Source organism: Halorubrum sp., assembly GCF_046498025.1.
Lineage (GTDB): Archaea > Halobacteriota > Halobacteria > Halobacteriales > Haloferacaceae > Halorubrum.
This window is the reverse complement of the sequence record NZ_JAWOBM010000044.1, coordinates 1-50,806: the sequence shown is the minus strand read 5'-3', so window position 1 is coordinate 50,806 and position 50,806 is coordinate 1. Positions and strand designations below refer to the sequence as shown.

At 70.7% G+C, this 50,806-nt stretch carries 53 protein-coding genes, 1 tRNA gene and 1 pseudogene; 33 read left to right on the top strand and 22 right to left on the bottom strand.

Annotation, left to right across the window (positions count from 1 at the left end; genetic code table 11):
- Positions 1-102 precede the first annotated feature (102 nt).
- A pseudogene (locus R6U01_RS09775) lies at positions 103-979 on the bottom strand (IS5 family transposase).
- Positions 980-1,355: 376 nt separating this feature from the next.
- Positions 1,356-1,742, bottom strand: coding sequence for a DUF5830 family protein (locus tag R6U01_RS09770; protein ID WP_410286267.1), 387 nt, complete (start codon positions 1,740-1,742; stop codon positions 1,356-1,358).
- A 116-nt stretch (positions 1,743-1,858) separates the two neighbouring features.
- On the opposite strand from R6U01_RS09770, the gene R6U01_RS09765 reads away from it, so the two are divergent.
- From R6U01_RS09765 to trpG, 6 genes are all read left to right on the top strand, one after another.
- On the top strand, positions 1,859-3,142 hold the full coding sequence (locus tag R6U01_RS09765; RefSeq protein ID WP_410286266.1) for a tRNA pseudouridine(54/55) synthase Pus10: 1,284 nt from the start codon (positions 1,859-1,861) through the stop codon (positions 3,140-3,142).
- Positions 3,143-3,289: 147 nt separating this feature from the next.
- Positions 3,290-3,910 (top strand): universal stress protein, encoded by a 621-nt coding sequence (locus R6U01_RS09760; protein WP_410286265.1) that lies wholly within the window; start codon positions 3,290-3,292, stop codon positions 3,908-3,910.
- Between the two features lie 214 nt (positions 3,911-4,124).
- Positions 4,125-5,174 carry an anthranilate phosphoribosyltransferase gene (trpD, locus tag R6U01_RS09755; RefSeq protein ID WP_410286264.1) on the top strand — a complete coding sequence of 350 codons (1,050 nt, stop codon included), beginning with the start codon at positions 4,125-4,127 and terminating at the stop codon, positions 5,172-5,174.
- Complete coding sequence (locus R6U01_RS09750; RefSeq protein ID WP_410286263.1) at positions 5,174-5,818, top strand: phosphoribosylanthranilate isomerase; 645 nt, start codon at positions 5,174-5,176, stop codon at positions 5,816-5,818. Before trpD ends, R6U01_RS09750 begins: the two co-directional genes overlap by 1 nt.
- Positions 5,815-7,569: an anthranilate synthase component I gene (gene trpE, locus R6U01_RS09745; RefSeq protein ID WP_410286262.1), complete on the top strand. Its 1,755-nt coding sequence runs from the start codon at positions 5,815-5,817 to the stop codon at positions 7,567-7,569. The genes R6U01_RS09750 and trpE overlap by 4 nt, the downstream gene beginning before the upstream one ends.
- Positions 7,566-8,204 carry an anthranilate synthase component II gene (gene trpG, locus R6U01_RS09740; protein WP_410286261.1) on the top strand — a complete coding sequence of 213 codons (639 nt, stop codon included), beginning with the start codon at positions 7,566-7,568 and terminating at the stop codon, positions 8,202-8,204. The genes trpE and trpG overlap by 4 nt, the downstream gene beginning before the upstream one ends.
- A 33-nt stretch (positions 8,205-8,237) precedes the next feature.
- Here trpG and R6U01_RS09735 read toward each other — a convergent pair whose 3' ends face one another.
- The 6 genes from R6U01_RS09735 to R6U01_RS09710 all read right to left on the bottom strand — a co-directional run bounded on the left by R6U01_RS09735 (position 8,238) and on the right by R6U01_RS09710 (position 13,976).
- Entirely contained in the window at positions 8,238-8,903 is a 666-nt protein-coding gene (locus R6U01_RS09735) for a molybdenum cofactor biosynthesis protein B (RefSeq protein WP_410286260.1), read from the bottom strand.
- A gap of 90 nt (positions 8,904-8,993) precedes the next feature.
- A complete protein-coding gene (locus R6U01_RS09730; RefSeq protein WP_410286259.1) occupies positions 8,994-9,413 on the bottom strand; it encodes a hypothetical protein in 420 nt (139 codons plus the stop codon).
- 97 nt (positions 9,414-9,510) lie between these two features.
- On the bottom strand, positions 9,511-9,726 hold the full coding sequence (locus tag R6U01_RS09725) for a hypothetical protein (RefSeq protein ID WP_410286258.1): 216 nt from the start codon (positions 9,724-9,726) through the stop codon (positions 9,511-9,513).
- An 82-nt stretch (positions 9,727-9,808) separates the two neighbouring features.
- Positions 9,809-11,992 carry a PAS domain-containing protein gene (locus R6U01_RS09720; protein ID WP_410286257.1) on the bottom strand — a complete coding sequence of 728 codons (2,184 nt, stop codon included), beginning with the start codon at positions 11,990-11,992 and terminating at the stop codon, positions 9,809-9,811.
- Between the two features lie 83 nt (positions 11,993-12,075).
- A complete protein-coding gene (locus R6U01_RS09715; RefSeq protein WP_410286256.1) occupies positions 12,076-13,314 on the bottom strand; it encodes an NAD(P)/FAD-dependent oxidoreductase in 1,239 nt (412 codons plus the stop codon).
- 74 nt (positions 13,315-13,388) lie between these two features.
- Positions 13,389-13,976 (bottom strand): DUF1684 domain-containing protein, encoded by a 588-nt coding sequence (locus R6U01_RS09710; protein ID WP_410286255.1) that lies wholly within the window; start codon positions 13,974-13,976, stop codon positions 13,389-13,391.
- A gap of 133 nt (positions 13,977-14,109) precedes the next feature.
- On the opposite strand from R6U01_RS09710, the gene R6U01_RS09705 reads away from it, so the two are divergent.
- From R6U01_RS09705 to R6U01_RS09695, 3 genes are all read left to right on the top strand, one after another.
- Positions 14,110-14,706 (top strand): DUF6149 family protein, encoded by a 597-nt coding sequence (locus R6U01_RS09705; protein ID WP_410286254.1) that lies wholly within the window; start codon positions 14,110-14,112, stop codon positions 14,704-14,706.
- A gap of 108 nt (positions 14,707-14,814) precedes the next feature.
- Positions 14,815-15,855, top strand: a complete 1,041-nt coding sequence (locus R6U01_RS09700; RefSeq protein ID WP_410286253.1) for an AI-2E family transporter — start codon at positions 14,815-14,817, stop codon at positions 15,853-15,855.
- A gap of 50 nt (positions 15,856-15,905) precedes the next feature.
- Positions 15,906-16,436, top strand: a complete 531-nt coding sequence (locus R6U01_RS09695) for a TspO/MBR family protein (RefSeq protein WP_410286252.1) — start codon at positions 15,906-15,908, stop codon at positions 16,434-16,436.
- Between the two features lie 9 nt (positions 16,437-16,445).
- Here R6U01_RS09695 and R6U01_RS09690 read toward each other — a convergent pair whose 3' ends face one another.
- Positions 16,446-17,132: a GNAT family N-acetyltransferase gene (locus tag R6U01_RS09690; protein WP_410286251.1), complete on the bottom strand. Its 687-nt coding sequence runs from the start codon at positions 17,130-17,132 to the stop codon at positions 16,446-16,448.
- An 82-nt stretch (positions 17,133-17,214) separates the two neighbouring features.
- On the opposite strand from R6U01_RS09690, the gene R6U01_RS09685 reads away from it, so the two are divergent.
- On the top strand, positions 17,215-17,796 hold the full coding sequence (locus tag R6U01_RS09685) for a class I SAM-dependent methyltransferase (RefSeq protein ID WP_410286250.1): 582 nt from the start codon (positions 17,215-17,217) through the stop codon (positions 17,794-17,796).
- Between the two features lie 42 nt (positions 17,797-17,838).
- On the opposite strand, the gene R6U01_RS09680 is transcribed toward R6U01_RS09685, so the two are convergent.
- Positions 17,839-19,251 carry an ATP-binding protein gene (locus R6U01_RS09680; RefSeq protein ID WP_410286249.1) on the bottom strand — a complete coding sequence of 471 codons (1,413 nt, stop codon included), beginning with the start codon at positions 19,249-19,251 and terminating at the stop codon, positions 17,839-17,841.
- A 138-nt stretch (positions 19,252-19,389) separates the two neighbouring features.
- Between R6U01_RS09680 and R6U01_RS09675 the strand changes: the two genes are divergently transcribed.
- From R6U01_RS09675 to R6U01_RS09645, 7 genes are all read left to right on the top strand, one after another.
- Positions 19,390-19,986 (top strand): NUDIX hydrolase, encoded by a 597-nt coding sequence (locus R6U01_RS09675; protein WP_410286248.1) that lies wholly within the window; start codon positions 19,390-19,392, stop codon positions 19,984-19,986.
- Positions 19,987-20,047: 61 nt separating this feature from the next.
- Complete coding sequence (locus R6U01_RS09670; protein WP_410286247.1) at positions 20,048-20,803, top strand: DUF2064 domain-containing protein; 756 nt, start codon at positions 20,048-20,050, stop codon at positions 20,801-20,803.
- A gap of 55 nt (positions 20,804-20,858) precedes the next feature.
- Complete coding sequence (locus R6U01_RS09665; RefSeq protein ID WP_410286246.1) at positions 20,859-21,476, top strand: hypothetical protein; 618 nt, start codon at positions 20,859-20,861, stop codon at positions 21,474-21,476.
- Positions 21,477-21,563: 87 nt separating this feature from the next.
- Positions 21,564-21,647, top strand: a tRNA-Ser gene (locus R6U01_RS09660).
- A 372-nt stretch (positions 21,648-22,019) separates the two neighbouring features.
- Positions 22,020-22,619: a superoxide dismutase gene (gene sod / locus R6U01_RS09655; RefSeq protein ID WP_410286268.1), complete on the top strand. Its 600-nt coding sequence runs from the start codon at positions 22,020-22,022 to the stop codon at positions 22,617-22,619.
- Positions 22,620-22,769: 150 nt separating this feature from the next.
- The gene (locus R6U01_RS09650; protein ID WP_410286245.1) at positions 22,770-23,096 is read left to right on the top strand and encodes a DUF5827 family protein; all 327 of its coding nucleotides are present in this window, start codon (positions 22,770-22,772) and stop codon (positions 23,094-23,096) included.
- Positions 23,093-24,004, top strand: coding sequence for an ATPase (locus R6U01_RS09645; RefSeq protein WP_410286244.1), 912 nt, complete (start codon positions 23,093-23,095; stop codon positions 24,002-24,004). The genes R6U01_RS09650 and R6U01_RS09645 overlap by 4 nt, the downstream gene beginning before the upstream one ends.
- Positions 24,005-24,054: 50 nt before the next feature.
- On the opposite strand, the gene R6U01_RS09640 is transcribed toward R6U01_RS09645, so the two are convergent.
- The 3 genes from R6U01_RS09640 to R6U01_RS09630 all read right to left on the bottom strand — a co-directional run bounded on the left by R6U01_RS09640 (position 24,055) and on the right by R6U01_RS09630 (position 26,045).
- The gene (locus R6U01_RS09640; RefSeq protein WP_410286243.1) at positions 24,055-24,537 is read right to left on the bottom strand and encodes a hypothetical protein; all 483 of its coding nucleotides are present in this window, start codon (positions 24,535-24,537) and stop codon (positions 24,055-24,057) included.
- A gap of 92 nt (positions 24,538-24,629) precedes the next feature.
- Positions 24,630-24,980, bottom strand: a complete 351-nt coding sequence (locus tag R6U01_RS09635) for a 4a-hydroxytetrahydrobiopterin dehydratase (protein WP_410286242.1) — start codon at positions 24,978-24,980, stop codon at positions 24,630-24,632.
- 618 nt (positions 24,981-25,598) lie between these two features.
- A complete protein-coding gene (locus R6U01_RS09630; protein WP_410286241.1) occupies positions 25,599-26,045 on the bottom strand; it encodes a hypothetical protein in 447 nt (148 codons plus the stop codon).
- Positions 26,046-26,128: 83 nt separating this feature from the next.
- Here R6U01_RS09630 and R6U01_RS09625 point away from each other — a divergent pair, with 83 nt between their 5' ends.
- Complete coding sequence (locus R6U01_RS09625) at positions 26,129-26,956, top strand: BtpA/SgcQ family protein (RefSeq protein WP_410286240.1); 828 nt, start codon at positions 26,129-26,131, stop codon at positions 26,954-26,956.
- Positions 26,957-26,974: 18 nt separating this feature from the next.
- Here R6U01_RS09625 and R6U01_RS09620 read toward each other — a convergent pair whose 3' ends face one another.
- The 4 genes from R6U01_RS09620 to R6U01_RS09605 form a co-directional block, all read right to left on the bottom strand.
- Positions 26,975-28,021: a PfkB family carbohydrate kinase gene (locus tag R6U01_RS09620; RefSeq protein WP_410286239.1), complete on the bottom strand. Its 1,047-nt coding sequence runs from the start codon at positions 28,019-28,021 to the stop codon at positions 26,975-26,977.
- Between the two features lie 57 nt (positions 28,022-28,078).
- A complete protein-coding gene (locus R6U01_RS09615) occupies positions 28,079-28,591 on the bottom strand; it encodes a nucleoside deaminase (protein ID WP_410286238.1) in 513 nt (170 codons plus the stop codon).
- Between the two features lie 128 nt (positions 28,592-28,719).
- Positions 28,720-29,493: a hypothetical protein gene (locus tag R6U01_RS09610; RefSeq protein ID WP_410286237.1), complete on the bottom strand. Its 774-nt coding sequence runs from the start codon at positions 29,491-29,493 to the stop codon at positions 28,720-28,722.
- A 2-nt stretch (positions 29,494-29,495) separates the two neighbouring features.
- Complete coding sequence (locus R6U01_RS09605) at positions 29,496-29,675, bottom strand: zf-TFIIB domain-containing protein (protein WP_410286236.1); 180 nt, start codon at positions 29,673-29,675, stop codon at positions 29,496-29,498.
- A 111-nt stretch (positions 29,676-29,786) separates the two neighbouring features.
- Between R6U01_RS09605 and R6U01_RS09600 the strand changes: the two genes are divergently transcribed.
- On the top strand, positions 29,787-30,752 hold the full coding sequence (locus tag R6U01_RS09600) for a permease (protein ID WP_410286235.1): 966 nt from the start codon (positions 29,787-29,789) through the stop codon (positions 30,750-30,752).
- Positions 30,753-30,807: 55 nt separating this feature from the next.
- On the opposite strand, the gene R6U01_RS09595 is transcribed toward R6U01_RS09600, so the two are convergent.
- Positions 30,808-31,341 carry a hypothetical protein gene (locus R6U01_RS09595; protein ID WP_410286234.1) on the bottom strand — a complete coding sequence of 178 codons (534 nt, stop codon included), beginning with the start codon at positions 31,339-31,341 and terminating at the stop codon, positions 30,808-30,810.
- Between the two features lie 138 nt (positions 31,342-31,479).
- Here R6U01_RS09595 and R6U01_RS09590 point away from each other — a divergent pair, with 138 nt between their 5' ends.
- The 3 genes from R6U01_RS09590 to R6U01_RS09580 all read left to right on the top strand — a co-directional run bounded on the left by R6U01_RS09590 (position 31,480) and on the right by R6U01_RS09580 (position 35,773).
- Positions 31,480-32,421, top strand: a complete 942-nt coding sequence (locus R6U01_RS09590; RefSeq protein WP_410286233.1) for a CehA/McbA family metallohydrolase — start codon at positions 31,480-31,482, stop codon at positions 32,419-32,421.
- 98 nt (positions 32,422-32,519) lie between these two features.
- On the top strand, positions 32,520-33,758 hold the full coding sequence (gene glp / locus R6U01_RS09585) for a gephyrin-like molybdotransferase Glp (protein WP_410286232.1): 1,239 nt from the start codon (positions 32,520-32,522) through the stop codon (positions 33,756-33,758).
- Complete coding sequence (locus R6U01_RS09580; RefSeq protein WP_410286231.1) at positions 33,755-35,773, top strand: molybdopterin biosynthesis protein; 2,019 nt, start codon at positions 33,755-33,757, stop codon at positions 35,771-35,773. The genes glp and R6U01_RS09580 overlap by 4 nt, the downstream gene beginning before the upstream one ends.
- Here the strand turns inward: R6U01_RS09580 and R6U01_RS09575 are convergent.
- From R6U01_RS09575 to R6U01_RS09565, 3 genes are all read right to left on the bottom strand, one after another.
- Positions 35,743-36,204, bottom strand: coding sequence for a PaaI family thioesterase (locus R6U01_RS09575; protein WP_410286230.1), 462 nt, complete (start codon positions 36,202-36,204; stop codon positions 35,743-35,745). The two genes, R6U01_RS09580 and R6U01_RS09575, sit on opposite strands and share 31 nt — an antisense overlap.
- A gap of 255 nt (positions 36,205-36,459) precedes the next feature.
- Complete coding sequence (locus tag R6U01_RS09570; RefSeq protein ID WP_410286229.1) at positions 36,460-37,362, bottom strand: hypothetical protein; 903 nt, start codon at positions 37,360-37,362, stop codon at positions 36,460-36,462.
- A 112-nt stretch (positions 37,363-37,474) separates the two neighbouring features.
- Positions 37,475-39,154: a histidine kinase N-terminal 7TM domain-containing protein gene (locus R6U01_RS09565; protein ID WP_410286228.1), complete on the bottom strand. Its 1,680-nt coding sequence runs from the start codon at positions 39,152-39,154 to the stop codon at positions 37,475-37,477.
- Between the two features lie 137 nt (positions 39,155-39,291).
- Here R6U01_RS09565 and R6U01_RS09560 point away from each other — a divergent pair, with 137 nt between their 5' ends.
- From R6U01_RS09560 to R6U01_RS09520, 9 genes are all read left to right on the top strand, one after another.
- Positions 39,292-40,011: a biotin/lipoate A/B protein ligase family protein gene (locus R6U01_RS09560; RefSeq protein ID WP_410286227.1), complete on the top strand. Its 720-nt coding sequence runs from the start codon at positions 39,292-39,294 to the stop codon at positions 40,009-40,011.
- Positions 40,012-40,115: 104 nt separating this feature from the next.
- A complete protein-coding gene (locus R6U01_RS09555) occupies positions 40,116-40,511 on the top strand; it encodes a 30S ribosomal protein S6e (RefSeq protein WP_410286226.1) in 396 nt (131 codons plus the stop codon).
- Positions 40,512-40,524: 13 nt separating this feature from the next.
- Positions 40,525-40,992, top strand: coding sequence for a hypothetical protein (locus R6U01_RS09550; RefSeq protein WP_410286225.1), 468 nt, complete (start codon positions 40,525-40,527; stop codon positions 40,990-40,992).
- 96 nt (positions 40,993-41,088) lie between these two features.
- Positions 41,089-42,174 carry an Lrp/AsnC family transcriptional regulator gene (locus R6U01_RS09545; protein WP_410286224.1) on the top strand — a complete coding sequence of 362 codons (1,086 nt, stop codon included), beginning with the start codon at positions 41,089-41,091 and terminating at the stop codon, positions 42,172-42,174.
- Between the two features lie 31 nt (positions 42,175-42,205).
- Entirely contained in the window at positions 42,206-42,886 is a 681-nt protein-coding gene (locus R6U01_RS09540; RefSeq protein WP_410286223.1) for a bifunctional precorrin-2 dehydrogenase/sirohydrochlorin ferrochelatase, read from the top strand.
- Positions 42,883-44,223, top strand: a complete 1,341-nt coding sequence (hemA, locus tag R6U01_RS09535; protein ID WP_410286222.1) for a glutamyl-tRNA reductase — start codon at positions 42,883-42,885, stop codon at positions 44,221-44,223. The genes R6U01_RS09540 and hemA overlap by 4 nt, the downstream gene beginning before the upstream one ends.
- Before the next feature lie 398 nt (positions 44,224-44,621).
- Complete coding sequence (locus R6U01_RS09530; protein ID WP_410286221.1) at positions 44,622-45,398, top strand: Nif3-like dinuclear metal center hexameric protein; 777 nt, start codon at positions 44,622-44,624, stop codon at positions 45,396-45,398.
- An 81-nt stretch (positions 45,399-45,479) separates the two neighbouring features.
- The gene (gene tgtA / locus R6U01_RS09525) at positions 45,480-46,982 is read left to right on the top strand and encodes a tRNA guanosine(15) transglycosylase TgtA (RefSeq protein WP_410286220.1); all 1,503 of its coding nucleotides are present in this window, start codon (positions 45,480-45,482) and stop codon (positions 46,980-46,982) included.
- Positions 46,983-47,126: 144 nt separating this feature from the next.
- On the top strand, positions 47,127-47,555 hold the full coding sequence (locus R6U01_RS09520; RefSeq protein WP_410286219.1) for a universal stress protein: 429 nt from the start codon (positions 47,127-47,129) through the stop codon (positions 47,553-47,555).
- A gap of 154 nt (positions 47,556-47,709) precedes the next feature.
- Here the strand turns inward: R6U01_RS09520 and R6U01_RS09515 are convergent, their stop codons facing one another.
- Entirely contained in the window at positions 47,710-48,156 is a 447-nt protein-coding gene (locus R6U01_RS09515; protein ID WP_410286218.1) for a pyridoxamine 5'-phosphate oxidase family protein, read from the bottom strand.
- Positions 48,157-48,236: 80 nt separating this feature from the next.
- On the opposite strand from R6U01_RS09515, the gene arcS reads away from it, so the two are divergent.
- Entirely contained in the window at positions 48,237-50,039 is a 1,803-nt protein-coding gene (gene arcS / locus R6U01_RS09510) for an archaeosine synthase subunit alpha (RefSeq protein ID WP_410286217.1), read from the top strand.
- Between the two features lie 367 nt (positions 50,040-50,406).
- Positions 50,407-50,571: a hypothetical protein gene (locus tag R6U01_RS09505; protein ID WP_008006832.1), complete on the top strand. Its 165-nt coding sequence runs from the start codon at positions 50,407-50,409 to the stop codon at positions 50,569-50,571.
- Positions 50,572-50,806: the final 235 nt, after the last annotated feature.

Here is a 50,806-nt window from a genome sequence, read left to right as displayed (position 1 = left end):
ATAAGCAAGCGCATTCTATCGGCTGATTCGGGATTTAGATGGAGAACATAACGCAGTTCCCGCGATGACTACAATCTCTGGGCCTTGTTTAGACGCCAGCGTTCAGCGGTGTGCCCCCTCGATCGCGCGTTCAATGTTTCGCACCGCTGATTTCATGACAAGTTCGCGGAATTGACCGAACCACGTTCTCGCCCACAGCGTCTCACCGTATCGCTGTCGTAAGCCGAAAAACACCGATTCAGCGTCCGAACGCTGGTTATACGCCCGGTCGTGGATGAGTAAGTTTCTCGCCCATCCTCGGAAACCGGGGCCGTGTTGCGGAATCTGCGGTGTGATACTTTCAGCACGCAACTTCGTCCGAAGTGCATCCCAGTCGTATCCTTTATCAGCCGCTACAGCCGTCAGCTCGTCGAGATTCCGCACCAACACCTGCCAGCCGACCTGTATCGTGCGGTTGTTTCATCGAACAGTGTATGTCCAGAATCGAACTCGTTTCACAATCGATGAACAGCGTGGTCTTCACCGACTCAAACGTGTAATCCGTCCGTTTCGCGTAATCCGTCCGTTTCGCGTAATGCTGGCTCGCTTGGACGCGATGCACGCCGGTTGCGTCGATTGCCTGAACATCTCCGAGTTCGTATAGTTCGATCGAACCGTCGAGGGTCGCTCGCCACCGCTTCATCGGAATCGCTTGCTTCCGCGCACAAACGGTTGAGAAGTGAGGGAGTGTCTCGACCCTCAACCCAATCAATTCCACGACTCTCGGCATTTCTCGCAGAATATCCCTCAGCTTCCGGTAATCGTGGTCGAGATACTCTTTGAAGCCTTGTACAGCAAGAATCATCCAGTCGGCATACCCCCCTTTCCGGGGTCGGTATGCTGGAGCTGGCTCGCCAGCGACGGCTTTTTTTGAGAGCGATACAACCATCTTTGCGAAGCGGGAGATCTTGGTTTGCACACCCAATCCATCCCGCTTCACTTCTTAGTAGATTTGGTACTTTTCCGGAGCTACTAGCAAGACGACACTAGTTACACATCATTCAGACTGAGCGACTCTCCTCGTCTAAACAAGGCCCAATCGCTGTATCCAGCGTCCCTGTTCTGTCGGGTACCAAGGGGTTCAACGGAGCCAAATCCTCGTCCTCGGTTCTCCAGCGAACCCCCGCAAAGCCCCAGCCGGCGCGTCGCGCCTCTGGCAGTCGGGCGAAGCCCGACGACCTCGCACGCGCTCTCGCCGGCGGGTCCGCCGCCGGCTGTCAGAGGGACCGAAGGTCCCTCGCCACTCGCGCTCACGGGGCGCTCGCAGGCGCGCGCCACCGCGCGACAAGTTACACGGGCTATCGAGATCGCGGCGTTCACTCGGAGTCGTCGTCCCGTCCGGTCACCTTCCGAATGCAGGAGGAACCGAACGGCCCGAGCTCGCCGGCGTCGAGCTTCACGAAGTGGCCGGTCGTGATACCGGTGCCGCACCGGCGACACTCGAACTCGCCCTCGCGCCGGGTCACCTGACTCTCGTAGTTGACGTAGGTGCCGTTGCGTCGAACCCGGAGACGGGCGTCCTCGCGCTCGATGACGCCGCGCTTCTCGGCGGCGTCGAGGATATCGCGGGTGAGCGACGGGCTCGTCGTCACCGTCTCGATCCGGTCCATCGCGGCCGGCAGCGACAGCTCCTCGCGTTCGAGGTGCGCGAGCAGCTCGACGCCGAGCTCCAGCTTCTCCTCCCGGGACGCCGGCTCGTTCACGCCCGGCGAAACGATTCGGACCCTCTTAAGTCGGCCGGGAGGACCCGGCGGTGAGAGCCCGATCGAAGCGCCCTCGATGTAGTAAGACAGTTACCACGCGGGGCGCTGGAGTCCGTATGGACGTACTGGAGGTCGCGGCGCGGGCGACCGAGACGGGACCGGTTTGTGACCCCTGTCTCGGTCGGCTCGTCGCCGACCGGAGCTTCGGGCTGACGAACGACGAGCGCGGGTCGGCGCTGCGGGTCACGCTCGCGCTACGCGACGACGAGGACCACGAGCCGGTCGACACCGCGGACTGCTGGGTCTGTGAGGGCCGCTGCGCCGAGTTCGACGAGTGGGCCGAGCGCGCCGCCGAGGCGGTCGAGGGGATCGAGTTCGCCACGTACAACGTCGGCACCCGTCCCCCGCCGCTTATCGAGGAGAACGAGGCGCTGCTCCGCGCGGACGCCGGCCTCGACGAGGAGGCGGGCGAGCCGTTCAAATCGGAGTTCAACCGCGAGGTCGGCAAGCGGTTCGGCCGGCTCACGGGCGCGGAGGTCTCCTTCGACCGGCCCGACGTGCAGTTCACGATCGACCTCGCCGAGGACGAGGTCGACGCGAAGGTGAACTCCACGTTCGTGTACGGTCGGTATCGAAAGCTGGAGCGCGACATCCCCCAGACCGAGTGGCCCTGCCGCGAGTGCAAGGGGTCCGGTCGGCAGGGCGCCGACCCCTGCGACCACTGCGGCGGTTCCGGCTACCTCTACGACGACAGCGTCGAGGAGTACACCGCGCCGATCGTCGAGGACGTGATGGACGGGACGGAGGCGACGTTCCACGGCGCGGGCCGCGAGGACGTCGACGCGCTGATGCTCGGCACCGGCCGCCCGTTCGTGATCGAGATCGAGGAGCCGCGCCGCCGCCGCGTCGACGTCGAGCGGCTGGAGGCCGACATCAACGCCTTCGCCGGCGGCGCCGTCGAGGTTGAAGGGCTCCGGCTCGCGAGCTACGACATGGTCGAGCGCGTGAAAGAGCTGGAGGCCGCGAAGCGCTACCGGGCGCGGGTGGAGTTCGACGCCGACGTCGACGCCGACGCCCTCGCGGCCGCGGTCGACGAACTGGAGGGGGCGACCGTCGAGCAGTACACCCCGAATCGGGTGGACCACCGGCGCGCGAGCCTCACCCGCGAGCGCGACGTGTACGAGGCGACCGCCGAGCCGGAGGACCCGCGCCACGCCACCGTCGAGATCCACGGGGCCGGCGGGCTCTACATCAAGGAGCTGATCTCCGGCGACGAGGGGCGGACCGAGCCGAGCCTCGCCGGGCTGCTCGGCGTGGGCGCGACCGTCACCGCGCTCGACGTCGTCGCCGTCGAGGGCGAGGACAAGCCGTTCGAGCGCGAGGAGTTCTTCCGGGACTGACGCGGTGCGTTGCGGGCGCAGGAGTGGCAGACGCGGGAGCGGCGGGTCACCGCAGTCGCGTGGCGTCTGAACCGCCGCGGTAGCGACTCTTCTCACGGAGTGGCCCGGACCAAGGGGATTTATCTGACGTGCGTCTGACGTGGGGGTATGTACGGGAGCGACGCGAACGAGGCGAGCGCCGAGGCGCCGACGGTCGGCGACCGAATCGGCGAACCCGTCATCGCGCCGGCCGTCAGGGAGGCGGCCGCGTCGACGGCGACGGCGGCGCACGCCCGGCTGAAGGGACGCGACCGCGCGGCGCGGCCGGACCGCGTGTCCTCGATCCTCGTGGCCGTGGGCGCCGGTCCCCACACCGGGGCGACCGTCGACGTGGCCCGGGAGATCGCCGATGCGACCGACGCGTGGCTCGAGCTGTTCCACGTCGTCCCCTCCGACGAGGCGCTCGTGGACGGGGACGCGACGGCGGCCGCCGCCGACGATGCCGACGCCAACGAGTACGAAGCGGCCGGCGACCGCCTCCTCTCGGCCGCTCGCGAGCGCCTCGGCGACTTCGATCGGGTCGACCGCTGGCTCGTCGAGGACCGCACCGCCGCGGGCGCGATCGTCGAGCAGTCGCCGTACTACGACCTCGTGGTCGTCGGCGCCCCGACCACCGGTACCGTCGGCCGGTTCGTGTTCGGCTCCACGACCGATACCGTGATCGACGACGCCGAGGTCCCCGTGGTCGTCGTGGAGGCGCAGGGAGAGACGTCGCTCGGCGTCATCTAACCCGCTTCGCGTCGAACGGCTCGCCGCGAGGTCGACCGACTCGCGTAGCGCCGGGTAACCCACACCTGACGCCCCGCGTTATCGGAGCGTCCAGACGGTCAGCGCTGAAGCGACCCGAGAGCCTCCCGTGCGATCGGGTGACACCGCGGCGACAGGGTTAAATCGGTGTACAGACTTGTACATCACAACGCGAAGTAATACATTGGTGAACACTATGGATATCAACGACACGGTCGAGCGCGTGACGGACGGGACGGATCTGACTGTCGAGGAGTCGCGCGAGGCCGCGCGGCTGGTGTTCGAGGAGGCCACCGAGGCGCAGATCGGCGCCCTCCTCGCCGCCCTCCGGGCGAAGGGCGAGACGGAGGCCGAGATCGCCGGCTTCGCGCAGGGGATGCGCGACGCCGCCCGGACGATCGAGCCGGCCCGCGAGCCCCTCGTCGACACCTGCGGAACGGGCGGCGACGACTACGACACGATCAACGTCTCGACGACGGCCGCGATCGTCGCCGCGGGCGCGGGCGTCCCGATCGCCAAGCACGGCAACTACTCCGTCTCCTCCTCGTCGGGCAGCGCCGACGTGCTGGAGGCCGCGGGGGCCGACGTCGAGGCCGAGCCGCCGGCGGTCGAGACCGCGATCGAGGACGACGGGATCGGTTTCATGCTCGCGCCGGTGTTCCACCCGGCGATGAAGGCCGTCATCGGCCCGCGCAAGGAGCTCGGGATGCGGACGATCTTCAACGTGCTCGGCCCGCTCACCAACCCCGCGGGCGCCGACGCCCAAGTGCTCGGCGTGTACGACCCCGAGCTGGTGGGGACGATCGCCCGGTCGCTGGCGCACATGCCCGTCGAACACGCGCTGGTGGTCCACGGCGCGGGCATGGACGAGATCGGAATCCACGACGAGACGGTGGTCGCGGAGGTCGACGGCGACGAGGTGACAGAGTTCACGCTCGCGCCCGAGGACATCGGACTCGACCGCGCCCCGATCGAGGCCGTCGCGGGCGGGACCCCCGAGGAGAACGCGGCCGACCTGCGGGGGATCGTCGACGGCTCCGTCACCGGTCCGAAGCGCGACCTGATCCTCGCAAACGCCGGGGCGGCGATCTACGTCGCCGGCGAGGCCGACACGCTCGCGGCGGGCGTCGAGCGCGCTGCCCAGGCGATCGACTCCGGCGCGGCCGCCGAGAAGTTCGCGGCGCTGTGCGGGGCCGGGGAGGCCCCGAAAACGGAGACCACCGCGGGCCCGGAGGACGACGACTGATGGCCCGGGTGAAGATCTGCGGGCTCACGCGGGGCGCGGACCTCCGAGCCGCGATCGACGCCGGCGCCGACGCGGTCGGCGTGATCTCCGAGGTGCCGGTCGACTCCGACCGCGAGGTCGACCCCGCGACGGCGGCCGAGTTGCTCGCGGACGTTCCGCCGTTCGTCACCGCGACGCTCGTCACCATGCCCGACTCCGCCGAGCGCGCGGTCGAGCTGATCCGGACGATCGGCCCCGACGCGCTCCAGCTCCACGGGGAGTGGACCGCCGACGAGATCCGGTATATCCGGGCCGAGACCGAACGGAAGGTCCTGCTCGCGATCGACGCCGACGACCCGGTCCGCGCCGAGGAGTTCGACGCGGTCGCCGACGCGCTCGTGATCGACTCGACCGACGACTCGGGCGCCGGCGGCACCGGCGAGACCCACGACTGGGCGACGACGGGCGACCTCGCGTCCCGGCTCACGTCGCCGGTCGTGCTCGCGGGCGGCCTCACGGCCGACAACGTCGCCGAGGCGGTCCGCGTCGCCGACCCGTACGCCGTCGACGTCGCCTCCGGCGTCGAGCTGGCCGAGGGGCGGAAGGACCACAACGCGGTGGCCCGCTTCGTCGCCAACGCGGGGCGGGAGGTGGAACTCGTATGAGCCGCGAGGGCCACCCGCTCGACCGCTCGAAGGGCGAGTTCGTTGGGCTCGCCGCCGACGCCGAGCGGCCGGTCGTCGTTCGGGCGGCCGCGACGCTCGACGCCGACGTGACCCCGCTCGCGGCGTACGCGACCCTCGTCGGCGAGGGCCCCTACGGCTTCCTCCTGGAGTCCGGCGAGAAGGTCGCCTCCAGCGACCCGGACGGCGCGTTCACGTCGGGCGGGAAGGCCGACCGGCACGCCCGCTACTCGTTCGTCGGCTACGACCCCGAGGCGATCGTCTCCGTCCACCCCGACCGCACCGACGTGACCCGGCTCGGACCGGCGGCGGAGTTCGTCGGTGACGGGTCGGGCGGTGCGTCGGGGGCCGCGCGCGACCTCGGCCCCGAGGCGGGCGACGCGGTCGACCGGATCCGCGCGGCGTTCCCCGACGTGAGCCTGCGCGGCTTCCCCGACACCGACCGGCAGATCCTCTCGGGCGGGTTCGTCGGCTTCCTCGCGTACGAGGCCGTCTACGACCTCTGGTTAGAGGAGGTGGGCGTCGAGCGCCCCGAGACGGAGTTCCCCGACGCCGAGTTCGCGCTCACGACCCGCACGGTCGTCTTCGACGAGAAGGAGGGGAGCGCCGAGCTCGTCTTCACGCCCGTGATCGGCGTCGACGACGACCCCGCGGCCGTCTACGACGACCTCGTCGCCGAGGCGGAGCGGGTCGGCGCCGAGCTGCGCGAGGCCGCGCCGCCGGAGCCCGACGGGATCCGCGTGGCGTCGGAGTCGGCCGGTCCCCGTGAGGAATACGAGGAGGCGGTCCGGACCGCGAAGCGCTACGTCCTCGACGGCGACATCTACCAGGGCGTGATCTCGCGAAGCCGCGAGCTCCGCGGCGAAGTGGACTCGCTGGGGCTGTACGCGGCGCTGCGCGAGGTGAACCCCTCGCCGTACATGTACGTGCTGCGCCACGACGACCGCAGCATCGTCGGGGCGAGCCCCGAGACCCTCGTCTCGGTGCAGGGCGACCGGATCGTCTCGAACCCGATCGCGGGCACCTGTCCCCGCGGGACCAGCCCGGTCGAGGACCGCCGGCTCGCCGGCGAGATGCTCGCCGACGCCAAGGAGCGCGCCGAGCACACGATGCTCGTCGACCTCGCGCGCAACGACGTCCGGCGCGTCTCGGAGGCGGGGTCGGTCCGCGTCGAGGAGTTCATGAACGTGCTGAAGTACAGCCACGTCCAGCACATCGAGTCGACCGTCACGGGGACGATGGCGGCCGACGCCGACGCCTTCGACGCGACGCGCGCGACGTTCCCCGCCGGCACGCTCACGGGCGCGCCGAAGGTGCGCGCGATGGAGATAATCGAGGAGCTGGAGACCACTCCCCGGGAGGCGTACGGCGGCGGCGTCGGCTACTACGCGTGGACCGGCGACGCCGACTTCGCCATCGTGATCCGGACCGCGACGCTCGACGAGTCGCCGGCCGACGCGCGCGACGCCGACGAGACCGCGGTGACCGTCCGGGCCGGCGCGGGGCTCGTCGCCGACTCCGACCCGGCGGCCGAGTACGAGGAGACCGAACAGAAGATGGACGGCGTGTTGACCGCGATCGACCGGATTCGGGAGGGCGACGACGCGGGCGCCGACGGCACCGGTAGCGACGGCGGCGACGACGCGGGCGCCGACGGCGGCGACGACGCGGGCGCCGACGGCGACGACGCGGGCGACGACCCCCTCCCCGCGGGCACGGAGGCCGACCGATGAAGGTCGTCGTCGTCGACAACTTCGACTCGTTCACGTACAACCTCGTCGAGTACGTCTCCGACCAGACGCTCGACGGCGAGACCGCAGCGGGCGACGAGGGCGACGCCGAGCGCGGCGACCCGGAGCCGATCGACGTGGAAGTGTTTAAGAACACCGCGTCGCTCGCGGAGATCCGGAACGCCGACCCGGACGCGATCCTCATCAGCCCCGGGCCCGGTCACCCGAAGACCGAGCGCGACGTGGGCGTGACGATGGACGTGCTGCGCGACCTCTCGCGGACGGTCCCGACGCTCGGCGTCTGTCTCGGCCTCGAGGCGGCCGTGTACGAGTACGGCGGCGCGGTCGGCCACGCGCCGGAGCCGATCCACGGCAAGGCGTTCCCCGTCGACCACGACGGCGAGGGGGTGTTCGCCGGACTCGCCCAGGGGTTCCGCGCGGGCCGGTACCACTCGCTGGCCGCCACCGAGGTCCCGGACGTCTTCGACGTGACGGCCACGACCGACCACGACGGCGACGAGATCGTGATGGGGATCCGCCACCGCGAACACCCGATCGAGGCCGTGCAGTTCCACCCCGAGAGCGTGTTGACCGCGTCCGGCCACGACCTGATCCGGAACTTCCTCGTCTCCGTTTAACAGGGACTCCGCAGCGATCGCGGCGGCCGGACGCTACTCCGATTCCTCCTCCGTCGCCGACCCCTCCTCCGCCGACCCCTCCTCAGTCGACTCCTGACCGCCGTCGTCGCTGTCTTCCGTTTTCACCTCCTCGCCGGTCTCGTCCACGCCGCGTCCGGCGAGCCCGACGAGGTGGCCGACCTCGGGGAGGACGATCTCGTCGACGCCGAGTCGAACCGCGTTCTCGGAGCCGGGAAGGCAGAAGACGGGCGTCGCGGAGGCGATGCCGGCGGTCGCCCGCGACCCGACGGTCCGCGTGCCGACCTCTTCCTGCGAGAGCCGGCGGAACAGCTCGCCGAAGCCGGGGAGCTTCTTCGAGAAGAGGCGGTCGACCGCTTCCGGCGTCACGTCGTCCGGCGTCACGCCCGTTCCGCCCGTGGTCACGACGACGTCGGTGTCCCTGCGGCGGGCCAGCCGGTCGACGGTCCCCTGCACGCTGTCGTACTCGTCGGGGACCAGCTCGCGCACGGCCACCTCGTGGCCGGCGTCCTCGAACGCGGCGGCGACGTGATCGCCGGAGGGGTCCTCGTCAAGCGACCGCGACGACGACACCGTCACGATCGCGACCGCGACCGACTCGGCGTCGTGGTGGTGATGTTCGTGCCCGTCGTCGTGGTGGTGATGTTCGTGCCCGTCGTCGTGGTCGCCGTCGTCACTCATGGGCCCACGTTTCTCGTCGACGATGAAAACACCTCCCCGACGCGGCGGTCGGTCGGTCCACGCCACCGGCTCCGAACGGTGGGCGCCGGGTTAAGGCCAGTCGTCGCGCGACGGCTCCTCCGACGCGTCCGCCTCGTCCGGCTCGTCGCTCGCGAGGGTCCAGCCGGCGGCCTCCGCCGCGTCCTCGACGTGGAGGAACTCCCAGCCGGTGGCCTCGGCGACCGCCTCGTCGTCGCCGTCGACGCCGACGTACACGTGTCGGTCCGTATCGAACTGGCTAGCGATGTTCTCTAAGCTCTCCTCGACGCCGCGCGGCCCCGAGAAGAAATCCTGACGCACGCGGTGTTTGCGGGTGAAGTTGGTGACCACGTAGGTCGGTTTCTCGCTGACGACGCCGACGTACTCCGTCCACTGCCGGGCGTTGTTGAACACGTCGTTGGGGTCCGCGAGGGCCTTCAGCGCCTCGAGCTCGAACGCGAGCGTCATGTCGGTAGATCCGCCACTGTCCATGGATCTGTGTTCGCGCGGCGAGCGAAAACAACTTCGCTTCCGGGGTGGCGGTCGACTCGGTGGTACCGAACGTCGGCGGGACCGCTCGTCCGGCCGCTCAGCGCGTGCGAACCTGGTAGTAGTCGGTGAACTTCACGAAGTCCCCGTCCTCGAGGCCGTCGATCTCCGGTGCGGTTCGCGGTCGGCCGGCGAGTTCCCTGACGGCGACCTGCGCGTCCTCGTCGAGCTCGTCGTAGTGACGGACACGCGCGCCCGGCGGGATCCAGCCGGTGCGGCGGACGCGAAGTCGTCGTCCCGTTTCTCTGAGTGCCATGTGGTAACACACACCATAATTCATGATAAATGTTACGTCGATTCCGAGCGCGTGAAGAACTTCAGAACGGCCTACAGGTCGGTCACTCCGTCGAACGCGCCAGCGTCACCGTCACGGCGGTGCCGCGAGGGTCCGCCGCCTCGACCGTCGCCGACCCGCCGGACTGCTCGACGACCCAGTAGACGAGCCACAGACCGAGTCCGCTCCCGTGGTACAGCGCGTCCACGGCGCGGCCCGTCTCGAGCACGTCGCGGTTCATGTCGCTCAGCCCGGGGCCGTCGTCGGCGATCCGCACCCTCACCGCGTCCGCGGTCGCCTCGACGTCGACGTCGACGGCCGGTCGGTCCCGGTCGTGGTGGACGACGGCGTTCCGGATCAGCTCCGCCAGCGCGCGGTCCAGCCACGCGGTCGCCGAGGCGACGGCTTCTCCCTCTCCGGGCGTCGACGCCGCGATCCGCGCGTTCGGGAACTCGGCGGCGAGCAACGAGGCGGTCTCGTCGATCGATCGGCCGACGTCGATCCGTTCCACCTCGGGCGCGTCGCTCAAGATCTCGGTGACGTGGTGGGCCTTCTCGCTCGTCGTCAGGAGGTCGTCCGCCCGCGAGACGACGTACGCCGCCAACCTCGCGGCGTCGTCGCGGTCGAAATCGGAGTCGTCGTCTGACGACCCCTCGGCGATCTGCTTCGCGCGGCCCCGGATCACCGTCAGCGCGTTCCGGAGGTTGTGTTGTAACACCCGGTCCACGACGCTGAGCTGGCGCGCCCGGTTCTCGCTGTCGGTCACGTCCCGCAGGACGCCGACCACGCCGTCGACGCCGTCGCCGTCGGGCTCCTCCAGGGGGTAGTACCGGACGTCGAAGGTCCGCGTTCCCCGGACGGGGTGCGTCCGTTTCGTCCGGTACTCCACGGGCCGGCCCCGGAGCGCGCGAGCGACGTGACGGTCCACCTCGGGGTACCGCTCGTCGTCGACGACGTCGGCGAGCGAGAGGTCGCGCACGTCCTCCGCCTCGATCCCGTGATACGCCCGGTACTGAGGGTTCGCGAACAGGAACCGGCCGTCGCGGTCGACCGCGGCGATGAGGTCGGTCGCGCCGTTGACGGCGCGCTCGTAGCGCTCGAGCTCCGCCTCGCGGCGCTTCATCTCGGTCACGTTCCGGCAGATCGCGAGCGTCCCGGCCAGCTCGCCGTCGGCGTCGTAGTAGGGGTACCGCCGCGTGTCGAACGACGCCGCGCGGTCGCTGCGCTCGAACGTCGGCGTGACCTCGTATTCGGCCGGCTCCTCCGTTCGCATCACCTCCCGCCGGTGAGCGGCGATTTCGGCCGCCGTCTCGGGGTCCATGAACGCGAACTCGTCGGTGCCGTACAGCTCCTCCGCGGGCACGCCGGCGAACTCGGTCACCGCCTCGTTACAGAGCTCGAACTCCCCGTCGCGGTTCTGGACGAGGATCGGGTCGGCGAGCGCCTCGACGGCGTCGCGGTACTGTTTCAGCCGCCTCGTTGCCTCCCGCTTCTCCGTCACGTCGGTCTGGATCGCGACGAACCGGGAGACGTCGCCCTCCTCGTCGAACACCGGCGCGATCGTCTGGTGGGCGTGGTACAGCTCGCCGTCGCGGCGTCGGTCGACGAGCTCCTCTTTCCAGACGTCGCCGGACTCGATCGTCTCCCACAGCGCCGCGAAGTACTCGTCGGGCATCTCACCGGCGTTGAGTATCGCCGGCGTCTCGCCTATCGCGTCGGCGGGTTCGTACCCCGTGCTGTCGGTGAACGCCGGATTGACGTACTCGATCGTCCCGTCCGCGTCGGTGATGTAGATGGCGTGGCCGGCGTGCTCGACGGCGTTCCGAAAGGTCCGCAGGTCGCGCGCGGCCGCCTCCTCGACCCCGCCCCGGAACACGCCCGTGTAGACCGACTCGTCCGACGACCGGTGTTCGTGGAACCGAACCGAGAAGGAAACCGTTCGGCCGTCGGCGTGCCGCAGGGGGCAGGCGAAGCCGTCGGGGTCGCACAGCTCCGCGGCGCCGGACAGTCGACGCGAGAGCGCGTGGGCGCGCTCGGCGGAGCGCTCCGCCGGGATCAGCTCCGCGAGCCGTCTGTCGCGAAGCGCCGCGGGGTCGTAGCCGAGGGCCGGCTCGACCGCCGGGTTCGCGTAGACGACGACGCCGTCGGCGTCGAGGGAGACGACCGGGTCCGAGCACCCCGCCACGAACGAGGCGAAGAAGTCGTCTCCGGGCGGCGACGAGCGGTCGACAGACGGTTCGTGAGACATCGATGGCGCGAGGATACGACTGACGGACGTGAAAAGCTACTGGCTTGCGCGCGGCGGATTCGGGGAACGGGACGGCGACGACGCTACTGTTCGGTCGTCGCGGCCAGGTCGTCGACGGAGAACCCGGGCTCCATGAGGAGGTCCGTCTGTTCGCTCACGTCGCGGCCCTCGCGCATGAGCTGTTTAAATGCAGACTGCGGCGAGAGGTCGCCGATGAGGACGCCGCCGACGACCTTGCCGTCCTTGAGGGCCACGCGGCGCCACTCGCCCTCTGCGGTGGTCGCCTCGACCGAGTCGTCGCCCAGCGTCGGGTGGCCGAACGAGAGGAACGGGAAGTCGAAGTGCGTGATCGAGTACGAGGAGACCCACTCGAACGGCTCGCTCCCGTACTCGATCATGTTGCGGGCGGCGATCGTTCCCTGCTCTTTCGCCGAGCCCCACGACCCGTTCTTCGCCCGCTCGCCGAGAACGAGGTCGTTGAAGGTGGTGATGTCGCCGGCCGCGAACACGTTGTCGACGTTGGTGCGCATGAACTCGTCGACGACGATGCCGTTCTCCGTCTCCAGCGGCGTGTCCTCGACGAGCTCGGTGTTGAAGTTCAGGCCGATGGCGACGCCGGCGAAGTCGCACTCGTAGCGCTCGCCGTTCGGGTCGACCGCGGCCTCGACGCGGCCCTCGTCGTCGACCTCGAAGTGATCGACGCCGGAGCCGAAGACGGGCTCGACGCCGCGCTCGCGCATCGCGTCGTGCATGATCTCCGCGCCCTCTTCCGAGAGCGCGTAGCGCCACCAGGTGTCGCCGCGCATCAGGTACTTCGCCTCGACGTCCTGCGCGCCGCAGATGGCCGCGAAGTCGATCCCGAGGAGGCCGGCCCCGACGATGACCGCCTTCTCGGCGCCCTCGACGCTCGCTTTGATCCGGCGGGCGTCCTGGAACGTCCAGAAGTGGTGGATCCCGTCCGCGTCGGCGTTCGCGACCGGCAGCTGCTGGGGGGTGCCGCCGATCGCGAGCAGCAGGGTGTCGTACTCGAACGTCTCGCCCTCGTGGGTGTGGACGGCGTCGTGTTCGATGTCGATGTCGACGACGACCGTGTTGAGCCGGAGGTCGACGTCGTGGTCGTCGTACCACCCCTCTTGGTGGATCGAGATCGGCGCCTCGGGGAGCTTCCCCTTGGCGTACTCTTTGATCAGGATCCGGTTGTAGAGGGACTCTCCCTCGTCGGTGAGAACCGTGATCTCGGCGTCAGGCGATTCCTCGCGGAGCGTCTCGGCCGCGGACGCACCCGCGATACCGTCCCCGATGATCACGTACGAATCGCTCATGTGCGGCCGTTCGGATTCGGGGTTAATGTGGGTTGCCATCCGCGTTGACAACCCTGATACTCGTGCGCTCGGGGTTATTCCCCTCCGTGATCGCCAGCACCGGCGGGGTCTGCGGGGAAGTCTCGCTCGCCGGCCTCGATCCGAGCGTCGAGCCAGTTCTCCGTGGGCGTCAGCGGACACTCGTAGGCGTGGTTGTACGCGCAGGTGGGGTTGTACGCGACGTTGAAATCGAGCGTCCACTCGCCGTCGACGCGGTCGCGATCGGGCGTGAGATCGAGGTACCGCCCCGCCCCGTACGTCTCCTCGCCGTTGGTCTCGTCGCGGAACGGTATCCAGAACCGGTCCGAGCCGTCAGTCGGACGGTACGCCTGCAGCGAGTGCGTGTCGCCGTCGAGCTCGAACCTGAACTCGCCCCACCTCCGGTACGTCTGCTCGCCGTCTGCGGTGGTTTCGACGGATATCGTCTCCTTCTCGTCGTGCTCGTGAAGCGGGAGCACGAACCGGTACGTCGGGTCGGGGTCGTAGTAGGAGAGCCCGTGGAACGCGTCGCCGCGCATCTCGATCGGCAACGGCGACCGCGCCGACTCCCGGAACTGTTCCTCCTTCGCGCGGCGCTCTCGTTCGATCCGTCGCGCCCAGTCGTCGGCATCGTTCGCGTTCATCCCACCGTAGTATTGTGTATACTACCCAATAACGGTTCCGTCGCGCGAAGCGACGGAGGATCGCCCTCTCGGCCGCGTCGGATCGGGGGACGAGACGCCACAGATTCAAGGCCGTCCCGGCCCTACGAGGCGTATGAAGATCCGGCAGAACATCCGCCACTGGGCCGCGAAAAAGGCGTTGACGACGCCGGTCGTCGGCGACGTCGCGAACGACAAACTGGTCGACCTCCACACGAGCATCTTCCTCAACAAGGCCGACGAGGAGCGGCGGGAGGAGCGGCGCGATCACCTCGACGACTTCTTCGACGCGACGATGGACGCGTACGTCGCGGCCTTGGAGGCCGGCTTCCCGGAGGCCGAGGCCCGCGAGATCACGCACGTCCAGGCCAACTTCGACTTCTTCAACCACGGCTGGACGGAGATGATGGAGATCCCGGCCGACGAGCTGGAGGAACACTACCGCCGCTACGAGGCGTTCTTCGCCGACCACGGGATCACGATCGACGACCCGCTGGGCGACTTCCGGCCGATCGAGGGCGTCGCCGACGCGCCGGAGACCCCGGAGCGACTGGAGACGCCCGAGTACGAGAACGCGCTCGCCGGCTTCGCCGACGACGTGTACGTCGAGACGGACGACGGCGAGACGGTCGTCGGCGGCGGGACCGAGGAGCCCGAGGACGTCGATCCGGCGGTCGCCCCAGGACTCGACGAGGACGAGGCGAGCGCGTAGCGAGGCGCAGCGAGCCCCGGCGAGGCGCAGCGAGTCCCGTAACGTCACTTCGGCTCCCCCGGACCGAGAGCCGACTACGTTTATACCTCGGCGGTGAGAGTGCCCGGCATGAACCGCGGTCAGTCGTTTCTCCTCCTCCTGATCGGCACGGTCGCGCTGTTGACGCTCTTTATCATCCTCCCGTTCGTCGAGTACGTCGTCGCGTCGGCGATCCTCGCGTACGTCCTCTATCCCTTCCACGTGCGACTCTCGAACGGGATCCAGGCGACGTTGGCGGGTCGCGTCCGGGGGTCGGTGTCGCGTCGCCTGAGCCGGATGCTGTCGGGCCTCTCGCTCGTCGTCGGGTCAATCGTCGCCGTCGTCATCCCGCTCGCGTACATCTCGTGGGTGTTCGTCCGTGACCTGACGGCGATCGCGCGGGGGAACACCGACATCGAGGTCGCGGCGATCGAGGCGCAGATCGCGTCGGTGACCGGCCTGTCGATCGAGGTCGGCGACTTCCTGACCACGGCCGGACAGGTCCTCGTCGACGTGCTGTTCGGCGGGGTGAGCGGGGTCGTCACCACGACGCTCCGCGTGTCCGTCGGGATCTCGCTGGCGCTGTTCCTCGTCTACTACACGCTGCTCGACGGGCCGGCGTTCGTGCGGTGGATCCGGTCGACGAGCCCGCTTCCCGCGGACGTGACGGCCGACCTCGTCGACCGCGTCGACGCGATGACCCGCGGCGTGGTGATCGGCCACATCGTCGTGGCGCTGCTCCAGGCGGTGGTCGCGGGCGTCGGCCTCTGGGCGGTCGGCATCCCCAACGTCGTCTTCTGGACGTTCGTCATGGCCGTGCTGGCGCTGCTGCCGCTGATCGGGGCGTTCTTCGTCTGGGGCCCGGCGGCGGCGTACCTCGTCGCCGTCGACCAGGTCACGGCCGGCGTGTTGCTCGCGCTGTACGGCGTGTTCGTCATCGCGCTGGTGGACAACTACGCCCGCCCCATCGTCATCGACCAGCAGGCGCACCTGAACCCGGCGGTGATCCTCCTCGGCGTGTTCGGCGGGATCTACTCGGTCGGGTTCACCGGCCTGTTCGTCGGCCCGATCGTCATCGGCGTGCTCGCGGCGACGCTGGAGACGTTCCGGGAGGACTACGACGAGATCTGAGCCGCGGAACGGCGGCGTACTTTAACCGCTCGAGCCGCGTACGGTACCCCATGGCAACCTCCGTTCGCGCTCGACTGCCGGACCGTCGAGACGCCCTCCTGTTCGTCGGCGCCGCGGTCGCCGTCAATCTGATCGGCGCGATCGGCGTCCCCTTCACCGCGACCGAGAGCGCGTGGTTCGCCGGGCTGGAACTCCCGTGGTACTACCCCCCGAGCTGGGCGTTCGGCGTCGTCTGGCCGGTCCTGTACGCGCTGCTCGGGATCGCCGCGGCCCTCGTCTACCGTCGCGGCCGGGACGCGGTCGGCGTCGCCGACGCGCCGGAAGTCGCGCGCGACGCCCGGACCGCGCTCGGGCTGTTCGTCGTCCAGCTCGGCCTCAACGTCGCGTGGTCGCCCGCCTTCTGGGGGCTCGAACGCGCCGACATCGGGCTCGCCGTGCTGATCGCGCTCGTGCCGCTCGTCGTCGCGACGATCGCCGCCTTCGACCGGGTCGACCGCCGGGCCGCGCTCCTGTTGGTCCCCTACCTCGCGTGGGTCTGTTTCGCGACCGCGCTCAACTACGGCATCTGGGCGCTGAACTGAGCCGGTCGTCTACCCGATCTCCCCACCCTCCCCGAGCCGGTCCGTGATGAACTCTCGCTCGCGGGAGTCGAGGTCGCGGTCGCCCTCGCGGAAGGCGCGGAGCCCGGCGCGGTACCGCTCTCCGGCCGGGTCGTCCTCCCCGTCCGAGGCGCCCCTCCCGTCCGGGTCGTCCTCCCCGTCTGGGGCGCCCTCCCCGTCTGGGCCGGTCCCCAGGGCTGGCTCGGCCGCCGGTCGCTCCAGCTCCAGTTCGGCGAGGCCGGTCCGCTCGCCGGTGTACCCGAAGCCGCATTTATAAAGCGCCGCGTAGGCGAACGGGTTGTTCACGGCGATCCGCACCCGGTCGTAGCCGTCGGCGGCCAAGTGCGAGACGGTCCGGTCGACGAGCCGCGGGCCGATCCCCTCGCCCCGGCGAGCGACGTGGACGGTGACGTAGCGGAGGCGGCAGCGGTTGGGATCGGTGCGGTCCGGCGAGAAGGAGACCGCGGCGACCACGTCGTCCTCGAACTCCTCGGCCGCGACCGTCTCCGGGAGCGGTTCGTCGGGCTCCCAGTCCGGGACCGCCGGCGAGCCGTCTCGCGTCCGGAGGACGGCCTTCCCCGGCGCCCCGACGACGAACTTGCCGGCGTAAGCGAACGCCCGGTAGTCGAGCCGCAGCGTCGCCCCGTCGCCCGGTTCGCCCACGACCGCGTACTCCATGGTTCCGGTACGTCCCGTCCACGTAAATGCGGAGCGGGGCGCCTGCGGGGTCATTTAAGTAGGCTCGCGGCCAGGAGCGACCATGTACGGCCTCGGCGACGTCGGCTTCTTCGACCGGATCGCACCCCTGTACGACCGCGTCATGCCGCCGGCGAACGGGGAGGTGTTGGCCGCGGGACTGGCCCACGCGACGCGACCGATCGACCGGTTGCTCGACGTCGGCGGCGGCTCCGGGCGGGCGGCCGCCGCGCTGACCGGTCCCGAGAAAACCGTCGTCGACGCCTCGGTCGGAATGCTCGGGCGCGCCCGCGAGGGTCGGGGACTCTCCGCCGTCGCCGGCGACGCGGGGCGGCTCCCGTTCCGGGACGGCGTGATCGACGCGGTGACGATCGTCGACGCGTTCCACCACCTGCCCGATCAGCAGGCCGCGGTCCGGGAGGCCGCGCGGGTGCTCGCGCCGGGCGGCGCGCTCGTGATCCGGGAGTTCGATCCCGACCACCCGCTGGGACGCGCGCTCGTCGCCGCCGAGCACGTGATCGGGATGGGGTCGCGATTCCAGCCGCCGCGGGGCCTCGCGGCCGGGCTCGACGACGCCGGGTTCGATCCCCGGATCGTCGACCGCGGCTTCGACTACACGGTGGTCGGTGTGAGGCGGGAGGAGTAGAGAGGGGACGAATCGGCTCGGACCGCGGGAGGGGAAGAGACGTCAGTCGTGCGAGTGGCTGTGCGCGCCGTGGTCGTGGGCCGCGTCCCCGTGCGACGGCTCGCCCTCGTGCGTGTGGTCCTGGTCGCCCGAGTTCGTCTCGCCGAGCACCTCGGCGCCCTCGCCGTCGATCATGTCCATGTTCTTGAGGTTGTCGCGCTCCTCGAAGTCCGCGACGGCCTCCATCACGTCCTCCTGCGTGATCGTCATCCGGTCCTCCGTGAGCGCGCCGAGGACGGCCTCGCGCAGCACCATCCGGAGGTCCGACCCCGTGAGCCCGCTCGTCCGGTCTGCGACCTCCTCGGGGTCGAAGTCGGCGATCTTCATCTCGCGGGTGACGACCCGGAGGATGTCCGCGCGCATGTCGCGGTCCGGCTTGGGGAAGTTGACGATCTCGTCGAAGCGGCGCCACGCGGCCGCGTCGAGCTGATCGGGGTGGTTCGTCGCGCCGATGAGGAGCACCTCGTCGCGCACGAGCGACACCTCGTCGATCGACTTGAGGAGGGTGTTGACCGCGCGCTTGAGCGCGGCGTGCTCGTCGGAGCGGCGGGTCTTCGCGACCGAGTCGAACTCGTCGATGAAGAGGATACACGGGGAGAGCCGCTTGGCGACTTCGAACGTCTTCTCGACGTTCTTGGCCGTCTCGCCGAGGTACTGGCTGGTGATCATCGACATCTTCACCTCGACGAGCGGAATGCCCAGCTCGTGGGCGAGCGCCCGCGAGACGGTGGTTTTGCCGGTTCCCGGCGGACCGACGAACAGCAGCTTCCCGATCTCGCGGAGCCCGATGCTCGCGAGGTACTCGCGGTGTTCGATCGCCTTCACGATCTTCTGGATCTCGCCCTCCTGGTCGCCGGTGAGCACGAGGTCGGCGAGCGTCGTCTCGATCTCTTCCGGGGCCCGCACGTTGACCAGATCGAGCATCTCGCCGTCCTCGTCCTCGTCGAAGTACTCCTCTAACAGGGCGTCGATCCAGACGCGGTCGGCCTGAATCGGTCGTACGTTGTCGCGCGCCTCCTCGTGGGTCACGGGGGCGTCGAGGTCTTCGGCGAGCTCGAGCGCGGCGACGATCGTCGGATTCCGGGCGATCCGGTCGGCGTCGGCGCGGTCGCGGTACCACTCTAGCGCCATCGCGGGCTGCGTCAGGGAGATCTCGCCCGAGAACTCGGTGCGCTGGGTAAAGAGGAGGTCCGAGACGACCTCCCAGGGTCGCTCGACGCCGGTGGCGGTCCGAGTCGTCTCGCTCGTCGCCTTCAGCGGTCGCTCGACGCCGCCGGGCGCGTCCTCGGCGGCGGCGTCCGACCAAAATACCTGACGGAAACGAGGGAGGAGATCGTTCTCGTCGAGGTCGCGGTTCTCCGTGTAGAGGTGCGTCGTCAACACGAACTCGACGACGTCGAGCGCCGGGTCACTCATCCGCGCGAAGTAGCCGCGGCACGCGGTTAAGCGCGTCGAACTGCGTCTGTCGAACTGCGCCCGCCGGCGGGCGCGGTCGGGTCCGACCCGCTCCGGCGTATCGAACGCTTATTAGCCCTGGTGATCGACGTATCTGCCATGAGCTCAGAGGACGCGACCGCCGCCGGAGAGCCCGCTAGCGGGGGAGACGCCGACGCGGACCACGAGAACGCGCTTCAGGACGTGATCGCCGTCGATCCCGACGACAATGCACAGGAGACGGTGAACCGGCTCGACGCCCACACCGGCGACGGGATCCGCCACCGGGCGTTCACCTGCCTCGTCTACGACGCCCAGGGCCGGATCCTCCTGGCCCAGCGCGCGCCGACGAAGCGGCTGTGGGACGGCCACTGGGACGGCACGGTCGCCTCTCACCCGGTCGAGGGGCAGACGCAAGAGGACGCGACCGCACAGCGCCTCGAGGAGGAGCTGGGGATCACGCCGGACCAGTACGGCGACCTCCGGGTGACGGACAAGTTCGAGTACAAGCGGTACTACCCCAACGAGGGCGTCGAGTGGGAGGTCTGCTCGGTGCTGAAGGTCACCCTCGACGACACCTCGCTCGACCCCGACGAGGCGGAGATCGGCGGCATGCTGTGGGTCGACTACGAGCACCTCCACGAGAACCCGGCGCTGTACCGCCAGCTTCGCCTGTGCCCGTGGTTCGAGATCGCGATGCGGCGCGACTTCTCCTGAGCGGCCGATCGGTTTCGTCCCGAAACGGCGAGTTGAAGGCGCGCGGGCGACTCGTTCGAGTATGACCGTCGTCGTCGTCATGGCGCAGCCGCCCCGCGAGGGGCTCGTCGCGACCGGAATCGCGGAGTCGACGCCCCTCTCGACCGCCGAGGCCGCCGACCTGTACGAGGCGCTGTTCCGCGACGCCGTCCTCGCGGTCGACCGCTCCGGCGGCGATCTCCTCGTCAACTACCCGGTCGACGACGACCTCCCTCCGGAACACCGCACCGACGCGAGCCCCGAGGCCGAACTCCGCACGCTCGTCGCCGACACTCTCGGGGGCACCGAGGACGCCCGCTTCGAGCGACAGGTCGGGTCCTCCTTCGGCGCGCGCGCGGGCAACACCGTCACGCACCTGCTCCGCGAGGAGGGCGCCGACTCGGTCGCGGTCGTCACCCCGCAGGCGCCGCTGCTCTCGCGTACCGTGATCGACTCGGCGGCGATGAAGCTCCGGACGAACGAGGTCGTGCTCGGCCCCTCCACCCGCGGGCGCACGTACTACGCCGGCTTCACCGCGCCGATCGACTTCGACGGGGCGTTCGAGGACCCGAGCCTGCCGACGCTGGCGGCGCGCGGCCGCGACGCCGACCTCGACGTGGAGTTCGTGGAGTCCTCGCCGTCGATGGTCGACGGCGACGACTTGCTCGACGCAGTTCCGCTGTTGCGCGCCCGGTTCTCGGCCCAGCGCGTCGTCCCCGATTACACCGCCGCCTTCGTCCACGAACACGGGCTGGACGTGGTCGTCGAGGACGGAGACGCGCGGGTCGTGCGAGACTGAAACGACCGTTTGTCCCACTGGAAGGTATATCGCGGTTCCGAGCCTCACGCCGGGTATGAGACGACGATCCGCGCTTCGCGCCGTCGCCGCGTCCCTGGGCGGTCTCGCCGGCTGCGTCGATCGATTCCCCACCGGTCCCGCCGACGGCGACACTGCGAGCGTCGCCGGCTCGTTCGACGGCGATACCGACCGTCCCGAGTGCGAGGTTGAGAGCGAGACGGTCGAGGTCACGGTCGGCGACGAGACGCGTGAGGAGGAGACTGCGGCGACGGTCCCGTACCCGGACCCACCGACCGCGTTCACCGAGCGCGACGTCGTCGAGTGGGTCCCGTCGTTCGAGGGGGCGTATCTCAGCCACGACGTGCTCTGTGAGCGGAGCGGTTCAGGTCGTATTCTGCGGGTCGACTACCGCACCGATCGGACCGACGTCCTCGACGGCTCCGGCGACGTGACCGTCGTCTACCTGCGGTACGCCGGCGGTGCCACCGCGGGCGTGGACGACGGGGGGATGTGGGAGGCCGATATCGGCTTCACCGCGGTCTCGTACGCGGTCGACGAGACGGGTGCGGCGCGGGTCGAGTTCGATCGTCCGCTCGAACCCGGTCACGAGGAGTTCGAATCGGAACGCCGCGACCCGATCGAGGAGGGAACGCTCGTCGCCGCGTTCGACTGATCGGAGGCCGGCGCGGGCCGCGTTCCTCAGACCGAGTGCGGTCGACACCGACACCACTTAGTCCAACCATACCGAGCGTCAAGACGTGGTGGGATGGCAGAGCGGCCTATTGCGCCGGTCTTGAAAACCGGTAGCCTCACGGCTTCCTGGGTTCGAATCCCAGTCCCACCGTAAGCGCGCGGCGCACACCGCGCCGCGCGCGTTTCGTGCGGTGATTCGAATCAGAGAGCGACCGATAGGGAGCGACCGTGGTTCGAATCCCAGTCCCATCGTAAGGGCGCGGCGCACACCGCGCCGGAGGCGGTTCCTTGCCGGGATTCGCGTCGTATCCCCGTCCTCTGAGAAACCATTTTCAGTTACATCCAATCGCGCGACGGCGGCGACCCCGTGAGTCGTTCGGCGTCGCCGTTTCGGCCCGAACCGCAGCGCTCTCGTTCTCGATCGGGACCGCCCGGTAACACTCGTGTCAGGTGTCGTGTGGTATCACACACCGCATTATCTTTAACAGGTTTCCGGTACATGTTCATGACAGGTGATACAACGATGAGCTACGAACTCGATCCGCTTCCGTACGACTACGACGCGCTGGAACCGCACATCTCCGAGCAGGTGCTCGAATGGCACCACGACACCCACCATCAGGGGTACGTGAACGGCTGGAACTCGGCCGAAGAGACGCTCGAAGCCAACCGCGAGGAGCACGACTTCTCCTCGTCCGCGGGCGCGATTCGGAACGTGACCCACAACTCGTCCGGTCACATCCTCCACGACCTGTTCTGGCAGAACATGTCCCCCGAGGGCGGCGACGAGCCCGAGGGCGCGCTCGCCGACCGGATCGAGGAGGACTTCGGGTCCTACGAGGCCTGGAAGGGCGAGTTCGAGGCGGCCGGCGGCAACGCCTCCGGCTGGGCGCTGCTCGTCTACGACACGTTCTCGAACCAGCTCCGCAACGTCGTGGTCGACAAGCACGACCAGGGCGCGATCTGGGGCGGTCACCCGATCCTCGCGATGGACGTCTGGGAGCACTCCTACTACCACGACTACGGTCCGGCTCGCGGCGAGTTCATGGACAACTTCTTCGAGGTCGTCGACTGGGAGGAGCCGTCCGCCCGCTACGAGCAGGCTGTCGAGCTCTTCGAGTAACGTTCCACGCCGGACGCGCTCCGAGACGCGCGTCGAATCCCGACGTTTTTTCGACCCGCCGCGCGCCGAGAGCCGCGAGGCCGCGCTTCCTGACCCGCGACCGCCGGCCGTATCGGCAGCGTTTACGGAGCCGACGCCGTACCGCCGGCCATGCCCGAACCGAAGTCGACGTTCGACGCGACCTACCCGTGCGAGTTCTACGAGCCGGCGGAGCTGTTCGAGCCGGACCTGCTGTACACGATCCCCGAGATTGCCCGCCTCCTGCAGGGATTGGAGCCGGACGCGCGGGTCGACCCCGACACCGAAGCGGTCCTGATCGACTGGGCGATCCCCTGGGTGATGACCCACGCCGAGGACATCGTCATCGCGGAGCCGCTGGAGGAGGACGGTCCCGGCTACTACGGGGTCGCCGAGCACGCGGTCGACGAGGACGTCGAGGAATGCGACGGCGACGACGCGAGCGACGGGGACGCGTGATCGGGGACGAAGCCGAGGGCGACCCGCCGGTCCTGCTCGTCGCGGGCGGCGACCGCGTCGACGCCGGCAAGACGACGTTCTCGACAGGTCTGACCGCGAGCCTCGCCGAGCGGGCCGACGACGCGGTCGGCGTCAAGCCCCGCGCCGGAAACGACCACTGGTTCGACCACGACGACTACCGGATCGCGAGCGACGCGGGGCGGCTCTACGGGAAGGACGCGCGGCGGCTCGCGGCCGCGAGCACGCGACCGCTCGCCGCGATCGGCGAGGGGCGCCGCCCAGAGGCGGTCGCGCCCGAGTCGGTCAACCCCCTCCACCGGCTCTGGCGGCCGACACCCGGGCGGACCGGAATGCTCGGCGACACGGATCGGACGTTCCTCTGCGACCGCGTCACCGGCGCGGACGGCACTCGGTTCGTCGTCAACGGCGCGGCCGAGGACGCGGGGCTCCTGCCCGACGACCTCGCCGAGCGGCTCCCGCTCGCGGACGCGACCCGCGTGGACGACGTGGCGACGTTCAACGACGTGATGGCCGCCGACTACCTCCCGGCGTTCGATCGCCTCGCGGAGCGGATCGCGGCGACGGCGGTCCCCGTGGTCGTCGAGTCGTACGCGGACGTGGCCGGACCGCTCTCGCCGGACGGTCCGGTGACGCCCGACGCGGTCGCCGTCGTCGACCCCGGCCGAGCGCGGATCTACGCCGGGGACAGGTACGCGAGGGCTCGCGCGGTCGCCTCGGGGAGCCCCCGCGAAGGCGCGATGGAGGAGCACACGGAGACGGTGACCGACATGATCGAGCCGGTCGCGACGGTCGGCCTGCCGGCGCTCGGCGGCGACGTGCGCGGCGATCCGGAGCGGGTCGCAGCGCGCTACGAGCCGGCGTACGAGGCGCTGTTCGAGGCGGTCTGAGGACGGACGACGGGAGGGAATGCTTCGCGGCTGTTTAAAAGGCGGCGCGCTCAGGCGTTCCGCTTCGTGTAGTGCTCGATCGCGGACTCGATGGAGGAGAGGTCGGCGTTCACCCGCGAGTCGGCGACGCGCATGAAGCCGGGGGTGTAGGAGGCGGAGTAGTCGAAGATGGCGTTGACCGCGCGCTTCGGGGCGGAGGCGTCCGCGAAGTCGGTGACCGTGTACACGCGGGTCGTCGGGAACGCGGTCCAGAACGTGCTGGAGACCCAGCGGTCCTCGTCCTCGAAGGTCGTCCCGACGCGGCCGGTCGCGAGGTACTCGCCGTCGTGGTAGAACAGCAGGAGGTCGCCCTCCTCCATCTTCTCGAACGTGGAGCCGTTGCCGCTGTCGTCGTCGACTGCCCACAGGCGGGCCTCGTCGAGGTCCGCGAGCTGGTCCGGCCGGTCGTCGTACTCGGTGAGGTCGACAGCGGACCGGACCGTTCGATCGAAGTTCTCCGGGTCGATCGGGACCAGGAAGACGTTCGCGCTCATTGGCCGTACTTCCGTCGGGAGGGTTTTAAACCCGTTCGTTGGCGCGCCGGCTCGGCGAGACGGTGAACGGCCGCGCTCCGGCGAACGGAGACTCAGTCGTCGCCGTATCCCTCGTAGATGCGGTCCATGCGCGCGGCCATCACGAAGTCGGACTCGTGGAGCCCGCCGATGTCGTGGCTCCACATCTCGACGCCGACCTCGCCCCACGAGAGCCGGAGGTCCGGGTGGTGCCACTCCTCTTCGGCGAGCTCGCCGACGTCGTTGGTGAACGCCAGGGCGGCCGCGAAGTCGTCGAACTCGTAGGTCGCCTCCAGGTGGTGGTCGTCGACGACCGTCCACTCGTCACCGAGCTCTGCGAGGTACTCGGCGTACTCGTCGTCGGTCAGCGGCTCGGTTCCCTCCTCCGCGTGTTCGACCGGCTCGTCCGCGAGCGATGATGGCATGGCTCACCGTTGGGCGACGAGCGGCTTGTACTTTCGGTGAACTATCGAGATGCGTGGAGGTCGAGGGCGTCGATTCGGCGAATTCCGTCGAGACCGCGATCGCATATTTATAAATCGCGACCGCTGCAGTCGCAGCGAACGTCTCCGACGCCCCAGCCGCTCGGCGATACGTGAACGGTGATCCAGCAGAGGACACCTCCACAGTCCCTGCCGCCCAGCGTTACTTGGATACCTACGGAGCGACGGTGAACACCTCTAAAGCCCCAGCCGCTCGGCTGTACCTCATTGTTTATAAACGACCGATCGACACGAACACCCACAAAGCCCCAGCCGCGAGGGCGGCGCAGGCTCGCTGCGCGCCTCAGTCGCTCGCTTCGCTCACTCCTTGCGGTGCTTCCGTCGCCTGCGCCGCCCTCGCAGCTGCCGCTTTGAGTCCCGCCCAGTACGGCACCGCGACCGCACCTCACGCCTCCCCAGCCTCGTCGGTCGCCCTCGCTTCGCTCGGCGACCGACTCCCTCACGCGTGCTGTCTCGCGCCCTGACGGGCGCTCGCAGGCACGCGCCGCGGCGCGTCGTGTTTATAAATCGTCGGCGCGGCAGCCCGAGTTCGGACGCGACTCACCCCAGCCGGTCGCTCACCGCGCGCCGGAGGCGCCCGAGGAGGCCGGGGTCGTCGGCGGACCCGGGCTCGGCGAGCGCCCAGTCGGCCCGCTCGGCCGCCTCGCGGATCGACCGGTACTCGAAGCCGACGTGGGTCGCGACGCGCCGGTCGGACGCGGAGGTCCCCACGAACACGTGTCGAGGGGTGTCGGCCTCGGCGTAGATGTCGCCGAGCGTCCCCCACTTGTCCCAGTTGCGGAGCGCGTAGTCGTTCTCGACGCCGTGCTCGCGCACGAACCGCTCGACCGCGTCGGCGTCGTTGGCGACGACCCCGACGTACCGACTCCACCGGCGGGCCTCGGCGAACGCCGCTTCGGGGTCGGCGAGCCGCCGGGCCGTGCCGAGCGAGAGGACGAGCGTCAGCTCGCCGCTCCGACTCGCGGGGTCGTCGACGTCGAGGCTCATGGTCCTTCGGTCGCCCCTTCGACCGCTGCCGACTAAACCGTGTGGGGACGCTTATGAGGGGCGCGGGCGTCGCGGGCGATGACATGGAGTTCGAGGCCACCTTCGGCACGGACGCGCCGGTGATCGGCATGGTACACCTCCCGCCCCTCCCCGGCGCGCCGAAGGCGTCGGCGGACGGCGCCCGCGCGATGCGGGACGCGCTCGACGCTGCCGCGGCCGACGCCCGCGCCCTCGACAGCGGCGGCGTCGACGGGATCATGATCGAGAACTTCGGCGACGCCCCCTTCTACCCCGACGACGCGCCGAAACACGTCGTCGCGGCGGTCACGCGCGCCGCGACCGCGGTCGCGGCCGAGACGGACCTGCCGCTCGGGGTCAACGTCCTCCGGAACGACGCCGAGGCCGCGCTGAGCGTCGCGGCCGCGGTCGGCGCCGACTACGTCCGGGTGAACGTCCACACCGGCGCCCGCGTCACGGACCAGGGGATCGTACAGGGGCGGGCGCACGAGACGCTCCGACTGCGAGACGCGCTCGGCGTCGACGTCGGCGTCTTCGCCGACACCGACGTGAAACACTCCGCGCCGCTCTCCGCGGAGGGGTACACCGCGGAGTCGTTCGCCGACACCGCCGAGCGCGGGCTCGCCGACGCCGTGATCGCCTCCGGTCGGGGGACCGGCGAGGCGACCGACCCGGAGGCGCTGGAGGCGGTCGTCGCCGAGCGCGAAGCGCACGGGCTCGACACGCCGGTGCTCGTCGGGAGCGGAGTCGACGCCGAGACGGTCGACGGCGCGTTGTCGGTCGCCGACGGCGTCATCGTCGGCACGGCGCTCAAGGAGGGCGGCGAGACCACCGCCCCGGTCGACCCCGAGCGGGTCGCCGAGCTCGTCGCGCGGGCGGAGGAGGCCCGGTAAGCTCGCCTCACGCGCGAATCACTCCCGCTCGCTGAGGAACCGCTCGACGGCCTCCCGAGTCGGAAGCCCGCCCTGGGCCGACCGCTCCGTGCAGTTTATCGCGGCGACAGCGGCCGCGAAGCGTGCGCCTTCGGCGATGTCCTCGGATCCTGTGGCGTCGACCCCGGCGCCGGTTCCGACTCCGCCGCCCTCTCCCGCGAGCCACTGATCGATCAGTCCGGCGACGAAGGCGTCGCCGGCGCCCGTCGCGTCGACCACGTCGACGTCGAACGCCTCGAAGCGCCGGGAGTCGCCGTCGGCGAGGACCGTCACCCCGTCGGCGCCGTGCGTGAGGACCGCGCGCGGCCAGCCGTCGGTCGCGTCGCGGGAGCCGCCGCTCCCGTCACCCCGGGCCGCGTCGGCTCGCGCCCGCTGCGCGGCCGCGATCCGCTCGATCGCGGCCGTCGATCCGCCGAAGTAGGCCGCGGCGGCGACGTCGCCGGCGACCAACAGGTCGGCGGCGTGAAGGAAGCGGTGGACCGTCGCCGGTTCGGTCCCGCGGCCGACCATCTCCTCGACCGGCCCGGAGAGGTCGAAGACGAGGGCGGGCGGGTCGGCCGTCGCCGCGACGAGGGCGAGAAGGCGGCGCGAGACGGCGTCGGGCGTGTAACCGGTGACGAAGACGACGTCGGCCGCGACGATCGCCTCGCGGTCGGCCGAGTCGAGCCGGAGCTCGCGGAAGCTCTCGCCCGTCGTGACGATCGCGCGCTCGCCGTCGGGCGCGCTGAGGACGACGGAGCGGGTCGACGGGTCGTCGCCGACCGACACGCGCGAGGCGTCCACATCGGTCTCGGCGAGGTACTCGCGGGCGCGGCGGCCGTACTCGTCGTCGCCGACGCGGCTGACGAGGCGCACGTCGCGCCCGAGGCGGTCGAGCGCGACGGAGACGTTCGCGCCCACTCCGCCGAACGCGGTCGTCACCTCGCTCGCGAACGCGCCGCCGTCCGGCTCGGGGAGGTTACTGACGGCGTACCACTCGTCGATCGCCGCGGCGCCGACCACGACGATAGAGGTGACGCCGCTCATCGCGAGGACCGTCTCCGACCGGTCCGCACGCTACGGCGCCTTCGACCGGCTCGCACGCTACGGCTCCTCCGTGGGCCCGTCTCCGTAGAACGACTCGTGGAGCGCCATCGCGGCCTCGGTCGCGACCGGCCCCTCGACGACCGCCTCGCCGTCCGCGCGGCGGATCACCTCCTCGCAGGGGATGGTGACGACACCGCCGGTGAGCTCGTCGAGCGTCTCGCCGGAGACGCCGAAGACGACCCGGTGTATCCCGGCGTAGTGGATCGCGGTCGCGCACATCGGACAGGGCTCGGTGCTGGCGTACATGGTGCAGCGCGCCCGCTCGTCGGCGTCGAGCTCCCGGCCGGCCCACCGCGCGAGCGTCAGCTCCGGGTGCGCCGCGAGGTCGTCGTTCGACCGCGTCTCGTTACGCCCCTCTCTGACGATCTCGTCGTCGACGACGATGAGCGCCCCGAACGGGGTGTTCCCCATCTCCACCGACTCCTCGGCCAGCTCGATCGCGCGGTCGACGAGCTCGCGGTCGGTCACGTCGCCGTCGGCGTTCCCGTCGCCCTCGTTCGGTTCGGTCATACGAGGGTGTTCGCCCCCGGGCACCTAACGTTTCGTGAGAGGGACGCTCCCCCCAATCACCGGGCGTCGCCGCCCCGCTTTCGCCGCCGACCCGCGCGCGATCTCAGCGGGAGGCTCGGAGGTGCGCGTCAGTAGTTCTTAAACAGCAGCGCGCGCACGTCGTCTTTGGTGCGCGCCGTCTCGACGGCGCCGTCGGGCAGGTCGACCTCGTACCGGGCGTCGCCGTCCGCCTCGCGCCACTTGTCGTCGTGCGTGTCGAGGAGGCTCATCATCGCGTCGAGCTGGCTGGCGCCGGCGTCGTCGGCCTGCGGCTCGGGCTCGGCAGCCGGCTCCTCCTCGGCACCGCCGGCCGCGTCGTCCGGCTCGTCGCGGTCGACGCCGGCCGCGGCGTCCGGCTCGTCGCGGTCGTCGCCGTCATCGAGGTCGACGTCGACCCACGAGAACGGGTCCGTCGCCAGCGACTCGGCCGCGTCGAGGATCGCGTCGATCGTCTCCCCCTTCGTCATGTCGCTACGGCCGGTCACGTCGAACGCGGCCGCGATGTCGTACAGGTCCATCTCCGCCGCGGCGTCCGGGTCGCTGTGCCGCCGCGGGCGAGATTCCAGCCGCTCGCGGGCGCGGTCGCGGTCGAACTGCCCCCCGACGCGGTCGCCAGCGGCGGGCGCGTGGTCGGGAGCGGCGTCTTTGGCCCCGGGCCCCCGCTCTCCGTGGTCGTCGTCGACGAGCGCGGCCGGGTCCGCAGTGCGGTCGGGGTCCTCGACGGCGTCCGCCAGGTCGAGGAGGTACGCGAGCGCGTCCCCGGTGTCGACGGACGCGTACGGACCGGCGTGGGCCGCCGTCAGTTCCTCGCGGAGCGCCTCGATACGGTCGCGGTGGTCGTCGGTGATCTCGATGGTCGGCATGGTCAGTCGTGTTGCTCCTGGAAGCGCGCGAACGCCTCCTCCCAGCTCTCGACGAGCCGCGGCTCGCCCGAGTGGTCGGCCTCGACGCCGGCGTAGCCGCAGTCGTCGCAGGCGACCGCCGTCGCCCCGCCGAGCGCGAACGTGGACAGGGTCGTCCCGCAGCGAGGGCACTCGAGTGACACGGGCAATCGCCTGAAGGGTGGACGCGGACCCTCAAAAACGCAGGGGGTGACCCGGGCGGTGTCCGACTCCCGTGGGGTAACAATCATTAGAGTCGGCGGAGACCGTCCCCTATGAGCGAGTCGAACGCGGAGAACCGCCTGCTGGGGTACTACCGGCGCTACGTCGGCGACCCGGACCGGACGATCGACGTCTACGCGGGGTTCGGACTCTTCTCCGCCGGGATCGGGCTCGGACTGATCGGCGTCGTCGTCTTCCTCTACAGCGCGACGCTCCCGTCCGAGGCGCTGTCGACGTACGCGGTCCGCGAGGTCGCCGCCGTCGCCGCCGCGGTCGGCCTGCCGGCCCTCCTCCTCGGCGTCGTCGTCCTCCTGCCGGTCGACCGGCGGATGCTGTACCTCGCCGGCGTCGGCGCCGCGATCACCATCGTCGCGGTCGGGCTGTTCACCTGGGCGTACCCGTACAACTGGAACGTCCCCGACTCGGCGGACCACAGCGCGCAGGTCGTCGCGGTGTACACCCTCGGGCTCGTCGCCGTCATCGCCGCGACCGGCGGCGCGCTGGTCGCCCACCGCGTCGAGCGCGCGACGGGCGTCGCGGCCGGAGGAGGCGCGGCCGGGGGCGGCGCGGCGGGGGACGGCGCGGCGGGAGGCGGATCCGGTGCGGGCGGTGGCGGAGTCGACGGGGCCGCGGGCGGTGACGGTGAGACGGTGACCGACGCTCAGGTCCGGGCCGACATCGAGCGCGAGCTGGAGGACGCGGAGCTGACGTGGGGCGGCGTCGAGCGCACCGAGACCCGCCGGCTGGAGCTCGACACGAGCGCGGTCGACGACGTCGACGTCGACCGCGAGAAGCTCGCCGGCTCCGCCACGGAGACGCGGACGACGTCCGGCACGGTCAACGACGCGGTCTCGGAGCTGAAGGGCCTGCAGGGCGGCGAGACGAAGACCGCGAGCGGCTCGGGGACCGACGACCAGGCCGCGAAGCTCCGCGAGCTGCGGGAACAACAACGGCAGCAGGCCGAGGCGGCCGACGAGGAAGGGTCGGTCGTCGACAGGATCAAGGGGCTGTTCGGCTGAGCGCGCCGGGACTCGTTGCCGGCGGCTGCGTGGCGGCGAGTCCGCAGTAGGCGCGTTACCGGACGCGGGACACGAGGTCCTCGTACCAGTCGCGTATCGCGTGTGAGACCCGGCGACGGCGACGCGACTTGTCATCGACCTCCATTCCGTGGCGCTCGAGCCAGCGCCGCATCTCCTCGCTCCCGGCCTCCCGATCGATACCGACCTGTCGCAGGTGTTTGATCGGGTGTCGCAGCCAGTTGTACTCCTCGTGCGCGAACACGTCGACGTACTCCGGCGAGTGGGCGATGAGGATGACGTGGATCTGTCTGTCGGCCAGCGGGGCCCGCTGATACGTCCAGCTCCCGTCGGGCTCCGATCCGACCGGCGGCTGGTGATACCACGCCAGCGGGTCCCACTCGAAGCCGTGTTCCCGGAGCGTCTCCGTGAACTCGTCGAGCGGCCGCCGGACGGTGCCGACGTATTCGGTGTCTCGGAGCCGGTACTCGGGCTGTCCGACCCGCTGTGCGAGTCGGGTGATCCAGGGGCCGAGCCGCTGTCTCACGAGGTAGGGAACGTCGGGTTGAAGCGTCTCGTTGATCGTCCGCATCCGCGATCGTTGGACGTCCAGCGGGTCAAAGGTATTGCCACCCGGGAGAAGCGGGCGTCGCCGCATCGGGGTGAGCCGAGCCGGGGCCCCTCGACCGTCCTTCGCGCCTTTAACTATCCCCCGTCACGTAGCCCGGACGTGTCTCGCGTCACCGTCAGCATTGACCCCCACGTCCACTCGGACGAGAGCTACGACGGCCACGAGCCGGTGGAGCTGATTCTGGAACACGCCGCGGAGATCGGTCTCGACGCGGTCGTGATCACCGACCACGACGTGATCGGCGAGTCGAAGCGGGCGGCGGAGCTGGCCCCTGAGTACGGCCTGATCGGGATCCCCGGCGTCGAGGTGTCGACCGCGCACGGCCACCTCCTCGCGGTCGGCGTCGAGCGGATGCCGCCGCGCCGCCGCCCGTACGACGAGACGATCGCGTGGATCCACGAGCACGGTGGGGTGGCGATCGTCCCGCACCCGTTCCAGCGCTCGCGTCACGGCGTCCGACAGCGGAACATCCCCGTGCCGAACCCGGACGACAACGCCATCCCCGTCGCCGACGGAGCGCTCGACCCGTCGGGCGCCGTCACTGCCGACGAGCGTGCCGAGGCCGACGGGATCGGCGAGGCGGCGGAGACCGGCGTGATCGACGAGGTCGACGCCGTCGAAACGTTCAACGCGTGGCTGTTCACGGGGTACCGGAACCGTCGCGCGCGGCGCTTCGCGGCGACGTACGACTACCCCGGCGTGGCCGCGAGCGACGCACACCGATTGAACTACGTCGGTCGGGCCTTCACCGAGGTGGCGATCGAGGGGCGCGACTCGGTCGCCGACGTCACCGCCGCCGACGTCCTCGACGCGATTCGCGCGGGGACGACCACGGTCGACGGCCGCCGCGCGCCGATCCGGATGGCGGCGAAACACTACGTCGGAGCCGCCGGCCGCAAGTCCGCGTACTACGCCCGAACCGGCGCGGTTCGAAGCGCGACCGCGGCGCGACGGGGAGTCGTCGAGACGGTCTCCGCCGCCCGCGTCGCCGCGATCCAGGGGACGCACCGCGCCGCGCGGGTCCTCTCGTGGATCACCTGAGGCGGGTCGCGACGGCGGCGGGACCAACTGCGGGCGCGCCCCGACCGGGACCTCCCCGGGGAACGGGGTTTTTGCACGCGGGCCCGAAACGACCCAGTATGAGCCACGACAGACGCGAGGCCGGCTTCAAGCGGCGGACCCGCGTCGCGGAGGCGCGAGCGACGCTGCTCGACGCGGCGGCCCCTCACGGCCGGACCGAGTCGGCCCCGCTCGCCGACGCCGACGGACGGGTCGTCGCCGAGCCGATCGACGCGCCGGCCCCGGTCCCGAGCTACGACCGGGCGGCGATGGACGGGTACGCGGTCCGCGCGGAGGACACTTTCGGCGCGTCCGACCGCTCGCCGGCGGTGCTCCGCGCGGCCGACACCGAGGCCGAGTCGATTTCCCACGGAGAGGCCGCGCGGGTCCACACGGGGAGCGCGGTCCCCGCCGGTGCCGACGCGGTCGTCATGATCGAGCAGGTGGAAGCGGTCGGCGACGAGGTGGAGGCGTTCGACGCCGTCGCGACCGGCGAGAACGTCGGCGAGGCCGGCGAGGACGTCGCCGACGGTCAGCGCCTCTTCGAGGCGGGTCACGTCCTCCGCCCCTCCGACCTCGGTCTCCTGAAGTCGGTCGGACTCGACGCGGTCCCCGTCTGCGAGCCGCCGACCGTCGCCGTGATCCCGACGGGCGAGGAGCTGGTCCAGTCCGATCCCGACCCCGGCGAGGTGATCGAGACGAACGGCCTGACCGTCTCGCGACTGGTCGAGCGCTGGGGCGGCGAGGCGCGCTACCGCGACGTCGTCACCGACGACGAGGACGCGCTCGCGGCCGCGGTCGAGGCCGATCTCGACGCCGACGTGGTCGTCACCACCGGCGGGTCCTCCGTGGGAGAGCGCGACCTGATCCCCGAGGTCGTCGACGGCCTCGGCGAGGTGCTCGTCCACGGCGTCGCCCTCAAGCCGGGCCACCCGGTCTGTCTCGGCGTCGCCGACGACACCCCGATCGTCTCGCTGCCAGGCTATCCGGTGGCCTGTATCGTCAACGCCGTCCAGTTCCTCAGACCCGTCCAGAAGCACGTGGGGGGGACGACCGCGGACCCGTTCCCGACCCGGCGCGCGGTCCTCGACCGGAAGATCGCGAGCGAGCCCGGGACGCGGACGTTCGCGCGGGTGGCCGTGGCGGATACGGACGAGGACGGATCCGCGCTTCCCGCCGCGACGCCGACTCGCGCGAGCGGCTCCGGCATCTTATCGAGCGTCGCGCTCGCGGACGGCTGGGTCGTGGTTCCGGAACCGCGGGAGGGGATCGACGCGGGCGAGGTCGTCGACGTCGAGATCTGGGAGGAGAACCCATGAGCGACCGCAAGGAGTTCCGCGACCTCGCGACGCCCGAGGCCGCCCACGCGGCCATCGACTCGCTCGACCTCTCGCCGGCGCCGGAGACGGTCCCGCTGGAGGACGCCCGCGGCCGCGTCCTCGCGGAGCGGATCGACGCCGAGATCGACGTGCCGGGCTTCGACCGGGCGTCGATGGACGGGTACGCGGTCCGCGCCCGCGACACCTTCGGCGCCGACGAGGCCGACCCGGCGGAGCTCGAACTCGTCGGCGCGGTCCACGCCGGTGCGACGCCCGAGGTGACCGTCGCGCCGGGGGCCTGCGCGGAGATCTCCACGGGCGCCGTGATGCCCGAGGGCGCCGACGCAGTGGTGATGGTGGAGCGGACGGACGAGCTTGACGCGGAAGAGGACGACGGAGAGGGAGCGGAAGAAGAGCGAGGGGAAGACGATCCCGACCGGATCGCGGTCCGGACCGCGGTCGCGCCGGGCGACCACGTGATGAGCGCGGGGGCGGACATCGCCGCGGGCGCCCGCGCGCTCGGGCCGGGGACCCGGCTGACGCCCCGCGAAATCGGACTGCTCTCCGCGCTCGGCGTCGACGAAGTGCCGGTCGAGGGGAGACCGCTGGTCGGGATCGTCTCGACCGGCGACGAGCTGGTCCGCCCCGGGGAGGCGCTCGACCCCTCGCGCGGGGAGATATACGACGTGAACTCGACGACGATCGCCGCCGGCGTCGAGGAGGCGGGCGGCGAGCCGGTCCTCTACCCGCACGCCGGCGACGACTACGAGGAGATGGAGCGCCTGCTCCGGCGCGCGGCCGACGAGTGCGACCTCGTGCTCTCGTCGGGGTCGACCTCGGCGAGCGCCGTCGACGTCATCTACCGCGTGATCGAGGAGCGCGGCGAGCTGCTGCTCCACGGCGTCGCCGTCAAGCCCGGCAAGCCGATGCTCGTGGGGCGCCTCGACCGGCGCGGGAGCGAGGGCGCAAGCGATGAGTCCGCCGGCACCGCCGGCGCCCGAACCGGCGAGTCCGCCTACGTCGGCCTCCCCGGCTACCCCGTGTCGGCGCTCACGATCTTCCGGACGTTCGTCGCCCCCGCGATCCGCGAAGCGGCCGGCCAGCCCGAGCCGGCGACGGCGACAGTCGAGGGGCGAATGGCGGTCGGCGAACGCTACGGCGAGGGCCGCATGCGGCTGATGCCCGTCGGACTGCTGGATCTGGCCGACGGCGATCTCCCCCTCGTCTACCCGGTCGACAAGGGGTCGGGGGCGACCACGAGCCTCGTGGAGGCCGACGGGGTCGTCGCCGTCGACCCGGACACGGAGTACCTCGATCGGGACGAGCGCGTCGCGGTGCAGCTGTTCTCCCCGGACGTGCGTCCCCCGAGCCTGCTCGGCGTCGGCGAGGACGACCCGGCGCTCAACCGGCTGCTCGACCGCTTGAAGAACCCGCGGTACCTGCCGGTCGGCTCTCGCGAGGGCCTCCGCCGGCTGCGCGACGGCGTCCCGGACGTGGCGGTCGTCGCGGGACCGACCGACCGGGAGGTCGAGACGGTCGATCTCGGCGGCTGGACGCGCGAGTGGGGCCTCGTCGTCCCCGCCGGCAACCCGGCCGACGTGACGGGGCTCGACGCGCTCGTCGAGCGCGACCTGCGGTTCGTCAACCGGCCGACCGACTCCGGCCTCCGGCGGAGCCTCGACGACGCGCTCGCCGCGCTCGCCGACGAGCGATCGGTACCGCGGGGCGAGGTCACCGAGCGGATCGCGGGCTACGGGCTGACCGTGCGGGCGTTCGAGAGCCCGGCGCGGAAGGTCATCACCGGCGACGCGGACGTCGGGCTCGGGCTCCGCGAGACGGCGGACCGGCTCGACTGCGGCTTCGTGTCGCTCGGCGAGCAGTCGGTCGTCGTGCGCGCGGCGCCGGACCGAGCCGACCGCGACGCGGTGAGAGAGCTCGCGGCCGCGCTCGACGACCCCGCCGATCTCCTCGACGGCCTCGCCGGCTACTCGCGGAACAGCCGGAACGAGCCCTGACCGACGACGACCTCCGCGGTGTCGCCGTTGGTGCTGCTGGTGACGCGCATGTCGCTGACGCCGATTGAGCCGCCGGACCTGACGACCGTCGCCTCCGCCCGGAGGTCGCCGGTCGCCGGACGGAGGTAGCTCGCGTTGAGGTTCACCGTCGCGACCCCGCCGGCGAGCGGGTCCTCGAACGCGGTGCGTTGGACGACCCCGCCGGCGGTGTCGATCAGGGTCGCGGCCACGCCGCCGTGGATGGTGCCGCCGTCGCTGTTCGTCAGCTTGTCGTCGAACGGGATCGAGAGGACGACCCGCCCGCGCTCGACGACGTCGACCGACGTGTTCAGCCACGAGAGGTAGCCGTGCTCCTCCTCGATGCGTCGCTCGACGAGCGCGACCGCCTCCGCGGAGAGCGGGTCCAGATCCGCGACGTCCGTCCGGTTCATACCATCCCCTCGCGAGCCGCCCGCTTGTAGCCCCCGAAACGGGAAACAACCGGTGCGATGTTGGCGACGCCGACGGCGGGCCGGCGTCCGGCGACGCCGCGACCGGTCCGACCGGTTATCACCGATACCGAGCCAGCCCTCCCGTGACCTGACGCGTCGCCCGCGGCGGCCGAGACGGGAGTCCGGCGCACCGCCGCGGCAGACGCCGGCGCCGGCTGTTCGCCACACCGAGGTCTAGCGCCGCCGCGGAGTCCCTCATCCCACTCCGAGACGGGTCGGGTCGTCGCTCGGCACCACGTCGAGCGACACCGATTCGCCGATCGCGAACTCGCGGTCCGGGCAGACCACCTTCGCGCCGTACCCCGCGTCGCGCGCCGCGAACAGCGACAGCCCCACGACCCGCTCGCCGTTCGCGAGCACGTCGACCGGGTCCCACGCGAGCCCGCGACCGTTCGCGACGCCGACGCGAGTCCCCCACAGCGTCGCCGTCTGTGCCCCGTCGCGGCCGTCGTCCCCGTCGCCGCCGAAGGCGCCGCCGCCGGCGTAGTGGGCCAGTCCGCCGTCGAGCGGGATCCCCTCGTCGCTCGCGAGCGCCGCGAACGTCCCGCCCGGATCGAGGTGCCTCGGGGCGTCGAGGAGCGCGTGGGTCGGTCCGCGTTCGACCACGACGCCGCTCCCGTCCCAGGAGATCGGCTCGACCGCGACGTCGACGTCGACCGGGAGCGACCCGCTCGCCCTGAGAGCGCTCGCGCCGGGCGCCCGGAACCCGAGGTGGACGTGGTCGTCGACCCACTGCCCGAAGAAGCCGGACCGCGTCGTCGGCCCGAGGTCGTCACCGACCGCGACGCGGTCGCCCGGCGACACCTCGGGGATCACGTGGAGGATGCGAGCGACCGTCCCGACCTCGGCGTCCGCCCGCCGACACCACTCGTCGTCGAGGTCGACGATAATCAGGTGATCCTCGCTCGCTGCGTACGATCGGTCCGGACAGCCGACGGTCCGCGTCTCGCGGACGACCCCGGCGACGGGTGAGATTCCTCTTCCGGCTTCCGGGTACAGGTCGACGGCACAGCCGTCGTCGTGGGCTGGGTACGGCGAGTTGAACCGTGAGAACCGCCGGAACCCGTCGAGGGCGTCCGGCGGCAGCGTAACGGACATCGTCGGTTACAGGGCGGGGCTCGACCGTGAAATCGTCGTCGACAGCGACGGTCCGGATCGGAACGTCGCCGGCCACACGCGTAACGGGGCCGGTCGCCGCCGCGGCGTGACCTCAGTCCCCCGCCGGCTCGAGTCCCGCGATGACGAACCGAGCGCCGCCGGAATCGGACTCCTCCACCGAGAGGGTCCAGTCGTGGGCCTCGGCGATGTCGACGACGATCGCGAGCCCGAGTCCCGTCCCGCCGCCGAGCGAGACGCCGCGTTCGGTCACCTCCGACCGCTGTTCCGGCGGGATACCAGGGCCGTCGTCGGCGACGGCGAGCGCGACGCCGTCCGGCCGTCGATCGATCCCGACTCGCACCGCGACGTCGTCGCCCGCGTGGTCGAGCGCGTTACGGAACAGGTTCGAGAGCAGCTGTTCGAGCCGGTCGCCGTCGGCGAGCACCGTCGCGTCCGGCCCGTCGACGGAGAGCGTCGCGTCCGCGGTCTCGAGCCGCGACCAGACTCGCCGGACGGTCGCGTCGAGGGACACCCGGTCCGCGGAGTCGACGGAGCGGCCCGCCGTCGCCAGCGAGAGGAGCCCCTCGATGAGGTCGTCCATCCGCTCGTGAGCGTTCGCCGCCCGGTCGAGCGCGCGGTCGTTCTCGCCCCCGTCGTGACGCGCGAGTTCGACCGCCGCGGACGCCGCGGCGAGCGGGTTCCGGAGGTCGTGAGAGACCACGCCGGCGAAGTCCTCGAGGCGCTCGTTCTGTCGCTCGAGCTCCGCCTCGCGGCGTTCGAGCTCCGTCTGTCGCCGTTCGCGCTCGGTCACGTCGCGGAGCAGGAACACGTGTCCGCGGTCCGTCCCGCGGGGGTCTGTTATCGGGTCCTCCTGGATGTCGAACTGCCGCCCGCCGATGGTGAGGGGGTGTTTGTCCCCCGTTTCCAGCCGCGGGAACACCGTCGAGAGCGACGATCCGACCGCGTCCGACGGGAGCAGTTCCTCGGCCGCGGGATTGAGGTCGCGGATTCGGCCGTCGGAGCCGGCCACGATCACCGGGTCTTGCATCACCTCGACGGCGGTGTCGCGGGCGACGACCGCCGCGTCGAGCGTGCCCAGCCAGAACACCGTCCCGTACAGGAAGACGCCGTGGACGACGAGCCCCGACGGGAACCACGCGAGGTTCGCGTAGCTGCCAAGGTCGACCACGGTGGCGATCCCGCCGAGAATCGGAAACAGCGTCCCGAGCAGGATCACGAACGTCTGGAGGCGGTACCGGTTGCCGGTCCGCTGGTACAGGTCCACGACGACGAGAACGCCGACGGCGCAGAGCCCGTAGGCGTACAGCAGGAAGCCGAAGTCGGCGGGTCCCAGCTCGAGCGCGAGCAGCGTGAACGGCCTGTCGACGACCGCGGCGAGCGACTGCCGGGAGAGCCCGTGCGTGGCGCTCGACCACGCGAGCAGGACCCAGACGAACGGGGGCGTCGCCAGCGCGACGATCCGGTGCTCCGTCCGCCACTGGTCGTGGCCGGCGAACGCGAGCGTAAACGCCGTCCAGAGTCCGGGAATCGCGGCGATCAGCGGCGTCGCGAGGTTGAGCGTGACCACCATAGCCAGCTCGCTCGCGGTCGCGACCCTGACGGCGTACAGCAGCGAAATTCCGCCGCTACACAGCAGATAGAGCGCGACCTCGGTGCCGCCCGGCTGGTCGCGCTCCCGCCACGCGACGCGACCGAGCCACAGTCCGATGACCCCGGCGAGCAGGCAGGCTGCGAGGTACGCTCGCACCGGCAGCGCGCCGAGGTCGCTCATCGATACGATACCCAGTCCGAGGCTCGCCAAAACGTTTGTGTCATACGTTCGGGGGCGCGTCGACGCCGGTGAGATCTGGTAGACGGCGCGTGGGTTCGGGCGAAACCGCCTTGTCGCTCGCCGGCCTGTGAGCGGGTATGCGGGTACTCAGGGGAACGCTGGACGATCCCGTGGCCGACCGGGAGCGGACCGGGACGCTGCTCGCGACCGCGAGCGAGGGGACGCCCGGGCTCCGCGTGTGGACGCCCGCCCGGCAAGTCGCCTTCGGGCGCCGCGACGCCCGTGCCGACGGATTCGACCGCGCCGCGCGGATCGCCGCGGACCGGGGGTTCCGGCCGATCGAGCGCGACGTCGGCGGACGAGCCGTCGCGTACGCCGGCGAGACGCTCGCGTTCGCGCACGCGATTCCGCTGGACGGCGGCGGTGCGACGGGGGACGGAGCGATCACCGAGCGGTACGACCGGACCGTTGAGACAGTCGTCGACGCGCTACGGGGACTCGGCGCCGACGTCGTCGCCGGCGAGCCGCCGGCGGCGTTCTGTGCGGGCGACCACTCTGTGCGCGTCGCCGGCGGCGGGAAGGTGTCGGGGATCGCACAGCGCGTCCGGGCCGACGCGGCGCTGGTCGCCGGATGCGTCGTCGTCTCGCCCGCGGACGCGCGAGCGGTCGCCGCCGTCAGCGACGCCGTCTACGACGCGCTGGACGTCTCGTTCGATCCCGAGACGGTCGGCAGCGTCGCGGCCGCCGGGGGACCCGCCGAGCCGGACTCGGTCGCTCGGGCGCTGGAGGACGCGTTCGTCGACGGCCCGTGGGGCGACGGGTCGCGGCGGGTGGAGCGGGTCGGCGCCGAACGCTGACCGGTGTCGACGGTCGATTCGACCGCCGAACGGCGCGCGCGAGCCGATCGGGGGCGGACCTCGGTTTCGACGTGCTTTTTATTCGCGGGGGTCTCGGTTCGCCCATGGCCGAATTCAAAGTCGTCATCGCCGACCCCGAGAGCGGCGAGACGTTCCAGCGCGAGGTCGACGGACAGGACGCCAACCGATTCCTCGGTCGAGAGATCGGCGACGAGATCGGCGGCGACGCCGTCGGGCTCTCCGAGCACACGATCGCGATCACCGGCGGCTCGGACGAGACGGGCCGCCCGATGCGCGAGGACGTCTCGGGCACCCGCCTGAAGGAGCTCCTGCTCGACGGCGGCGTCGGCTTCAAGCCGTCCCGCGAGGGCGAGCGAAAGCGGATCACCGTCCGCGGTCGCGAGATCGACGACGACGTCGCACAGATCAACGTCTCGGTCGTCGAGGGCGACGACGTCGCCGCCGCGCTGGGCGAGGACGACGCCGAAGACGACGAGTAAGCGCCCCTTTTCGATGCCCCGCGTACCCTCCGACGACGAGGGCGTCGCCTCGGTCCGCGTCTCGCTGGCCCGGAGCGGCGGCACCCGTCGCCCCTGCGTGCGGATCCCCGAAGACGACGCGCTCGACGGCCGCGTCGAGTCCGGGACCTGCGAGTCGCTGGCGATGACCCCCGGCGACGTGATCCGCGTCGTGATCGACCGCGAGGAGCGCTACGCGCCGGTGACGGCCGACGGCTCCGGACGGCTCCTCCGCGGCGCGTTCGACAACCGTCGGCTCGCGCGGGAGGCGGGCGGAGGCGAGAACCGCCTGGTCGCGTGGCTCGACGCGAACGGTCGGGAGCCGGGCGACAGCGTGGTTCTCGACGTGATCGTGCCGGGGGAGCTGTACGGACTCCGGATCCCCGGCGAGCGGGCCGTGTACGACGCGACGCGCGGGCCCCGGTCGTCGCTGGCGGACATCGCGCGCGACCTCGACGGCTGAGGCCGGAGCGGAGGGCTCTCGGACCCGACATCGCCGTCGCACGGACACCGTCCGCGGGTCGGATCGCTTATTCTCGCTCGGCCCCGATCGGGAGACATGAGAGAGGTCGACGCGGATCTGACGGCGCTCGACCGCGGGATCATCAACGCCTTCCAGGGGGGGTTCCCGGTGACGGAGCGGCCGTTCGAGCCGGCCGCGGCGGCGCTGCGGGACCACGGCGTCGACGTGACCGGGGCCGAGCTGTGCGAGCGCGTCCGCGAGCTCGACGCCGAGGGGATCTTATCCCGGTTCGGCGCGCTCGTCAACGCCGAAGAGATCGGCGGGGCGGCGTCGCTCGTCGCGATGCACGCCCCCGAGGACCGCTACGACGAGGTCGCCGAGACGGTCAACGAGTTCACCGCGGTGGCGCACAACTACGAGCGCGAGCACCCGCACCTCAACATGTGGTTCGTGGTGAGCGTGGCCGATCACCCTGACCCGGACAAGGACGGGAACGACCGCGTCGAGGAGGTGCTCGCGGAGATCGAGGCGGCGACGGGACAGGAGACGTACAACCTGCCGAAGCTCCGCGAGTTCCACGTCGGCGCGAAGTTCCTCGTCGACGGCCCGGTGCCCGACGGCGACGTGGACCTGTCCGATCTCGGTCCGGAGGTCGCCCCGAGCGACCGGGAGACGCTCACGCCCGCCGAGCGCGACCTCGTCGTCGAGATCCAGGGCGGGCTCCCGATCACGGAGACGCCCTACGCCGACGTGGCGGCCGCGCTCGACGCCGACGTCGACTGGGTGATCGAGACGATCAAGCGGTTCGACGCGGAGGGGAAGGTGCGCCGCGTCGGTGTCATCCCGAACCACTACGCGCTCGGATACACGGAGAACGGGATGACCGTCTGGGACGTGCCCGAGGACGCCCTCGGCGAGGTCGGGCCGGCCGTCGCCGCGCTCGACTTCGTCACGCACTGCTACGAGCGCCCCCGGCACGCGGGCGTCTGGGAGTACAACTTCTTCGCGATGACGCACGGGCGGACGGAGGCCGAGAGCGAGCGCCGCATCGCGGAGGTGAAAGAGCTGATGGACGAGCACTGGGACGTCGGCCCGAACGACTGGGACACGCTGTTCTCGACGCGCATCCTGAAGAAGACGGGGATCCGGATCGCCGACCGCGCGGACAGCAACACGGCGTGAGCCCCCTCGTGCCCGTCCGGAGGCGTTCGACGTGATCCCGCTCTACCACGACTTCGACGGAGAGTCGGTGCTCGTGTTCGGCGGCGGGGCCGTGGGCGCGCGGAAGGCGTCACGGTTCGCCGGCGAGGCCCGCGTCGTCGTCCTGAGCCCGGCGTTCGACGATCGGCTCGTCGACCTGGCGACGGGAAGCGACAGAGAAGTCGAACTCGTCCGCGCCGCGCCGGACGCCGACGCAGTCGGCGGGTGGGTCGACCGGGTCGAACCGGCCCTCGTGGTCGCCGCCACCGACGACGCCGCCGTCAACGAGGCTGTCGAGGCCGCAGCGCTCGACGCCGGCCTGCTCGTCAACCGGACGGACGTGTCGGCCGCGGACCGCTCTTCCGACGGCCGCGAGGCTCGGAGCGTCGTCGTGCCGGCCACCGTCGAGGACGACCCGGTCCGGGTCGCGCTCTCGACGGGAGGCGCGAGTCCGGCGCTCGCGAAGGCGCTCCGCGAGCGCGTCGAGGCCGAGATCGACGGCGCCGGCGCGATGGCGGAGCTCTCCGGAGAGCTCCGCGCGGAGCTCAGAGAGCGGGGAATCGACCCCGAGACGCGCCGGGAGGCGATCCGTCGCGTCGTGCGATCCGAAGGGGTTTGGAAGGGTTTACAAAAGGGGAGATCCAACGGACGCCAAGAGGCGTATTCCGTGATCGAGGAGGTACTCAACCAATGAAGGAAACGGGAGCTGTCGCCGGCGTGAGCGTCGCTCACTCCCGCGCGACGGTCGACGAGATCGAGTCGGCCGGCGGCGACGGCGTCCGTGCCACCGTCTCGGACCTGCTCGCGCGCGACGGCGTCGAGGAGGCGTTCGCCCTCCAGACGTGTAACCGCTCGGAGGCGTTCGTCGTCACCGGCCGGACCGTCGACGGGGCCGACGCGCTGGCGTCGTTCGCACCGGACGTCCGCGGCGGGGCGGTCCGCCGATTCGACCACGAGGAGAGCCTGGAACACCTGATGCGCGTCGCCTCCGGACTGGAGTCGCTCGTGCTCGGCGAGGACCAGATCATCGGCCAGCTGCGGGAGGCGTACGAGGAGTCGAAGTCCGCGGGCGGCATCGGGCCCGTCCTGAAGGACGCCGTGACGAAGGCGCTCCACGTCGGGGAACGCGCGCGCAACGAGACGTCGATCAACGAGGGCGTCGTCTCCCTCGGCTCGGCCGCGGTCCGGCTGGCCGCGACCGAGATCGACCTCACCGACGGGTCGGCGGTCGTGGTCGGCGCCGGCGAGATGGGGACGCTCGCGGCCCGGACCCTCGACGACACCGCCGTCTCTCAGATCGTCGTCGCCAACCGGACGGTGCCGAACGCGGAGTTCGTCGCCGGCGAGGTAGACACGCCGTCGAAGGCCGTCTCGCTGGCGGACCTCCCGGCGGTCGTTCCCGACGCCGACCTCGTGATCTCGGCGACCGGGAGCCCGGAGCCGGTGGTCGGCCCGGAGCACGTCGCGGACGCGGATCGGCTGGTCTGCATCGACATCGCCCAGCCCCGCGACGTGGACCCGGCGGTCGCCGAGCGCGACGGGCTCGCGCTGTACGACATCGACGCGCTGGAGGACGTCACCGAGCAGACCCGCGAGAGCCGCGAGGCGGAGGCGCGCGAGGTCGAGGCGATCATCGAGGAGGAGCTCGACCGCATCCTGCAGGCGTACAAGCGCAAGCGCGCCGACGACGCGATCTCCGCGATGTACGCGGGCGCCGACCGCGTGAAAGCCCGCGAGGTCGACCGCGCGCTGTCGAAGCTGGAGTCGCAGGGCGAGCTGACCGACGAGCAGCGCGAGACCGTCGAGGACATGGCGGACGCCCTGGTCGGACAGCTGCTCGCGGCCCCCACCAGCTCGCTGCGCGACGCCGCCGGCGAGGACGACTGGGAGACGATCCGGACGGCGCTCCGGCTGTTCGACCCCGAGTTCGACGCGCCGCCCGAGGTCCCGGGCGGCGAGTCGGCGAGCGCCGGGGGCGTTCCCGACCTCGACGGTCCGCCGGAGTCGGTCGCCGAGGAACTGGACGATTAGGTCGGTTTCAGTGTGACTTCGGTCGGGTTAGGGGTGGGAAGCCTGCTCCGAAGCGCTGTTGTTCATTTATAAATGGCTGATCTCGGATCGGCAGTGAACACGGCTAAAGCCCCAGTCGCCGGCGGCTCCGCCGACGGCAACCTCGCACGCGCTCTCGCCGGCGGCAAAGCCGACGGCGGTCAGTGAGACCTTCGGTCTCTCACTACTCGCGCCCTTCGGGCGCTCGGAGGCGCGCAGAGCGAGAGCGAAGCTCTCGCCTGCAGCCGGCGCGTAGCGCCGACGACGCCACCGCAAGAAACGTTTATAAACCGTTTGAGAGACGCTCTCGGTCCGACTGCGACGGAGCCGATCCGGACGGACCGTCGCTCTTTATTCCCCCGGCCGTTCCACGGATCGGTATGCAGCTCTCCGAGTACGCGCGGCGGCTCGACGAGGAACTCGACACGGCGGCGTACGCCGACGTCGACGCCAGCGCGAACGGGGTACAGGTCGGTCCGGCCGACGCCGAGGTCGAGCGCTTCGCGTTCGCGGTCGACGCCGCGCAGGCGACGATCGAGGCCGCCGGCGAGGCGAACGCCGACGTCCTCGTCGTCCACCACGGGATCTCCTGGGGCGGGATCGAGCGCGTCACGGGGTCGACGTACGACCGGATCGAGGCCCTGATCGAGCGCGACCTCGCGCTGTACGTCTCGCACCTGCCGTTGGACGGCCACCCCGATCTCGGCAACGCGGTTGGCGTCGCGGGCGCGGTCGGGCTCGAGGACCGAGAGCCGTTCGGCGAGATCGGGCCGGTGACGATCGGGACCGTCGGCGAGCCGACCGAGCCCCTCTCGGCCGCGTCGATCCGCGAGACGCTTGACGGGTTCGAGGGGCAGCCAACGGGGGAAGCGGGTCCGACGCGAGTCCTCGACTTCGGGCCCGACGAGATCGAGCGCGTCGCGGTCGTCACCGGCTCGGGCGTCGACTGGCTCGACGAGGCGGTCGAGGCCGGCGCCGACGCGCTGATCACCGGCGAGGGGAAACAGCAGGTCTACCACGACGCGCGGGAGGCCGGGATCACGGTGTTCCTCGCCGGCCACTACGCGACCGAGACGTTCGGGGTGCGGTCGCTGGCGTCGCTGTCGGCGGAGTGGGGGCTGGAGACCGAGTACGTGAGTCACCCGACGGGGCTGTAGGCCGGTCGTCTCGACCGCTCGGGCCTCCCGAGCGTCGCCGCCGAACGCAACCCTTACCGCTCGCGTCCGCACACTCCGGGTATGCGCGATCACTTCGAAATTCGGGACCACGACGCCGCCGGACGGATCGGCCGGCTGGAGGTCCCCCGCGCCGGGGTCACGGTCGAGACGCCGGCGCTGCTGCCCGTCGTCAACCCCAACGTGCTCACGGTCGAGCCGTCGCGGCTCCGCGAGGAGTTCGGCGCGGAGATGCTGATCACCAACTCCTACATCATCCGGAGCACGGACCGGATCCGCGACCGCGTGCTGGACGAGGGGCTCCACGACTTCCTCGGGTTCGACGGCGCGATCATGACGGACTCCGGCTCCTTCCAGCTCGCCGAGTACGGCGACATCGACGTGACCACCGAGGAGATCATCGAGTTCCAGCGGCGGATCGGGAGCGACGTGGCGACCCCCGTCGACGTCCCGACCCCGCCGGACGTCGACCGCGAGCGCGCCGAGCGCGAGCTGGAGACCACGGAGCGCGCCCTCGCCGACGCGGCGGCCGCGGAGACGGGTGAGATGCTCGTCAACGCCCCCGTCCAGGGCTCGACGTTCCCGGACCTCCGGGAGGCGGCGGGGCGGCACGCGACGGCCACCGACCTCGACGTGTTCCCGGTCGGCGCGATGGTGCCGCTCCTCAACTCCTACCGCTACGCCGAGGTCGTCGAGGCGGTGCGCGCCGCGAAGCGCGGGCTCGACCCGGACGCCCCCGTGCACCTGTTCGGCGCGGGCCACCCGATGATGCTCGCGCTGGCGGTCGCCGCCGGCTGCGACCTGTTCGATTCCGCCGCCTACGCGCTGATGGCGCGCGACGGGCGCTACCTCACGGTGTCCGGGACCGAACACCTGGAGGAGATGGAGTACTTCCCCTGCTCGTGCCCGGTGTGCGCCGAGCACACGCCCGCGGGGCTCCGCGGGCTCGAGGCGGACCCCGACGCCGACGCGTCCGCCGAGCGGCTGCTGGCCGAGCACAACCTCCACGTCACCTTCGAGGAGCTCCAGCGCGTGAAGGCCGCGATCCGGGCCGGGAACCTCCTCGAACTGGTCGACCGTCGCGCCCGCGGCCACCCCGCGATGCTCGACGGCTACCGCGCGCTGCTGGACCACGCCGACGAACTGGAGCGCACGGACCCGGTCTCGAAGGACGCGTTCTTTTACACCTCCCACGAGTCGGCCCGGCGCCCGGAGGTCCGACGCCACCGCGACCGGCTCGCCAGGTTGGCGGTGCCGGACCGCCTGCTGCTCACGGAGTCGAACGCGCCGTCGACCCACGACTACGACGCGGTGTGGCGCGTGAAACCTCCCTTCGGTCCCTTCCCGCGGGCGCTCTCGGAGACGTACCCGCTCACCGCGGAGGTCCCCGAGCGAGTCGACGACGCGGCGCGGGTCGCCGCGGCCGAGGGCGTCGCCACCCTCGCGGCCGCGAACCCCGAGACGGCGATCACGCTCGGCCACGACGGCTGGCCCGAGGCCGCGCTCGCCGCCGTCCCGGACCGCGTCGAGACGGAGGACCTGCGGACGCTCGGGCGGTCGGGGTAAGGGGGCTCGTTGAGTCCCTCAAGCGGAGACAGTTTTCAGCGGTCGTGCTGAATACAGCACGCCTGTGTCGCATCTGGGCCACCAGTTTCCACACACTGAGAATTTCAACCAAACTATATATTAGATTATGATCAATCATTATATATGGAGGAACACTTCTTGATTCCGGTAGACGATTCAGAGCCGGCGATCGACGCCCTCGATCACGCCGTCAAGAACTATCCCGATGCCAGCATCACGGCGTTGCACGTCGTTGATCCCTCAGAGTTCAGCAGTGCGGCGAGCATCGAGGGGGCCGCCACGTACGCGGACATGATTGAGAGTTACGAGGGCAAGGCCGAGGAACTCCTTGAGGAGATGAGCGAACGGGCCGCCGAACGCGGTGTGAGCATCGAGACGGATTACGTCGTCGGGAAGGTTGCTCGGTCGATAGTGGACTACGTCGACGAACACGACATCGACCACGTCGTCATTGGAAGCCACGGCCGGAGCGGAGCAACTCGTGTCCTGTTGGGAAGCGTCGCCGAGTCGGTCACTCGCCGTGCGCAGGTACCCGTAACGGTCATCCGGTAAGCGGCCAACCAGACCAATCAACGTCGTTCCCGAACGCAGCACAGGGTGACATCTGACTATCGTGGCGTGCTGAATCCACTCTCTGTATTCAGCAGCCACGTTCTGTCGCGTTCTGAGACGTTCGAAAGGGACCGGAAAAAACGACCGCGCGACGCTATTCCTCTCCCGACCCCATCCGCTTCGAGTAGTCCCACGTGTGGAGTCGCTCCGGCTCGATCCGGATCCGAACCTCCTCGCGCTCCGGGCGGAGGAGCCGCTTCCCGGTCGGGTTATCGACGCCGCCCAGATACCGCTCGAGCAGGGCGCGGAGCAGCTCCTTTTCCTGATCCGGCGACACCGTCGCGCGCCCTCGTCCCCGGACCCCTTTATAAGGAGGGTCGTTCGTCGATACCTCGAAGGAGACGTGGTCGTCGTGCGCGAGGAACGCCACGAGGTCGGCGTCGGCGCTCGTCGCGCAGTGGACGGCGCCGTCCCACGAGAACCACAGCGAGACGATCCACGGGTGGTCCGCGGGGGTGCGACAGCCGAGGCGGACCGGGACGCGCGCGTCGGTCAGGAACTCGTCGACGCGCTCGCGGTCCCACGGGCCGGACAACTCCATGCGGTCCCTTCGGTCGGTTCCGTCCTAACGGTTGCGGCGCGGAACACAAGAGAATTGACCGTCCCCGCGCGAGGGGGAGTATGACTGAGTACTTCGAGGTCCACGAGCGCGACGGCGCCGCCCGACTCGGTGAGCTACGGCTCGCCGACCCGGTGACGACGCCGGCGCTCGCGGACCCGTTCCTCGAGGACGCTGGCAGCCTCTGGGCCGGCGCCCGGGAGGTGCCCGACGGCGACGACGGCGCGCTCACGGTCCTCCCGCACCGCTCGTTCCCCGCGGGGACCCGCGAGGAGGTCCGCGAGTCGTTCGCGGTCGACCACCCGGACGTCGACTACCCCTCGGCCGCCGTCGTCGACAGCGCCGGGGCGCGCGACGTGGGCGCCGACGCGTACCTGCTCTCGGACGCGTCCGGGTTCGTGGGCCACGGCGAGGCGTTCCGCGACGCGGTCGTCGCCGCGAAGGAGGCGCTACCCGCCGACACGGCGCTGTTCCTCTCGGGCGTCGCCACGCCGCTGAACGTCGCGCTCCTCGCGTACGCCGGGGTCGACCTCGTGGACGCGTCGCTCGCTCGGGCGAAGGGGACGCAGGGGATGTACTGCACCGCGGACGCGGAGCACTTCTTGGAGGACCTCGACGAGCTGCCCTGTGCCTGCCCCGCGTGCGCGACGCCCCGCGAGGAGTTCACCCGCGCCGACTGCGCGGAGCACAACGTCAACGCGCTCCGCGCCGAGCTCCGGCGCGTCCGCGAGCGGGTCCGGGCGGGCCGCCTGCGGGACTACGTCGAGGGGCAGGCCCGCCACGAGCAGTGGCTCACGGCCGCGTTCCGCGAGTTCGACGACCAGTGGGGGTACATGGAGGAGCGGACGCCACTCATGCGGGACGCGGAGGTGACCGCGGCGACCGCGGAGACGCTGGACCGCGTCGAGATCCGGCGGTTCGCCGACCGCGTCACGAGCCGGTACCGGAACCGGTTCACCGACCAGCCGCTCGTGTTGGTGCCCTGTTCGGCAACCAAGCCGTACAGCGACTCCCAGAGCCACGGGCAGTTCCACGACGCGATCCAGTGGCGCGGCCACACCGTCTCGATGACCTCGCCGATCGGCGTGGTGCCTCAGGAACTGGAGACCACCTACCCGGCCCAGCACTACGACGCGGTCGTTACCGGCGACTGGAGCGAGGACGAGATCGGGTTCGTCGCCGAGGTACTCCGGCGGTACCTCCGGCGCAACGACTACTCGCGCGTGATCGCGCACGTCCCCGACCACGGCTACCGCGAGATCTGCGAGCGGGTCGAGCGCGACCCCGAGATCGACGTCCCCTTCGAGTACACCTGCGTCGGCCACCCGACGGCAGACGAGTCGCTCGGGGAGCTGAACGCCGCCCTCCGGGGGGAGCCCGCCTACAGCAAGCGCGAGCGCGAGCACAACACGGTCCGGGCGATCGCCGACTACCTGCTCGGCGACGGCGCGGGCGACGACCTGTTCGGCGGGCCCGGCGAGGCCGACATTCGGACCACGGGTCGGTACCCTAAACTGCAGGTGTGGGGCGACGACCCCGACGCCGGCCGCGAGGGCGAGCCGGGCGAGCAGCTCGCGACGATGGTGCCGCAGTACGGCACCCTCTCGTTCACCCTCGCCGGCGCGCGCCGCTGGGTCGCGAGCGCCGCTCCCGCGAAGCGGGTCGAGATCGACCCGTTCGTCCCGCACGGCTCCGTCTTGGCGCCCGGCGTCGTCGACGCGGACGACGACATCCGCGTCGGCGACGAGGTCGTCATCGAGGGGCCGAAGGCGTTCGCGGTCGGCCGCGCCGAGATGTCCGGCCCGGAAATGGTCGACTCGACCCGCGGCGTCGCCAGCGAGGTTCGCCACGTCGACGAGAAGTAGGGACGCGAACGGCGCATCACTAATCATAAACAGAATTGCGGTGGCGCGCGCCTCAGAGCGGCCTTGGGCCGCGAGCCGCACGCGCGAGGTCGTCGGGCGAAGCCCGACTGCCAGAGGCGCGTCGCTCCTCGCTGTCGCCGGCGCGACGCGCCGGCTGCCAGAGGGACCGAAGGTCCCTCGCCCGACGCCGCGAGCGCTTTTAAGCGCGAGCGGCGAGGCTGGGGAGGCGTGAGGCAGTAGTGTGGTTGCAGGTGGGTGGGGATTGGAGGTGTTCTCCACCGATCCATCAGGAGCGATTTAACATTGATCAACCGAGTATAACCGCCCGATCAGTAGCTTCAAAACCGCGCCGGACCGATCCGGGCACATGGCGCTCGAAAAGGACGTGGACTGTCCCTCGTGCGGAGAGACCCAGTCGTTCTACCGGACCGCGGCGATGACCCTCCACCTCGGCGAGAAGACGAAGTGGCGGTGTCCCGAGTGCGGCTACGGCTACGTCGAGATCAACGGGATCGACACGCTCCCGGCCTGACCCGCGAGCGCAGGTCCAGACCCTCGGTCCCCGCACCGTCGGTCTTGACATCCTCCCCGCGCTGAAGCGCGAGGATTCCCACGGCACCGCACCGCTGGGTTGGGATGTTTAAGATTCGTAGCTACCGCAGTGGGCGGCTACTGGCTGTGCCAATCAGCCGTTACTCTTATCCCGGCATGGGATTCAGAGATACGTTTTGACTGCACCCCGATTCCGACACAGAAGGAGTGTCTTC

Coding starts and splice junctions, on each gene's coding strand:
- R6U01_RS09765 (WP_410286266.1), top strand. CDS start 1,859: ATGGACGTACTGGAGGTCGCGGCGCGGGCGACCGAGACGGGACCGGTT.
- R6U01_RS09760 (WP_410286265.1), top strand. CDS start 3,290: ATGTACGGGAGCGACGCGAACGAGGCGAGCGCCGAGGCGCCGACGGTC.
- trpD (WP_410286264.1), top strand. CDS start 4,125: ATGGATATCAACGACACGGTCGAGCGCGTGACGGACGGGACGGATCTG.
- R6U01_RS09750 (WP_410286263.1), top strand. CDS start 5,174: ATGGCCCGGGTGAAGATCTGCGGGCTCACGCGGGGCGCGGACCTCCGA.
- trpE (WP_410286262.1), top strand. CDS start 5,815: ATGAGCCGCGAGGGCCACCCGCTCGACCGCTCGAAGGGCGAGTTCGTT.
- trpG (WP_410286261.1), top strand. CDS start 7,566: ATGAAGGTCGTCGTCGTCGACAACTTCGACTCGTTCACGTACAACCTC.
- R6U01_RS09735 (WP_410286260.1), bottom strand. CDS start 8,903: ATGAGTGACGACGGCGACCACGACGACGGGCACGAACATCACCACCAC.
- R6U01_RS09730 (WP_410286259.1), bottom strand. CDS start 9,413: ATGGACAGTGGCGGATCTACCGACATGACGCTCGCGTTCGAGCTCGAG.
- R6U01_RS09725 (WP_410286258.1), bottom strand. CDS start 9,726: ATGGCACTCAGAGAAACGGGACGACGACTTCGCGTCCGCCGCACCGGC.
- R6U01_RS09720 (WP_410286257.1), bottom strand. CDS start 11,992: ATGTCTCACGAACCGTCTGTCGACCGCTCGTCGCCGCCCGGAGACGAC.
- R6U01_RS09715 (WP_410286256.1), bottom strand. CDS start 13,314: ATGAGCGATTCGTACGTGATCATCGGGGACGGTATCGCGGGTGCGTCC.
- R6U01_RS09710 (WP_410286255.1), bottom strand. CDS start 13,976: ATGAACGCGAACGATGCCGACGACTGGGCGCGACGGATCGAACGAGAG.
- R6U01_RS09705 (WP_410286254.1), top strand. CDS start 14,110: ATGAAGATCCGGCAGAACATCCGCCACTGGGCCGCGAAAAAGGCGTTG.
- R6U01_RS09700 (WP_410286253.1), top strand. CDS start 14,815: ATGAACCGCGGTCAGTCGTTTCTCCTCCTCCTGATCGGCACGGTCGCG.
- R6U01_RS09695 (WP_410286252.1), top strand. CDS start 15,906: ATGGCAACCTCCGTTCGCGCTCGACTGCCGGACCGTCGAGACGCCCTC.
- R6U01_RS09690 (WP_410286251.1), bottom strand. CDS start 17,132: ATGGAGTACGCGGTCGTGGGCGAACCGGGCGACGGGGCGACGCTGCGG.
- R6U01_RS09685 (WP_410286250.1), top strand. CDS start 17,215: ATGTACGGCCTCGGCGACGTCGGCTTCTTCGACCGGATCGCACCCCTG.
- R6U01_RS09680 (WP_410286249.1), bottom strand. CDS start 19,251: ATGAGTGACCCGGCGCTCGACGTCGTCGAGTTCGTGTTGACGACGCAC.
- R6U01_RS09675 (WP_410286248.1), top strand. CDS start 19,390: ATGAGCTCAGAGGACGCGACCGCCGCCGGAGAGCCCGCTAGCGGGGGA.
- R6U01_RS09670 (WP_410286247.1), top strand. CDS start 20,048: ATGACCGTCGTCGTCGTCATGGCGCAGCCGCCCCGCGAGGGGCTCGTC.
- R6U01_RS09665 (WP_410286246.1), top strand. CDS start 20,859: ATGAGACGACGATCCGCGCTTCGCGCCGTCGCCGCGTCCCTGGGCGGT.
- sod (WP_410286268.1), top strand. CDS start 22,020: ATGAGCTACGAACTCGATCCGCTTCCGTACGACTACGACGCGCTGGAA.
- R6U01_RS09650 (WP_410286245.1), top strand. CDS start 22,770: ATGCCCGAACCGAAGTCGACGTTCGACGCGACCTACCCGTGCGAGTTC.
- R6U01_RS09640 (WP_410286243.1), bottom strand. CDS start 24,537: ATGAGCGCGAACGTCTTCCTGGTCCCGATCGACCCGGAGAACTTCGAT.
- R6U01_RS09635 (WP_410286242.1), bottom strand. CDS start 24,980: ATGCCATCATCGCTCGCGGACGAGCCGGTCGAACACGCGGAGGAGGGA.
- R6U01_RS09630 (WP_410286241.1), bottom strand. CDS start 26,045: ATGAGCCTCGACGTCGACGACCCCGCGAGTCGGAGCGGCGAGCTGACG.
- R6U01_RS09625 (WP_410286240.1), top strand. CDS start 26,129: ATGGAGTTCGAGGCCACCTTCGGCACGGACGCGCCGGTGATCGGCATG.
- R6U01_RS09620 (WP_410286239.1), bottom strand. CDS start 28,021: ATGAGCGGCGTCACCTCTATCGTCGTGGTCGGCGCCGCGGCGATCGAC.
- R6U01_RS09615 (WP_410286238.1), bottom strand. CDS start 28,591: ATGACCGAACCGAACGAGGGCGACGGGAACGCCGACGGCGACGTGACC.
- R6U01_RS09610 (WP_410286237.1), bottom strand. CDS start 29,493: ATGCCGACCATCGAGATCACCGACGACCACCGCGACCGTATCGAGGCG.
- R6U01_RS09600 (WP_410286235.1), top strand. CDS start 29,787: ATGAGCGAGTCGAACGCGGAGAACCGCCTGCTGGGGTACTACCGGCGC.
- R6U01_RS09595 (WP_410286234.1), bottom strand. CDS start 31,341: ATGCGGACGATCAACGAGACGCTTCAACCCGACGTTCCCTACCTCGTG.
- glp (WP_410286232.1), top strand. CDS start 32,520: ATGAGCCACGACAGACGCGAGGCCGGCTTCAAGCGGCGGACCCGCGTC.
- R6U01_RS09580 (WP_410286231.1), top strand. CDS start 33,755: ATGAGCGACCGCAAGGAGTTCCGCGACCTCGCGACGCCCGAGGCCGCC.
- R6U01_RS09575 (WP_410286230.1), bottom strand. CDS start 36,204: ATGAACCGGACGGACGTCGCGGATCTGGACCCGCTCTCCGCGGAGGCG.
- R6U01_RS09570 (WP_410286229.1), bottom strand. CDS start 37,362: ATGTCCGTTACGCTGCCGCCGGACGCCCTCGACGGGTTCCGGCGGTTC.
- R6U01_RS09565 (WP_410286228.1), bottom strand. CDS start 39,154: ATGAGCGACCTCGGCGCGCTGCCGGTGCGAGCGTACCTCGCAGCCTGC.
- R6U01_RS09560 (WP_410286227.1), top strand. CDS start 39,292: ATGCGGGTACTCAGGGGAACGCTGGACGATCCCGTGGCCGACCGGGAG.
- R6U01_RS09555 (WP_410286226.1), top strand. CDS start 40,116: ATGGCCGAATTCAAAGTCGTCATCGCCGACCCCGAGAGCGGCGAGACG.
- R6U01_RS09550 (WP_410286225.1), top strand. CDS start 40,525: ATGCCCCGCGTACCCTCCGACGACGAGGGCGTCGCCTCGGTCCGCGTC.
- R6U01_RS09545 (WP_410286224.1), top strand. CDS start 41,089: ATGAGAGAGGTCGACGCGGATCTGACGGCGCTCGACCGCGGGATCATC.
- hemA (WP_410286222.1), top strand. CDS start 42,883: ATGAAGGAAACGGGAGCTGTCGCCGGCGTGAGCGTCGCTCACTCCCGC.
- R6U01_RS09530 (WP_410286221.1), top strand. CDS start 44,622: ATGCAGCTCTCCGAGTACGCGCGGCGGCTCGACGAGGAACTCGACACG.
- tgtA (WP_410286220.1), top strand. CDS start 45,480: ATGCGCGATCACTTCGAAATTCGGGACCACGACGCCGCCGGACGGATC.
- R6U01_RS09520 (WP_410286219.1), top strand. CDS start 47,127: ATGGAGGAACACTTCTTGATTCCGGTAGACGATTCAGAGCCGGCGATC.
- R6U01_RS09515 (WP_410286218.1), bottom strand. CDS start 48,156: ATGGAGTTGTCCGGCCCGTGGGACCGCGAGCGCGTCGACGAGTTCCTG.
- arcS (WP_410286217.1), top strand. CDS start 48,237: ATGACTGAGTACTTCGAGGTCCACGAGCGCGACGGCGCCGCCCGACTC.
- R6U01_RS09505 (WP_008006832.1), top strand. CDS start 50,407: ATGGCGCTCGAAAAGGACGTGGACTGTCCCTCGTGCGGAGAGACCCAG.